We start from the raw sequence: 57,671 nt of genomic DNA, 5'->3' as shown, positions 1-57,671 counted from the left end.
GTGCAGCTATGACTCGCCGCTGTCATCGCCCGATGCGGATGCGTGGCGTGCGGGACCGTCACCCGGCTGTTCAATGCTCGACGCCCCCGTTGGCGAGCAGGCCTATTTGACGGATGCATTCCGCCGCGGTGGAACAGACTTCACCTTGCTGTCGTTCAGCAATGGCGCAGCGATCGACGCGCCCGATGGTGTGAAGGATATCCGCATCGGTGGCGAGGGTGGGCTTGCCGATCCCTCGGGCCTCGTCGCAAATCGCTATGACGCCGAGCCCGGTGCGGCCTATCTGCTCAGGCCCGACGGCTACGTCGCGGCGCGCTTCCGCCACCCGACGCGCGAGGCCATTGCCGCCGCGCTGTCGCGGGCCGAAGGTTTGAATTGAGGATTCGCATGCCGCTTTCAACCAGCTCCAACTTCGCGCGGCCCGACGATGCGTTTCGCGCCATCGTCGAGGCGCACCGCGGCTTCACCGAGGAGCAGAGCGCCGATTTCGACGCGGCGCTGGTCCTGATCCTCGCCAACCATATCGGCGACATCGACGTATTGCGGGAAGCGCTCGCGCTCGCGAAGCGACGCATGATCGACGGCCAGCAGCAACAACAGCAACAACAATAACCCAAAGACCTGAGGATGAATTGATGGCGAAGAACTTCGCATCCACCGGCGATCTCTCTGAGAAGAAGATCACCTTCTCCGAGATCGGAACCGATCTCTATGCCTTCACCGCGGAGGGTGATCCGAACACCGCGATCATCGTCGGTGACGACGGCTGTCTGGTGTTCGACGCGCAGTCCACGCCGGCGATGGCCAACAAGGTCATCGAGCGCGTCCGCACCGTCACCGACAAGCCGATCAAATATGTCATGCTGTCGCACTATCACGCCGTGCGCGTGCTGGGTGCCTCCGCCTACAAGGCACAGGGCATCGTGGCCTCGCAGGAGACCTATCGTCTGATCGAGGAGCGCGGCCAGCAGGATTGGGATTCCGAATACGGCCGCTTCCCGCGCCTGTTCCAGGATGCCGCGAGCATTCCGGGACTCACTTGGCCCACCCTGACCTTCGAAGGCGAGATGTCGATCTATCTCGGCAAGCGCGAGGTGCGGCTGATGCAGCTCGGGGCCGGCCACACCTCCGGCGACATCGTCGCCTGGGTGCCGGACGCCGAAGTGATGTTCTCCGGCGACCTCATCGAATATCACTCGGCCTGCTATTGCGGCGATGCGCATTTGCGCGAATGGCCGCTGACGCTGAACGAGATCCGCAACTTCAATCCCAAGGCGATTGCGCCGGGCCGCGGCGACGCGCTGAAGGGCACAGCCACCGTACGCGAAGCCATCGCGATGACGCGCGACTTCGTCACCTCGCTCTATGGCGCGGCCGAAATCTCGGTGGCCAGGGGGCGCACCTTGAAGGAATCGATGGCGGCGACGCGCGAAGTGATGGATCCGAAATTCCACAGTTTTGCCATCTACGAGCACTGCCTGCCGTTCAACGTGTCGCGCGCCTATGACGAGGCGTCGGGAATCGACGATCCCGTCATCTGGACCGACAAGCGCGACCAGGAAATGTGGGCTGCCCTGCAAGGAGGAGGATAGTCATGAACATCAATACCTCGCCTGATCAGATCGTCCGCAGCTCGGCCCAGGTCACGCCGGGCTATATGTCCGGCTTCGGCAACAGTTTCGAGACCGAGGCGCTGCCGGGCGCGCTGCCGATCGGGCGCAACTCGCCGCAGCGCTGCGCCTACGGCCTCTATGCCGAGCAGCTCTCCGGTTCACCCTTCACCGCGCCGCGCGGCACCAATGAGCGCTCCTGGCTGTATCGCATTCGCCCGTCGGTGAAACATTCCGGCCGCTTCGAGAAGGCCGATGCCGGCCTGTGGCGCTCGGCGCCCTGCCATGAATACGATCTGCCGATCGCGCAGCTGCGCTGGGACCCGGCGCCGATTCCGAAGGAGGACATGACCTTCCTCCAGGGCGTGCAGACCATGACGACCGCCGGCGACGTCAACACGCAGGCCGGCATGGCCGCGCATGTCTACCTCATCACCAAGTCGATGGTGGACCAGCACTTCTACAATGCCGACGGCGAGCTGATGTTCGTGCTTCAGCAGGGCAATCTGCGTCTCGTCACCGAGTTCGGCCGCATCGACGCCGAGCCCGGCGAGATCGTTGTGATCCCGCGCGGCGTCAAATTCCGCGTCGAGATTCTGAACGGTCCGGCGCGCGGCTATCTCTGCGAGAATTACGGTGGCGCCTTTACGCTGCCGGAGCGCGGGCCGATCGGCGCCAACTGCCTCGCCAACGCGCGCGACTTCCTGACGCCGGTCGCGAACTACGAGGACAAGGACACGCCGACCGAGCTTTATGTGAAATGGGGCGGCTCGCTGTTCAAGACCACGTTGCCGCATTCGCCGATCGACGTCGTCGCCTGGCACGGCAATTATGCGCCCTACAAATACGATCTGCGCACCTTCTCTCCCGTAGGTGCGATCGGCTTCGATCATCCCGATCCCTCGATCTTCACGGTGCTGACCTCGCCGTCGGAGACGGCGGGCACCGCGAATATCGACTTCGTCATCTTCCCCGAGCGCTGGATGGTCGCGGACAACACCTTCCGTCCGCCCTGGTACCACATGAACATCATGAGCGAGTTCATGGGACTGATCTACGGCGTCTACGACGCCAAGCCGCAGGGCTTTGTTCCTGGCGGCATCTCGCTCCACAATTGCATGCTGCCGCACGGCCCCGACCGCGACGCCTTCGAGCATGCCAGCAACGGCGAGCTGAAGCCGGTCAAGCTGACCGGCACCATGGCCTTCATGTTCGAGACCCGCTACCCGCAGCGCGTCACCGCCCATGCCGCGAAGTCGTCTACGCTGCAGGACAATTACGCGGATTGCTGGACGGGTTTGGAGAAGCGGTTCGATCCAAGCAGGCCGTGACGGTCTTCCCCTCTCCCCTTGTGGGAGAGGGTGGCTCGCCGCGTAGCGGCGAGACGGGTGAGGGGTCTGTCTCCGCGAGTGAACCTCTCTCATTTGGACTCGCGGATAGAACCCCTCATCCGGCGCTTCGCGCCACCTTCTCCCACAAGGGGAGAAGGAAAAAGGACCGAGCGAAAAGTGACAAAGCACCCCAACGATCCCGGCCTCCGCTCCTTCATCGAAATCGATCCCGCCTCCGACTTCCCGATCCAGAACCTGCCCTATGGCGTGTTCTCGACCGCGGCGAATCCGACGCCGCGGGTCGGTGTTGCCATTGGCAATTACGTGCTTGATCTCTGGGAGCTTGAGCAGGACTGCCGCCTCGACGTCGGTCCTCTCGGCGTGTTCTCCGGGGCGTCGCTCAATCCGTTCATGGCGCTGGGGCCCAAAGTCTGGAGCAAGACCCGCGCGCGGATCAGCGAGCTGCTGCGTCACGATCATCCGGAGCTGCGCGACAACGAGGAGCTGCGCAAGCAGGTCCTGGTGCCGATGCGCGATGCAAAGCTGCATCTGCCGTTTGCGGTCTCCGGCTACACCGACTTCTATTCCTCGAAGGAGCACGCCACCAATGTCGGCGTGATGTTTCGTGGCAAGGACAATGCGCTGCAGCCGAACTGGCTGCACATGCCGATCGCCTATAACGGCCGCGCCTCCACCGTCGTGGTTTCCGGCACCAGCGTGAAGCGGCCGCGCGGGCAGTTGAAGCCGCCGAATGTCGAACTGCCGAGCTTCGGGCCGTGCGAGCGGCTGGATTTCGAACTGGAGATGGGTGTCGTCGTTGGCCAGTCCTCGCCGATGGGCGGCATGCTGACCGAGCAACAGGCCGAGGAGATGATCTTCGGCTTCGTTCTGCTCAATGACTGGAGCGCGCGCGACATCCAGCAATGGGAGTATGTGCCGCTCGGCCCGTTCCTCGCCAAGGCGTTTGCGACCTCGATCAGCCCGTGGGTGGTGACGCGCGAGGCGCTGGAGCCGTTCCGCCTGAAGGGGCCGGAGCAAGAGCCCGCGCCGCTCGACTATCTCAAGCAGGCGAAGCCGCAGAACTACGATCTGGAGCTCGACGTCTCCTTGCGCACCGCCGGCGCCAACGCACCCGCCGGGATCAGCCGCACCAATTTCAAATACATGTACTGGTCGTCGGTCCAGCAATTGATGCACCACGCCTCCAGCGGTTGCGCCATGAATGTCGGTGATCTCCTGGGGTCCGGCACCATTTCCGGTCCTGAGAAGAATCAGCGCGGCAGCCTGCTGGAGATCAGCTGGAACGGCACCGAGCCGGTGGAATTGCCCGGCGGCGTCAAGCGCTCGTTCCTTGAGGACGGCGACAGCCTCGTCATGCGCGGCTGGTGCCAGGGCAACGGTTATCGCGTCGGGTTTGGTGAGGTCGAGGGGACGATTTTGGCGGTGGAGTGACTGCCGTACACTCGGTCTCGTAGGGTGGGCAAAGGCGCATTAGCGCCATGCCCACCGTTCCCCTCTTCGATCGCAATACATGGTGGGCACGCTTCGCTTTGCCCACCCTACGAACTGCCTCGAAACTACCGCTTCTCCGGCGCCACGTCCTTGATCCGCGCGCAATGCGCCGCGACATCCTCCACGCTGTACTTCAGATGCACCCGCTTGTCTGACGGTGCCTGCTTGGTCGTGCACACGCCGGGCCGCCATTCCTGCGTCGGCCGGACAGGGCGCGGCGCGAAACCGCCGCCGCAGTTCGGGCAGACGTTGGAGAGTTTCGTCTCCACGCAGTCCGCGCAGAACGTGCATTCATAGGAGCAGATTCGTGCATCCGTCGCATCAGGCGGCAGGTCGCGGTCGCAATACTCGCAGTTCGGTCGAAGCTGGAGGGCCATGGTTGTATCTCCGCAGATTGAGCCGATCATCGCAGACGGCGCGTGATGCGCGAATGGCGTAGTTCCCTCGATTTCAGCCAGCCTTCAAATCCTTTAGCGGCAGCTTTGAGCTTTCCTTCAGCCTGTCGAGCACGATCGAGGAGCGCACATGCGCCACGCTCTGGTGCGGCATCAGCACGTCGTTGACGAGGTCGGAGAGGCCCTTGAGGTCGCGCAGCACGGCCTTCAGCACATAGTCGGCATCGCCCGTCAGCGAATAGGCTTCCTGAATTTCGTCGATGCGGTTCACCAGCGTGCGAAAGCGTTTTGAATTGTCCGGCGAGTGGGTCGCAAGCCCCACCTGGATGAAGGCGATGACGCCGAATCCGAGCGCCTCGCTGGAGAGGTCGGCGTGATAGCCCGAGATCACCTTCTCCTCCTCGAGCCGCATCCGTCGCCGTGAGCATTGCGAGGCCGAAAGTCCCGCAAGGTCGGCGAGCTCCTGATTGGTGAGGCGGCCGTCGTCCTGAAGCGCGCCAAGGATCTTGAGGTCGAAAGCGTCAACAGAAATCATGCGCCTTTTGTCCATTTTATGCACGGATCATGCATATGATAGCCAAAGCGCGTCCCATTTGCACGCTCATTGCACGCCCGATGAAGGATAGTTCCTTCCAGCAGCAATTTGGGAGAGCACCATGGGTCCGTTTCCGCACGATGCACCGCCGGCCACTGTCAGCGCCGACAATCCGATGGGCACCGACGGGTTCGAGTTCGTCGAATATGCGCATCCCAACCCGGAAGAGCTGCATGCGCTGTTCAAGCTGATGGGCTACGCACCCGTCGCGCGCCACAAGGCCAAGAAGATCACGGTCTATCGCCAGGGCGACATCAACTATCTCGTCAACGAGCAGCCCGGCACCCACGGCTACGACTTCGTCGCCGCGCATGGCCCCTGCGCGCCGTCGATGGCGTTCCGCGTGGTCGATGCGAAGGCGGCCTATGACCGTGCGATTTCGCTCGGCGCGGAGCCAGCGGAAGTCTCATCGGCGCAGAAGACGCTCGATGTGCCCGCGATCAAGGGCATCGGCGGCAGCCTGCTCTATTTCGTCGATCGTTATGGGGCCAAGGGCTCGGCCTATGATGCCGAGTTCGAATGGCTCGGTGCGCGCGACCCGCGTCCGGTTGGTGCCGGCCTGTTCTATCTCGACCACCTCACCCACAACGTCCATCGCGGCCGCATGGATGTCTGGACCGGCTTCTACGAAAAACTCTTCAACTTCCGCCAGATCCGCTTCTTCGACATCGAGGGTCGCGCCTCCGGCCTGTTCTCGCGTGCGCTGACCAGCCCCGACGGCAAGATCCGGATTCCGATCAACGAGGACGCCGGCGATTCCGGCCAGATCGAGGAATATCTGAAGATCTATCACGGCGAGGGCATCCAGCACATCGCCTGCGGCTGCCGCGAGATCCACGGCACGATCGAAGGCCTGCGTGAGGCCGGTCTGCCTTTCATGCCGTCACCGCCCGACACCTATTTCGAGAAGGTCGATGCGCGGCTGCCCAAGCACGGCGAGGATGTCGCGCGATTGCAGAAGAACGGTATCCTGATCGACGGTGAAGGCGTGGTCGACGGCGGCCAGACCAAGGTGCTGCTGCAGATATTCTCGGCCAACGCGATCGGTCCGATCTTCTTCGAGTTCATCCAGCGCAAGGGTGACGATGGTTTTGGCGAGGGCAATTTCAAGGCCCTGTTCGAGTCGATCGAGGAAGATCAGATCCGGCGCGGGGTGTTGAAGGTGGATACGGCGGCGTAGGTCGCTGAGTTCGGGCACACTGCCGTAGGGTGGGCAAAGCGCAAGCGTGCCCACCACTTCTATCAGGATTGTGGAGAGATGGTGGGCACGGCGCTTCGCGCCTTTGCCCACCCTACGCGATCTTTGCCGGGGCTAGATCTACCTCTTCCACGCAGCCATCACCGCTCCGATCTCCGCGCCCTCCGGCTCCCGCACCGCAGACGGCGTGCGCGAGAACCTTGGTGCCGGCGCAGGTTGTTTCACGCCGTGGCGCTCGAGGAAGACATTGCGGGCGACCATGTGCGGATGCTCGGTCGCTTCCGACATGGTCAGGACTGGCGCAAAGCAGATGTCGGTGCCCTCCATGATCTTGCACCAGTCCTCGCGGGTCTTGCTCTTGAACACGGCCTGCAGCTTCTGCTTCAGCGCGGGCCAGGCCTTGGGGTCCATCTGCGCGTCGAAGTCGACGTCGGTGAGGCCCGCGTGCTCGCGCAGCAGCGCGTAGAACTGCGGCTCGATCGAGCCGATCGAGACGAAGTGACCGCAGGCGCATTCATAGACGCCGTAGAAATGTGCGCCGCCATCCAGGAAGTTCTGGTTGCGCCCCTCGCTCCAGCGGCCAATCGTTTTCATGTCGAAGAAGAACGACATCAATGATGCCGCGCCATCGCACATTGCGGTATCGACGACCTGGCCCTTGCCGGATTTCTGCGCTTCCAAGAGTGCGGCGAGCACACCGACGACCATATAGAGCGCGCCGCCGCCGAAATCGCCGACCAGATTGAGCGGCGGCACCGGCGCTTCCTTGGTGCCGATTGCGGCGAGCGCACCGGTGATGGAGATGTAGTTGATGTCGTGGCCGGCGGCGTTGGCGAGCGGGCCTTCCTGGCCCCAGCCGGTCATGCGGCCGTAGACGAGTTTTGGATTGCGCGCGAGCACCACGTCGGGGCCGAGACCGAGCCGCTCCATCACGCCCGGGCGAAAACCTTCGACCAGCGCATCGGCGCTCGCGAGCAGATCGAGCACCTGCGCGATCGCGGCCTTGTCCTTGAGGTCGAGCTCGATCACCTTGCGGCCGCGGCCAGCCACCGACTTCATGCTCTTCTTCGCGCCGACGCGATCGAGCGTGACGACATCGGCGCCCATGTCGGCCAGCATCATGCAGGCGAACGGGCCGGGGCCGATGCCGGCGAATTCGACGACGCGAAAGCCCGAGAGCGGGCCGGAAGTGCGGACGGAAGCGTTCTGGGCTGGTTTATCGAGCACGTTGTTGTTTCCTCGGGTCGCGGGCGGATGCCGGTGAGCCGGCAAGCGCCTCGGACATTCCTCTCTGGGGCGAGTTAATTGGCTGATTAACTTTTCCTGCCTTCACGCCAGCGAGGCAAGCGCTTTTCATGCATGGGCGCATAATAAAAGCGGCGCGCATTGCTGCGCGCCGCGGAAGATTTGTGTTGAGTCGCTAAGGCGCGACGCGCTGTCGCGCTTTATCTTGCGCGATCAGCCTGCAGCGGCCACCGCGCGCTGCGCCATCACCTTGATGAGGTTGGCGCGGTATTCCGCCGTGCCGTGGATATCGGCCAACAGTCCGCTCGCCGGAATGCTGACATTATCGAGTGCCGACGGCGACCAGTTCGCCTTCAGCGCGGCTTCGATCGCGCCCACCCGCATCACGCCGCTCTGCGAGGCGCCGGTGGCGGCAACACGGATCTCGCCCGACTTCGTCTGCGCGACGAACACGGCGGTCAGTGCGAAGCGCGAGGCCGGGTGCCGCATTTTTTCGTAGCCCGCCTTCGCCGGCACCGGGAACGACACCGCGGTGATGATCTCGCCGTCTTCGAGCGCCGTCGTGAACAGGCCCTGGAAGAAATCCTCGGCCGAGATCGACCGCTTGTTGGTCTTTACGGTGGCACCGAGCGCCAGCAGTGCGGCCGGATAATCCGCGGCGGGATCGTTGTTGGCGATCGAGCCGCCGATCGTGCCGCGATAGCGCACCGCGGGATCGCCGAGCACCGAGGTGAGATAGGCAATCGCGGGGATCGCCTTATTCACATCGGCATTCTGCATGATGTCGAAATAGGTCGTGCCGGCCTTGATGGTCAGCACATCGCCCGAGAGCTCGACGCCCTGCAGCTCCTTGATCTTGCCGAGGTCGATCACGTCGGACGGGCCGGCGAGGCGCTGCTTCATGACCGGCAGCAAGGTCTGGCCGCCGGCGAGGAATTTCGCCTCGCTGCTCTTGCCGAACAGGCTGACGGCCTCGTCGATCGAGGAGGGGCGATGATAAGTGGTCTGGTACATCTTGTTGCTCCTCTCAGGCCGCGTGGATCGTGCGCCACACCCGGTCCGGGGTTGCGGGCATTTCCAGATTGTTCTTGCCGATCGCGTCCGTGATCGCGTTGATCACGGCCGCAGAGGCGCCGATCGCGCCGGCCTCACCGCAACCCTTGATGCCCAAGGGATTGCCCGGGCACAGCGTCGTGGTGTGGGAGAGGTTGAACGAGGGCAGGTCGTCGGCGCGCGGCATGGAGTAATCCATGAACGAGGCCGTGACCGGCTGGCCGTTGGCATCGTAGATCGCGTGCTCGAGCAGCGCCTGCCCGATGCCTTGGGCCAGGCCGCCATGGACCTGTCCCTCGACGATCATCGGGTTGATCAGCCGGCCGAAATCGTCGGCCGCGACGAAGTTGACGAAGGAGGTTTTGCCGGTGCCGGGATCGACCTCGAGCTCGCAAATGTAGGCGCCGGCCGGGAAGGTGAAGTTGGAGGGGTCGTAGAAGGCGCTTTCCTTCAGGCCCGGCTCCATCCCGTCAGGCAGATTGTGCGCGGTGTAGGCCGCGAGCGCGACCATCGGGAAGGCGATCGCCTTGTCGGTCCCGGCCACCTTGAACTCGCCGTTCTCGATGACGATGTCGCCTTCCGATGCTTCAAGGGCATGCGCGGCGATCTTCTTGGCCTTGGATTCCATCTTCTCCATGGCCTTCAGGATCGCGGTGAGGCCGACGGCCGCCGAGCGCGAGCCGTAGGTGCCCATGCCGAACTGCACCTTGTCGGTGTCGCCATGGACGATCGAGACCTGGCTGATGGGAACCCCCAAGCGATCCGCAACGAGCTGGCAGAACGTGGTCTCGTGACCCTGACCGTGGCTGTGCGAGCCTGTCAGGATCTCGATCGTGCCGACCGGATTGACGCGCACCTCGGCAGATTCCCACAGGCCTACGCCGGCGCCCAGGCTGCCGACGGCCTTCGACGGTGCGATGCCGCAGGCCTCGATGTAGCAGGACACGCCGATGCCACGCAGCTTGCCGTCGGCCTTCGCCTTGGCCTTGCGTGCTGCGAAGCCGGCATAGTCGATCGCCTTCATCGCGGCATCGAGTGAAGCGTTAAAGTCGCCGGTGTCATAGGCCATGATCACGGGCGTCTGGTGCGGGAACTGGGTGATGAAGTTGGTCCGGCGCAGCTGGGCCGGATCGACTTTGAGCTGCCGCGCGGCCGTCTCCATGAGACGTTCGATCAGGTAGCTCGCCTCGGGCCGGCCTGCGCCGCGATAGGCGTCGACCGGCGTGGTGTTGGTGTAGACGCCGACCACCTCGGCATGGATCGCCGGGATGTTGTACTGGCCCGACAGCAGCGTCGCGTAGAGATAGGTCGGCACCGACGACGAGAACAGCGACATGTAGGCGCCGAAATTGGCGTAGGTCTTCACCTTCAGCCCGGTGATCTTGTTGTTGGCGTCGAACGCCATCTCGGCGTGGGTGACATGGTCGCGGCCATGCGCGTCGGTGAGGAAGGCCTCGGTACGGTCGCCGGTCCATTTTACCGGGCGGCCGACCTTCTTCGAGGCCCACAGCGCTACCATCTCCTCTGGATAGATGAAGATCTTCGAGCCGAAACCGCCGCCGACGTCGGGGGCGATCACGCGTAGCTTGTGCTCGGGGGCGATGTTGTAGAACGCCGAGAGCACGAGGCGGGCGACGTGCGGGTTCTGCGAGGTCGTATATAGAGTGAAGTGCTCTTCCGCCGCGTCATAGTCGGCGATCGCCGCGCGCGGCTCCATCGCGTTGGGCGCGAGCCGGTTGTTGGTGACGTCGAGTTTGACCACATTGGCGGCCTTGGCGAAGGCGGCATCCGTCGCGCCCTCGTCGCCGATCACCCAGTCATAGACCTGGTTGCCGGGCGCTTCGGGGTGAAGCTGCGGCGCGCCTGCCTTGATCGCGGCATGGATATCGGCGACCGCGGGAAGTTCCTCGTAATCGACGACGACAGCTTCGGCCGCATCGCGCGCGAGATTCTTGCTGTCGGCGATCACGACCGCGACGGCCTGACCGACGAAGCGCACCGTCTCCGGCGCCATCGCGGGCCATGCGCCCATCTTCATCGGGCTGCCGTCCTTGGAGGTGATGGCCCAGCCGCAGATCAGGTTGCCGACCTTGTCGTCGACGATCTCTTGTCCGGTGAGCACTGCGACCACGCCCGGCATCTTCAGCGCAGCGGAAGAGTCGATCTTCTTCACCTTGGCATGCGCATGCGGGCTTCTGATGAAATGGGCATGGGTCATGCCCTGCAATTTGATGTCGTCGACGTACCGGCCCTTGCCGGTGATGAAACGCTTGTCTTCCTTGCGCACGACGCGCGCGCCGATGCCTTCAACACCCATGTCTGGTCCTCCCGACCGGAAATTTCTTTGACTGCGCTTTCCCTCGAAAGCAGCAGCGGTGGTTCTTTATTCGAGGCGCGCCGCTTTACTCGGCCGCCTGCGAGACCTTCATGCGTCCAGCTGCGTCCAGCACGGCCTTGACGATGTTGTGGTAGCCGGTGCAGCGGCAGATATTGCCTTCGAGCTCGTGGCGCACGGTGGTCTCGTCGAGCTGGCCGCCATGGCGGTGCACGATGTCGATCGCCGACATGATCATCCCCGGGGTGCAATAGCCGCACTGCAGGCCGTGGTTGTCGCGGAAGGCGGCCTGCATCGGGTGCAGCTCGTCGCCCTTGGCGATGCCTTCGATGGTGGTGACGCTGGCGCCGTCGGCCTGGCCCGCCAGCATGGTGCAGGATTTCACCGCCCGGCCGTCCACGTGTACGACGCAAGCGCCGCACTGGCTGGTGTCGCAGCCGACATGGGTCCCGGTGAGGTTGAGGTGATCGCGCAGGAGCTGGACCAGCAGCGTGCGGTCCTCGACGTCGACGGCAACTGCCTTGCCGTTCACCGTCAGTTTGACTGTAGACACGGAACATACCTCCCCGGATTGATTTTGATTGTTTCTAATTAGAGACCGCCGCCCCTGGACTTTGCAACTAGGATTTTGGTCACGCCGGTCATGGAAAAGTCATCGGTCCTGACGAGCGGGCAATGACTTGGGCGGGCGAGGCGGGTCGACCGCCGCAAAATGGTCCGCCCATGTGGGATGCCAGCCGTCATCCCATCCGGTCGGCCTTTGGCCGATAAAGCCCCGGATTGCACGAGCCTGCCGAATTTACCGCCCTTTATCCATTGTGCCCTAGTTTTGCGCATCCGGGTCCGGGGGCGGGGCGCCTCCGGATCACGGCTGAATAGAAAATGGGGGTTGGAATGTCCGGGCGTATCGCGTCAGCGTCGAAGCGTACAATATTTCCGACCCTCAGGTTCCGCGCCAAGATCATCCTCGGCTTCGCCGCGGTGCTGGTGATCTCCGCCGGCAGCATGGCTTTCTCCTATTTCGGCTTCGAGCGGGTCTCGTCCGAGGTCGGGTCCTACCGCAGCAGCGTCACCGAGGCCGATCTCGCCCGCAACATCGACCGCGAGCTGCTCGCCTACCGTTCGGCCGTCCGCTATTTCGTCGTTACCGGCAAGGAAGACGACGCCAAGGCGGCGCTCGACGCCGAGACCGGCCTGAAGAGCGCCATCGACCACGCGGTCAAGAGTGCCAAGAAACCGGCGCGGCAGGAGAGCCTCAACAAGCTCGCCAAGGAATTTTCCAACTTCTCCGCGACCTTCGCCAAGGTCCTCCAGGCCAAGCGCGACAGCGCGCTGCTGGTGCAGAACCAGCTGACGCGCCAAGCCAATCTCCTGAAATACAAGCTTGACGATATCGGCAACAACGCCTCCGATTCCGAGGCGCAGTCGATCGAGTTCGGCACCAAGCAGGTCAACGCCCAGTTCCAGACCGCGAGCGCCGCAGCCACCAATTTCGTGCTGACCTCCGACCAAGCGATCGCGACCAGCGCACTGGCGCGGCTGAAATTCGTCGAGAATTCGCTCGGCGCGGTCTATTCCATGGACGACAAGATCGTCGCCGGCCTGAAGGATGCCAAGACCATCCTCGTGGCTTATCGCGAAGCGCTGGAGAAGCTGATCGCCAACGCCAAGATGGTGGATGAGCTCGTCACCGAGATGAGCGGTTCGGCCGGCGCGATCTTGCAAGGCGCCACCGCGATGAAGGCGGACCTCGTTGCCGAACAGCACCGGCTGGATTCGGAGTCGGAAGCGACCATCGGACGGACCGAGCAACTGGTGCTGATGCTGGCCGTCGGCGGTACGCTGCTCGGCGCGATCCTCGCCTTCCTGCTCGGCACCGGCATCTCGCGTCCGATGATCGCGATGTGCAAGGCGATGCGCGAGCTCGCGTCCGGCAATTTCGACGTCGTGTTGCCGGGCCTCGGCCGCAAGGACGAGATCGGCGAGATGGCCGGCGCGGTCGAGGAATTCAAGGTTCAGGCCGTGGCCAAGGCCGAGCGCGACGCCGCCGCAAGCGAAGCCCAGAACAAGGAATTGGCCACCGCACGCCGTTCCGAGCTGATTCGCTTCGCCGATGACTTTGAAAGCGCGGTCGGTGCCATCGTGTCGAACGTGTCGGCTTCCGCCGTGCAGCTCGAATCGGCGGCCTCCACGCTGACCCGAACCGCCGAAACCACGCAGACCTTGTCGAGCCAGGTTGCCGGCGTGTCCGAGCAGGCTTCGAGCAACATGCAGTCGGTCGCAACCGCGACCGAAGAGCTTTCGGCCTCGGTCGAGGAGATCGGCCGCCAGGTCCGCGATTCCAGCCGCATTGCGGAAGCCGCCGTGGTGCAGGCCAAGGAGACCGACGGCCGGATTGGCAAGCTGTCGCACGCCGCCCAGCAGATCGGCGAGGTCGTCAAACTGATCACCGCGATCGCCGAGCAGACCAACCTTCTGGCGCTCAACGCCACCATCGAGGCGGCGCGCGCGGGCGAGGCCGGCCGCGGCTTTGCCGTGGTCGCCAGCGAAGTGAAGTCGCTGGCCAGCCAGACCGCGAAGGCCACCGACGAGATTTCCTCGCACATCACCGGCATGCAGGGCGCGACGGCCGAGTCTGTCGCCGCGATCAAGGAGATCGGCGCCACCATCGGCAAGATCTCGTCGATCTCGACCTCGATCGCGAGCGCCGTCGAAGAGCAGGGCGCCGCGACGCAGGAGATTGCCCGCAGCGTCCAGACGGTCGCGCAGGGTACCCAGACCGCCGCCACCGACATCGGCCAGGTCAACCGCGGCGCCGCCGAAACCGGCTCGGCCTCGGAGGAGGTCCTGAATTCGGCCAAAACCCTGTCCAGCGAAAGCAACCGCCTGCGCGCCGAGCTCGACCGCTTCATGGGGAATATCCGGGCGGCGTAAGGCGCCGCGCCGGAAGCCCTCGCTGTCGCTCCACTCTCGGCTGTCGTCCCCGCGAACGCGAGGACGACAGAGGAGTGCGCAGCTCCCGCGTCACCTAACCGCAAGTTGCGACACCATAAATTTACCGCGGCTTATCCTTTGCCCCTTACCGTGCTCACGAGTCGGGAAGCGGGCTGCTTCCGGGCTGCGCCTGGTTTTCCGCGAATGGAATGGGGTGGGGAATGCCCGTCAAGTCGAAGCCGAACACGTCGAAGCTGCTCACCTTGCGTTTTCGCGCAAAAATCATCCTCGGCTTCGTGGCGGTGCTCGCCATCCTCGCCGTCAGCATGGCCTTCGCCTATTTCGGCTACGAGCGGATCCGGGCTGCCGTGGCCTCCTACCGGTCCAGCGTGTCGGAAGCGGACCTCGCGCGGACCGTCGATCGCGAACTGATCTCCTACCAGGGGCTGGCGCGGGCCTACACTCTGACCGGCGCGACCGATGACGAGATTGCGGCCAAGGCGGCGGAAGGGAATCTGAGGGCGGCAATCGCCAAGTCGATGGCGGCCACGACCGGTGCCGCCCGCCGCGAGCAGGTCGGCAAGCTAGAGGCCGAGTTCCAGCGCTTCACGAAGGTGTTCGGCGAAATCATCACGCTGACACGCGAGAACAACAAGATCGCCGCCGACGAGCTCAACAGCGTCGGCAACAAGATCCGCTTCAAGTTCGACGACCTCGCTGATACCGCGGCGCTGGCCGGCCTGAGTTCGGTCCAGACCACGGCCAAGGACGTGACGTCGCAATATCTGGCGGTCTCCACCTCGGTGAGCGCCTTCGTCGCCAAGCCGGAGCCGAAGACCGCCGACGGCGTGATCGCCCGCATCAAGTTTTTGGAGACCCTTCTGGTCTCGATCTACGCCAACGACCAGAAGATCACCGACCGCGTCACCGAGATCGGCAACCTGCTGAAGCAGTACCGCACCTCTTTCTCGAAGCTGACCGAGAACGTGAAGATCATCGTCAAGTCGAACGGCGAGATGACCAAGACGGCGGCGGGCATCCTCAAGCTCTCGGGCGAGCTGCGGTCGGACCTGAGTGCCGATCAGGAGCGCATCGAGGCAAGCGCCAACTCCACGATCGTGGATACCGAGCGGCTGATGATCATGTTGGCGCTCGGCGGCCTCGCCATCGGCGCCGTGCTCGCCCTGATGCTCGGCAACGGCATCTCGCGTCCGATGATCGCGATGTGCAAGGCGATGCGCGAGCTTGCGTCGGGCAATTTCGACGTGGTGTTGCCGGGCCTGGGTCGCAAGGATGAGATCGGCGAGATGGCCGGTGCAGTCGAGGAATTCAAGGTTCAGGCCGTCGCCAAGGCCGAGCGCGATGCCGCCGCCAGCGAAGTCCAGAACAGGGAGCAGGCCGCAAGCCGCCGCTCCGAGCTGATCCGCTTTGCCGACGACTTCGAGAGCGCGGTCGGCGCCATCGTCTCCAACGTCTCGGCTTCCGCCGTGCAACTCGAATCGGCAGCATCGACGCTCACGCGTACCGCCGAGACCACGCAGAGTCTGTCGAGCCAGGTCGCCGGCGTGTCCGAGCAGGCCTCTTCGAACATGCAGTCGGTCGCAACAGCGACGGAAGAGCTCTCGGCCTCGGTCGAGGAGATCGGCCGCCAGGTGCGCGACTCCAGCCGTATTGCCGAAGCCGCCGTAGTGCAGGCGAAGGAGACAGACGGCCGCATCGGCAAGCTCTCGCACGCTGCCCAGCAGATCGGCGAGGTCGTCAAGTTGATCACGGCGATCGCCGAGCAGACCAATCTTCTTGCGCTCAACGCCACCATCGAGGCGGCGCGCGCGGGCGAGGCCGGCCGCGGCTTCGCAGTGGTCGCCAGCGAAGTGAAGTCGCTGGCGAGTCAGACCGCCAGGGCCACCGACGAGATTTCCTCGCACATCACCGGCATGCAGGGCGCGACCGCCGAGTCGGTCGCAGCGATCAAGGAGATCGGCGCGACCATCGGCCAGATCTCGTCGATCTCGACGTCGATTGCGAGCGCCGTCGAGCAGCAGGGCGCCGCGACGCAGGAAATCGCGCGCAGCGTCCAGACCGTTGCGCAGGGTACCCAGACCGCAGCCACCGACATCGGCCAGGTCAACCGCGGCGCCGCCGAAACCGGCTCGGCCTCGGAAGAGGTGTTGAACTCGGCAAAATCCCTCTCCAGCGAAAGCACGCGTTTGCGCGCCGAGCTCGATCGTTTCATGGGCAATATCCGGGCGGCGTAAGGCTGCTTGGGCTCGCTGCGAGTTAGGCGCTCCACTGTCGCCTTACTCTCCACTGTCGTCCCCGCGAATGCGGGGACCCCATAACCACAGGCAGCGGTTATGGAGCGAGCAGGCAACTCCGAGTCCATCGCCAAACTTCTCCCTGTGGCTATGGGTTCCGGATCTGCGCTGCGCTTGTCCGGGACGACAGCGGAGCAAGGTCATTACGCCTTCCCGAACGCCCGCTTCAATTCCACCTTCGCGCGCTCCAGCCGCGTGCGCTGTGCCTCCGGCAGCGTCTTGCCGGCGCGATTGATGTAGAAGGTCAGCATCGACAGCGCCGAGCGGTAGGCGCCGGTCTTGCGGCGCGAGCTGCGCTCGGCCGAGCGCTTCAGCGAGGCCGCGATCTTCTTCGCGCTGGTCAGCTTGAACACGCCTTGCTTGAGGTCGAGCGCGTCGCTCTCCTTCGTCACCCGCTGCGACCAGCGCTTTGGGGTGGCGCGCTCGGTGCTCTTGCGCGCCGAGGTGCTGCGCTTCGTGCTGGTCTTCTTCCGGTGCGCCGTCTTTCGCGCGACGGTTTTCCGCGAATGTGTCGTCTTTCTGACGTGAGCCATGCGTCAACTCCGGCGCCTCCATCGGAAACGGGCGGCCTTGGGCGCTGTTCCCATGGGAACCCTCGCTTGCCGCGGACGTTGTCGCAGGTGGCAGGCGGAATGCCGCACCCATCGGATCGATCCCCGTCCACGTCATGTGAACCGGGGATGCTCGCATTGGTCAGACGCAACAACACGATGGAATTGCAGCAAAGCCCAGCGCTGAACTATGGACCTGCGATCTCGGCGGCGGCCGCGACCGACCGCATCGTCGAGACCAGCATTCCGTCGCGGCTCGATGCGCTGCCGTGGAGCGGCTTCCACACCCGTGTCGTGCTGGCGCTCGGCATCACCTGGATCCTCGACGGGCTCGAGGTGACGCTGGCCGGCGCGCTCTCCGGCGCGCTGAAGCAGAGCCCGTCGCTGCAGTTCTCCAATCTCGATCTCGGTATCGCCAATTCCGCGTATCTTGCGGGTGCAGTGCTCGGCGCGCTCGGATTCGGCTGGCTCACCGACCGCATCGGCCGCAAGAAACTGTTCTTCATCACGCTGGCGCTCTATCTCTCCGCGACCGCCGCGACTGCGCTGTCGTGGAATGTCGCGAGCTATGCGCTGTTTCGCTTTCTCACCGGCGCCGGTATCGGCGGCGAATATACTGCGATCAATTCGACGATCCAGGAACTGGTGCCGGCGCGCTACCGCGGCTGGACCGATCTCGTCATCAACGGCAGCTTCTGGCTCGGCGCGGCGATGGGCGCGGTGGCGGCCATCGTGCTGCTCGATCCCGCATTTATCGGTCCCGATCTCGGCTGGCGCCTCGCCTATCTCATCGGCGCGACCCTCGGGCTTGTCGTGCTGTTGATGCGGATGTGGATTCCGGAGAGCCCGCGCTGGCTGATGATCCACGGCCGGCCCGACCAGGCCCACGCCATCGTGGGCGAGATCGAGCGCTCGGTCATCGGGCATGACCAGGATGCGAGCGATGGCCGCTTCACGAAAATCCGCCTGAAGATGCGCGACCACACGCCGATCAGGGAGGTGGTGCACACGCTGTTCTCCGTCTATCGCCAGCGCGCGCTGGTCGGCCTGGTGCTGATGGTCGCGCAGGCGTTCTTCTACAACGCGATCTTCTTCACTTTCGCGCTGGTGCTGACCGACTTCTACGGCATCAGCGCCGATCACGTCGGCTGGTATCTCCTGCCGTTCGCCGCCGGCAACTTCCTCGGTCCGCTGCTGCTCGGCCGCCTGTTCGATACGCTCGGCCGCCGCGTCATGATCATGTTCACCTACGGCGTGTCGGGCGTGCTGCTGGCGCTCTCGGGCTACCTGTTCTCGATCGGCGCGCTGAGCGCGCAGGGGCAGACGATTGCCTGGATGGTGATCTTCTTCTTCGCCTCGCCCGCCGCGAGCGCGGCTTACCTGACAGTCAGCGAGACGTTCCCATTGGAAGTGCGCGCGCTGGCGATTGCGGTGTTCTACGCGGTCGGCACCGGCATCGGCGGCGTGATCGGACCCGCGCTGTTCGGCGCGCTGATCGACACGGGATCACGCACCAGCGTGTTCGCGGGCTATTTGCTGGGGGCCTTCCTGATGATTGCGGCTGCGATCGTGGCGTGGCGCTACGCCGTCGCCGCGGAACGAAAATCGCTCGAACAAATCGCGCGGCCGCTTGCCTTTATGGAGTAGACTATGAAATCGGAACTCGCTGAATTGGACCAGAAGCCCACCATGCTCGACGATGAAGCGCCCGACGCGGTGCCGGTGCCGCATGCGCTCGTGCCGCACCTCGGCGAGACTGCGATCCTGCTCGACATCGACGGCACGCTGCTCGACCTGATGCCGACGCCGCGCGAGGTCTGGGTGCCGCCGGGCCTGTCGGAAACGCTGAACCGGCTGACGGAGCGCACGTCGGGCGCGCTGGCGATGGTCAGTGGCCGTTCGCTCAACGACATCGACCTGATCTTCGCGCCCGATGTGTTTCGTGCCGTTGCCGGACACGGCGCGGAGATGCGCCTGTCGGTGGGCAATGAGGCCGACGACGTGCACGCGCCGCAGATGGACAAGGAGCTGAAGCGGCGCCTGGCTGCGATCGCAAAGCTCAGCCCCGGCATTCTGCTCGAAGACAAGGGCTATTCGCTGGCACTGCATTATCGCCTCGCGCCGCATGCGGAGAAAGCGATCTACGAATCCGTCTCGCTGATCCGCGCCGATCTGCCCAATGCGCCGATCGAAGTGCTGCCCGGCAAGTTCGTGTGCGAGATCAAGCATTCCGGCTTCACCAAGGCGACCGGCGTGCGCGAATTGATGAAGCATGAGCCCTTCAAGGGGCGCCGTCCGATCTTCATCGGCGACGACGTCACCGATGAGACCGTGTTCGCGATCATGCCCGACATGAACGGGCTTGCCTTCTCGGTCGGCCGCCGTGCCATCGGCGTCAATGGCCATTTCGATGAGCCGAAGGATGTACGCGCGTTCCTCGCGCATCTGCTCGACGACACAAGGTTGGAATAAGGCGCCGACACCTCGATGCCATATTGTCGCTCGCTTCGTTCGCTCGCGCGCGCAATTCACGCTGGGCAACACAGTCATGAAAACTGACTTTGTTGAGTGAAACCGACGGGTTCCCAGAAGAAAAACTGGTTCCAACGCACGTGCCCGATTTTGGTTTCATTTCGTACAAATGATGGTCAGGAACCTTATTGATGAACGGCAGTTAAACGGGGTGGAATGAACAGGAGGGGACGACCTGTGAACTTAGTCGTCGTTTCAAATCGAGTAGCGCGCGGTAAACCCAACGAGCCGATGACGGGCGGCTTGGCTGCGGCATTGCTTCCCGTCGTGGAACATTCGGGTGCTATCTGGGTGGGTTCGTCGGGCCGCGTGCGCGACGGCCAACAGAAGGAACCGTTCGCCGAGATCGAAGCGCTTGGGTCGGGTGCGATTGCGACGCTGGATCTGCCGGCGGCGCATTACGGCGGCTATTACGAAGGTTTCGCCAATTCGGCGCTGTGGCCGGCCCTGCATTCGCGCAGCGATCTGATCCGCGTCTCACGCGACGACTATGTCAGCTATCGCGAGGTCAACGCCTTCATGGCGCGCGCCTTGATGCGCTTCCGGAAGGCGAAAACGGCGTTCTGGGTGCAGGATTATCATTTCCTTGCGCTCGGCGCCGAGCTGCGTGATCTCGGCGTCGATGATCCGATCGGCTTCTTCCTGCACACGCCATGGCCGGTCGCCGCGGTGATGCAGGGCGTGCCAAATCATCGCGAACTGATCACGGCGATGCTGGCCTACGATCTGCTCGGCTTCCAGACCAATGAGGATTGCCAGAATTTTCTCGGCTATGTCGCGGGCGAACTTGACCTCACCGTCGAGGACGGCGTCGCGATCTCGCAGCATGGCCGTACGCGTTGCGAGGTGTTTCCGATCGGCATCGACGCGGAGAAGTTCGCAGCTTACGCCGCGAAGTCTGCCTCGCATCCCGACGTGTCGCGGCTGCGCCGCAGTCTCAATGGCGAGCGGCTCGCGATCGGCGTCGACCGGCTCGACTATTCCAAGGGTCTCGTCAATCGCATCAGCGCGTTCGACCGGCTCTGGACCGATCAGCCGCAGTTTGCGCGCAGCATCTCGCTGCTTCAGATCGCCAACCCGTCGCGCGGTGCGATCGAGGCCTATGGCAATCTCCAGAACGAGGTCGCGCGTCTCGTTACCGACGTCAACGGCCGCCACGGCGAGGTCGACTGGACGCCGATCCGCTATCTCAACAAGGGGTTCAGCCAGACCGTGCTCGCGGGTCTCTACCGGACCGCGCAGATCGGCGTGGTGACGCCGCTGCATGACGGCATGAACCTCGTCGCCAAGGAATATGTTGCCGCGCAAAACCCGGCCGATCCCGGCGTGCTGGTGCTGTCGAAGTTCGCCGGCGCCGCCAACGAGCTCGAAACGGCGCTGCTGGTCAATCCGCACGACATCGACGGCATGGCGCGTGCGATCGCGGTCGCGGCCGCGATGCCGCTCACCGAGCGCAAGATGCGCTGGGACGCGATGATGAAGAAGCTGCGCGGCCACACCATCCAGCAATGGTCCGCCGACTTCGTCGCGGAGTTGGAGAAGTGCCGGACCGAGAAGCCCGCCGTCGTCCCGCTCGCGGCGCAGCCGCCGCAAGCGCTGCGCTGGCTGAAATCGGCGATCTCAGGTGTAAGACTGATCTAGGATCTTGCGTCATGGCCGGGCTTGTCCCGGCCATGACGAACTGGGAGGGTGCGACCCGCGCCCTCAATAACAATACGACACCCCATCCAATATCGCGCATTGCCGCTTGTTCGGCGCGTTGGGATCATCGAGCGGCACCATGCCCTTGCCCTGGCCGACGAACACGCCGGGCCCGACATGGACCGAGCTCTTGTTGCCGATGATCACGCTCTGATGCGGCGTCGAGCTTGAGCGCGTCCCGTCCGGCCAGAGGATGGCATCGCCCGACAGCACCCCGCGTCGCCCGTCGTCGCAGCTCACGTCGACGCCCTGCCGGGTGCAGACCTGCGCTAAGGCCGGCGCGGCGAAGGCGGAGCCCAGGCCCGAAATCAGGCTAAGAGCGGCGATGGTCTTGCGGATGGTCATGGCGTCCCCGGTCGTGTTTGGCGGGCTTGAGTGAATCGTCGCGCCAAACCCGCTTCCGGTTCAGCCATCGGGTGGTTCCGAAGCGCCAATTGGCGCCAGATATTGTCGTTCAAATACAATATCTTACGGAAAATTCACCCGATTTCCCCGCGATCCCTTGCAAAATCACCGGCGCCCCTTCAAGAGAGGGCGCTCCGGAGAGATGGCCGAGTGGCTTAAGGCGCACGCTTGGAAAGCGTGTGTGCGGGAAACCGTACCGTGGGTTCGAATCCCACTCTCTCCGCCACCCCGCAAAAGTCACCCCGTACTTCGATGAGGAGATAGGTCGAAAATCCGGCCACCTTCCGGCCTTTCGCTCGCCAGAGAAATACTATCGTCGATCAAACGGAGCGTTCGCTAGGCGCGGAGAACCGAATTTTCTCCGAATCTTAGTTCCCTCCAAATCGGTCTAGTAACGGCATTTCCGGGCAAACCAAGCGCTTATTGGGGACTGGTTTGGATCCCTCTCGCTCAAGCGGGGTGCCCGTAATTGAGCGGCCACTGTCGGTCGGCGCGAAAGTGCCGGGATTGCTCGCCTAAGTCCTCCGCAACAAACCCTTCACCATCAAGCATTCGAAGAAATCGTGAGCAGACAGAAAAGCTCTGGCGGGGGGCCACGGGTTCTTCCGACAATTGGTTTCGAGCGCGGGTAACTCGCACGTCGCCACTGCGGAAGCTAAAGGAATTGAAAAGTTAGGCTGGGTTGACAGGGGAGGGTGGGCGAAAGTTTACAAGAGGCGTCCGCAGGACCGGTCTCCCTGGTTCACGCGCAAAATCCGGGAACTAAATATTAAAAGCCACTGGTCGAGCCGCTGATATTGGGAGGGGTGGGGGTAGTCAATTTCGTCAGCGCCTCTCGTCCCGCGGACCGGCCCCACTTTCACTCGGGGATTTTTCGGGTCAACAGAATTTTTAGCATTGTCCGGCCGATCTTGCCGTGGCCGCCAATCTTCCGCCAAGAAAAACGATTGTCGTATCGAATATTGGAGAGCTGTGAACGGCGATGAGTGGGGAGGTGCGTGGGCAACCACGTGCACTGGCCCAATTATTTTCAGAACCTCGGAGACGCTGGCGCGCGGAAAAAACGTCGCGAAATTCGATAGGTGTGATCCAATCTTTGCGCGGACCGCACGCAGTTCTGGAGCTAGATGCATGAAACCGTCCGGCGGAGCGAAGCGACCATCAAGCCACCGCTCATACAGTCAACGTCGCAAGTAAATGCGCAACAATCCGACCATCGTGCAGAAATACGGCGGCGTCTGTTTAGAAACGCCGGAAAAAATCCGCGCGGTTGCGAGGAGTCTTGCCGATCTGCACAACCGTGGTCATCGCGTCGTGGCGATCGTTTCAGCGATGGGTAAGACGACCGACGAACTAATTAGGGCGGCTTATCAAGTAAGCCCGCATCCCAACCGCCGCGAACTGGATATGTTGCTAACAACCGGTGAGCGCATCAGCATGTCGTTGATGAGCATGGCTCTGTCTGATCTCGGTGCGCCAGCCATTAGTTTTACCGGGAGTCAGGCCGGTGTAATGACAGACGAATCTCATTCTTCCGCGCGCATTTTAGATGTGCGGCCTGCGCGCGTGCTCGAAGAACTCAGTCGCGGACGCATCGTGGTTCTAGCGGGCTTTCAAGGCGTGAATCCGCGAACCAAAGAAATCACCACCCTAGGCAGGGGCGGCAGCGACACCACTGCAGTCGCCATGGCTGCGGCGCTAAGGGCCGAGCGCTGTGAAATTATCAAAGAGGTCGACGGAATTTGCTCGGCCGATCCGCGCATCGTGCCGAACGCAAAACCATTGCGCCGGCTCGATTTTGCATCGTTGTCCGAAATGTGTTTTTGGGGCGCGAAGGTTTTGCATTTTCGCAGCGTCGAGTTGGCACAAAGCCAGAATATCCCTTTGTTTTTACGAAAATGGGGCAATTCCGACCACAGCACGCGAGTGATGAGAGAGGTTATCGGAATGGAAAACGGAAAAGTTTTGGCCGTCAACTCGATGGCTCGTATTGAGCATGTGGAGATCGCTTCGACGAATCTCAGTCACGGTTTTGAGAAATTTGCGCAGCATCTCAAGCAGAGCGGCCTATCTTGGCCGCAAGTCCTCGCCTCGGCTTTCACCGCCGGAAAAACGCGCATCATGATGACTTCCGAGTCGGAATCGCTCGACACTCTGCTGTGCACACTGGAAAGGAGCAATGACTTGCGCAAAGAGCGTGAGACTTTAAGCTCGGTGAGCCTCACTTGCTTCGGCGGCGTTTCTTCAGACTTGCCATTTCAGGCGATACAAATTCTGCAATCCCACGGGATTGTCGTTGACAAATACGTTCTATCACCACATTCGATAAACTTGTTCGTTCCTGTGGAGAACCGCGAGGCTGCGGTCACGGCGTTGCATTCGCTGATCTAACAACCTCTTTGAGGGGATGCCACGAAATGCCGGGCGCAATGGGTTGGCCGCTTCGCGAGGGCGAACGAATCATTGCCTGCAACACAGGCCTATTAGGTCACAAGCACCGTCTGGTCGGCATCACCCGCGTTCGTAACGAAGCGCTTATTCTCAGAGACACACTGGACTACGTCGGCAAGCAGGTCGATGCGATAGTCGCTTATGATGACGCGAGCACGGATCGTACGCTGGAGATTCTATGCGAACACCCAAAAGTCGCTCTGATCGTGACAAATCGGTCGTGGGAAGCTGACATCGAGGCACGCCGGATTGCCGAGGGACGGCATCGCGGCCTCTTGTTGCAGACGGCGCGCGAACATTTGCAGTTCGACTGGGTCTTTTGCTTCGATGCGGATGAGCGCGTTACCGGAGATTTACGCGGATTCATAGAAGGAACGCATTCTAGCGAGTGCGACGGCGTGCGGGTTCAACTGTTCGACGCCTATATGACTCCTGGGGATCATGCACCCTATCAGGCCGATCGCGAACTGTTGGACTTTCGTCGTTTCTTCGGTCCGGAACGGCGAGACATTCTGATGTTGTGGCGAAACCGGTTGGAGGTCACCTTCGCAGAGCACCATGCGCGCGAGCCGGGTGGCGTTGAACGAGTGGCGACTGGCCTTTATTGCCAACACTACGGCAAATCGTTGTCGGTCGACCATTGGGAAGAGACCTGCGACTACTACATGCGGCACTTTCCGTTTGATACTTACGGACGAAAATGGCGCGAGCGCAAAGGTCGAGCAATCCACACCCAATCGGACTTCATGCGGCCGTTGTACGAGTGGGGTGACAGGCTCTTCGCGAATGCGATCAAGATGTGATTGTCCAAAAACTGAGCCGCCCCTGCGCCAATGCGGCCGCTTCGAAGTCGGCCACGGGCCCGCTTCTTCCATAACACCTCATTGGCGAATCCAAACCTGGATCGCGATATTTGCGTCTTGAACCATCCGCTCTCGCCGGTGTGTCTGTTTCAGGAGAGTAAGCGACCGAGGGCACAACGACCCCGGGGCTCAAATTACTTCCTGCCTTCCAACCTCTTTATGCGAACATTGCTGGCGTTATCTCATCCACCTGGATGATCACGTCGGCCGGAATATCATTGCGCCGCGCCGCATTTCTAATTGCCTCGGCGCTCTCAGCTTCATAAAGACAATAAGTCTTGCGCTTGTCGGCGCTGAGAAAGGTCAACAGCCACTTCACGCCTTCCTCATCGTTGATGCGGTTAACTCTATCTGTTCCTTCCTTTGTCATCTCGAGTCTTTCGGCAAAATTTCGCTCGATCATGAAACGTGGCATAAGCCTCTCCTATGTCTGCTGTGGCCTCAGTGCCGTTGCGCCCGGATCCTATCCATCAAGGCTGTCATCTTCAGGCGACATGCTGTCGTCCAGGACTCATTAAGCAGGACTTCGGCGCGTTCGAGGTCGCCACGCCGGCTACGACGGCGCAGCATGCGCGCGAAACGGTGCTGCGTGTGTGCGAGCCAAGGGGATGCCTGCATGTGCCGATCCATTCGGAGAGCTTCGTCGAAATGCTGTTCGGCGCTATCCCAGTCCATCAGGACCTCGGCCAACGCTCCGAGAAAGCGGCCGGCTGATCCGTAGCATACGGTCACGACCCCCGCCGTGACTGTCATGTGGCGATAAGGCTCAAGCAGGTCATAGAGGGTGCGTGCACTGACCGCATCATCCAGTGCTGCACATACGTCCGCCAGATAAGACAGCGTAGTGCTGCGCATCGCATCCATTGGAAGCGCGAAGCCGGCTTCTCTCAACTCGTCAAGCAGCTTTTGCGCCTGCGGCTTGAACCCGAGCTCAGTCGCGACGATCGCGAATCCGGGCTTCCAGGTGTTGAGGTTGCCTTTGTCTATGAAATGTCTGACGATCGGGGCGACCTCCGAAAGACGACCCTGCTCGCGGCGAATCGTGAACATTTGCATGCCATAGACGCCCTCGACGCTCTCGCCATATCTCCGGCGACCGAGCTGATAGGCGTTTTCAGCAAACCCCTCCGCGGCTGCAAAGTCGCCGTTCAATAACGCCAGCATCGCACGCCCGTGTTGTCCGACCCACTGCTGATGCGTCATTTGCTGGCCCTCAGTCAACGAGCAGAAGGTTTCCAGAGCTCCTATCATTCCTTCGCGGTCGCCGAATTCGGCAGAATAATAGATGCGCGTCGCAAGGGCTCGGGTCCGGAAGTCTGCGTCGTTGAGCCGCTCTGCGATGCCCAGCAACTCGTCTAAGCGCTTGAGCAAGCTTTGGGACTGCTCGCCGGAAAGGGCAGCCGGGACCAGAAGCGGATTGAACAGAGCCTCGCAGAGAGTGCGATCGTCATCGATGCGACGTGCAATCTCGATGGCCTTGGAGTTCGACGCATCTGCACGCTCAAGATCACCGTTCATGTAGAACGCTCTGCCGAGTGCGCTCAATATCTGGCAACGCTGCCGAGTGTCTCTTGCTTCGATCACTGGCAGCGCTTCGAGCAGGAGGTTAATGGAGGAATCGAGGGAATCATGAGAATAGAAATGAGCTTGCGCAAATCCAATTGCGGAGTTGGCGAGCGCATCGGGCTTGTCAACAGCTCTCGCTTCGCGCGCGGAGTCAGCGAACGTGGCAGACGCCTGTTGCAGGTCGCCGGCGGCTATCTGCGCCCAGCCTAACGCAATCTTCGTCTCTAGGACGGTAACTTCGCGACCTTGCGCGTCGGGTAGCTTCTGGGCAATAGCCACCACCTTCTCGTAATGATCTATGGCTTCGTAATTTGCCGAGCGCGCGATCGCCCGGTCGCCTGCGCGTCGCCAGAAAGGAAGAGCCAACTCCGGCAAAGCGGCTTCGGAAAAGTGCCGCGCAATCAGCTCGGGTTGCGTCTCTGCTATTTCGCGGTACTCGGCCAGAGCGCGGGCGATCGCAGCGTGATATCGGTGTCTCTGGCTCATAAGCAGTGATTGGTACGTCGCATCCTGAATTAGGGCATGCCTGAAGACGAAGGTATCTTCGGACGAGCCCGCCCTCAGAAGGAGGTGCGCAGCCATGAGCTCGGCGACTGCGGCGTCAAGGTCCGCAGATGGAAACTGGCAAACGTGAGTAAGCAGATCCCGGCTGAATTCGCGGCCGATAACGGAGGCAATTTGCGCAGTCTCCCTTGCGGTCGGCCCGCATCGATCAAGCCGCGCTAGGAGAGAGCCCTGCAGTGTTGCTGGCAACACCATCTTGATGTCGCACTCGCTGGCCTCTCGTTCGGCAAGAAAGCGAGCCATCTCCTCGATGAACAGTGGGATTCCGTCGCTTCGATCGATGATTTCATTGACCAGTCGAGCGTTGGCACTAAGGCCTACGATGTTTCGTACCATGTCGGCGACGAGGGGCTGGGCGAGGGCGCCGATAGAAAGCGGCAACACATGATCGTACGCGCGGGGCCATTCAAATTTCCAACTCGGCCGATGCGTCACGAGCAACATGACAGGCGATCGATTGATCGGCGCCAAGAGGGCGTCGAGTAATTCAGTCGTGGTCGGATCGATCCAGTGGGCATCCTCAACAATTAGCAACAGGGTGGCGCGTCCGGACCGGCGCACGAAGTGCTCGACCAGGGTCTGCAAGATGAGACTCTTCCTTTGCTGCGGCCCGAGTTCGAGCTCGCCATAGCGATCATGGTAGTCAAGTGAAAGGAGTTCGGCATAGACAGGCCCCACGGTGCGGGTGTCGATGCCCAGATCGGCAAGCATGCGCTCGAGCTTGTCGAGGCGCTGTTCGTTTTGATCTTCAGACCGAAAAGCGGCCTTTCGCGACAGGTTCTGAACGATTGGGAACAGAGCACTGTTGCTATGGTAAGGTGAGCACTGAAGACGGATGACCTCGTGAGGTGTTGAACCGAGTGTTTCAGTAAGGACTTGGAGGAGCCGCGACTTGCCGATGCCGGCGTCGCCCGACAGCAGGATCGCCTGTCCCTTCGCCCCGCACGCGAGATTCCATCTTTCAACGAGGAGCGCGAGTTCATGTACGCGACCAACGAATGGTGACAACTCTCCTGCATGAGCTGCGTGGAAGCGACTCTCGACCTCGCGCTCCGACTTGACGAGATGCACACTCGTGCCGGTCCCGAATCCCTTGAGGGCGATCTCGCCGAGATCCTCAATAACGAAAGCGTCGCCGATCAATCGCCTGGTCGACTCCGCGATAACGAGTTGATTGGGTTGGGCAATCGCTTGGAGCCTGGCTGCGAGATTTGGCGTCTCGCCCGCGACCGCGCCCTGCTCTCGAACAGAGCCGGCGATGAGGTCCCCTACAACGACTTGCCCCGTGGCAATGCCAACACGCGCCATGAGTTCGGTGTCTCGGGCTTTTAGCACTTGCACGGCGGCCAGGGCCTCGAGCCCGGCTCGAACTGCACGCTCGCCATGATCCTCATAGGCACACGGCCACCCGAAATACGCCATGATACCGTCGCCCATGTAGCGGGCGACGTAGCCTCCATAGCGGATCACAGTCTCGGCGACCCGATCTTGGTAACTACGGAGTACCTCCCGGAGGTCCTCGGGGTCGAGCCGCCGAGATAATTCGGTGGACCCAACCAAATCGCAGAATAGAACGCTCAGGAGGCGTCGCTCTGGTGGTCGCTCCGAGTAAGCGATATGCTGGAGAGGCTGATGCTCGGCACCGGTAGCAATAATGCGTGTTGGCCGCGAGGCTGTCCCGAAGGACTCCGCCACCGCAGCCATCAGGATCTTGCGGTGTCCGAGGGACAGCCCCAGCTCGCGCAGTTCCGCTTCGGTGAGATGCGGGAGCACCCTCAGGTCGATGTCGCTGGCGGCGAAGGCATCGGAATATTGCTCAAGGCCGAGCGCTCGCAACCACGTATGTACGTCGTTGCTCATTGGCTTCCCGTCGCTTCTTCACTCCCCGTTGTGTACTTGCGATGTGGTCAAGCCGCCGCCGTGATCGAGAATGCCGGCGCAATGTTGAGGTTCATCCGAGCAGGCCCATAGTTCCTACGGCGCGTGATCTACGCCGGACCGGCAAGCCAATTATAGCATGTCTTGCTGGCGCTGAGTGTGATGCAGTTCATGGAGACGCCCGTCTCGATCAGCCAGCACGCCGCCGATGGGCTGGGCGGGGTTTGGCCGGCCAAACCCCGGTTGCGCCTTGTCGCCACATCCAGGTCACCGGCACGGCTTCGGCTCTTTGCAAGCGGCATAATGTCTGGTCCGTGAGGTGAAGCACGATGATACCGGATACTGACCTTCTTTCCCGTCGCGGCTGTAAACTGGACCGAGCGTCATGCTTGGATTGAGGCAGCCATTGAAGACAGAGACACGGATGTTCGCATTGGCTCGTGTTTTCGGCTTAGCTGACGGGCGAAGACGAACTGGCTCGCCTCCGCCTTATCCCCGACGACGGACGTGAACTAATCGAGGCGCGTTTCCGTTTGGGGACTTGGAGCAGCGCCGAGCCTTCTTTTCTTCCGGCTTGAAACGAAAATCCCTCCTTCACTGCCGACATGCGGCTCCCTCGACTTTGGCTCGAAAGGTCACCCCTCGCCGATGCGAATATTCAAGGTCTTATTCGGCTGCTTCGGGCAGCTGCGAAGGCATATCGACGAAACGCTTGATTTGCCGCGGACGGCCCATCAGCACCGGTTGAAAGAGGACAGCTGCAGCCATGGTGCACGCCAGCGCCAGCGCCATCATCTTGCCCATGCTTGACATGCCCGGATAACTCGACACCCACATGCTGCCGAAGGCGACTGCATTGGTCATGGCGCTGAATACCACTGCACGGGTGAGCGTAGACTGCAGCAGGTTCGTTTTGCCAGCGCGCCAGGCCATGATGTAGTAGATCTTGAACGCAACTCCGACTCCGAGAAGCAGCGGAAGCGCGACGATATTCGCGAAGTTGAGCGAAAGGCCCGAGATCTCGGAAAGTTCGAGCGTCACCACGCCGGCGAGAAGGAGTGGAATCAATGTCAACAGAACGTCAGTTATCCTGCGCAACGCGATGATCAGCAGGATCGAGATGGCGACGAGTGCCAAGACGCCTGCCTTGATGAAGGCGCTGGTGACGGTTTTCTCGGACTCATAGTAGCTGATCACCTCGCCTGTCGCAGACGGCTCGGCACCAAGTACCGCAGCGGCGAACTTCCGCAGAACGTTGACATCATTGGCGTCGCCCTTCGGCAAAACCTGAGCGCGAGCACGGCCGTCCGGCAGCACCCAATCGCGGACCAGATCCGGAGGCAGCGTCTGCATCGTTATGGTTTCGGGAGCAAGGCTCTTGCGAACGAGATCGAGGTCGTAGGTCAATGGTGCGACAATTGCCGCCTCGGCGTTGCTCCTAAAATTTGATGGGGCATCCGCAAGGCGATCGAGGAGAACGGCCACCTCGCGTGCGTCGTCCGCCGCGCTGCCATGGGCACCGGCTGCCGCTCTGGTGAGAGCGTCCGCTGCGCCACGGATCGCCACGACGAGGTCCTGATCGTTCGGCGCGGGCCGCCGCCCGGGCGGATTGAGCACCGGACTGAGAGACTGCGATGCAGCGTGCAAGGCCGCGGTTTTCCGCCGCTGATCACTGGGAATGAAGTTCGTCAGCGTGAGTACGCGCGAAACCTCGGGAACCGCCGCAAGGCGCGTGGCGATGGCATCAGCCTGTTCGAGCGATGGTGCCATGATCTCCGCATCGTGGCCGGTGGTCTGCGGGTCGGACTGCAATTGTCGATACGCCACGACCGCCGGCGAATCGGCCCTCTGCAAATCGACCGGGTCGAAATCGAACTGTAGATGGAGCAGCAGCGGCGAGCCGGCGAGCACCACCCCGAATGTGCCGACGATCACGGCGATACGGTGTCGCTGCAGAAAGCGATCCAGCGGCCCGAGGCTCCCGAAGCCGATCGGCGCCGGTTCGCCGGGCGGATTGAGCACGGTGAGCATCGCCGGCACCAGCGTGATGCTGCATGCGAAAGCGATCAACATGCCGCATCCGGCGATCAGCCCCAGCTCGGAGAGACCGCGATAGCTTGTAGGCAGGAAGGCGAAAAAGCCGACAGAGGTGGCTGCGGCAGCCAGCGCGAGTGGTTTTCCGGACTTTTTCGCTGCACTGCGCAGCGCTCGTCGCAGATCACCAAGTTCGTGCCGCTCGGTGCGATAGCGGACACTGAACTGAATTCCGAAGTCGACACCCAGGCCCACGAACAGCACAAAAAACGCAATAGAGATCAGGTTGAAGGAGCCGACCATTAGAAGGCCCAGCGCAGCGGTCGCTGCGAGGCCCACGACCAAGCTGCAGAAAACAGATATGATCAGTTTCCAGGAGCGAAGCGCGAGCCATAGAACAATCAGCACGCCCAACGTCGCCGTTAGTGTGTCGCGCAACGCGCTGGTTCGAATCACCGAGAACTGCTCGTCGTTCATCGGTACCTGGCCGGTGAGGCTCAAGATGGCGCCGAGTCTGCTGTTCAGATTTAGATCGGCGGCCGCTTTATGGATTCCCTGTTCAGCGGCATGCCCCGGTTGAAGCGTCGAAAAATTGAGCTTTGGCGCGATTTCCACAAAATGTCGCAACTGACTGGCTGGCAGGGTGTGACCCTGCAGAAGCTCCTGCCAGGAAAAGAAGGCAGGCTTGCCGGAGAGAACGTCGATCAACGTCTGTTTGGCAAACGAAAGCGGCCACGCCATTTGCTCCAGCTTGATCTCGCCTGCCTGGACGCCATCGGTTGCAGATACGAGCACCTTCATGACGCCTCGCAGGCTCGGATCCGCCGCAAGTTCGGCAATGAAGGGGCGCGCACGGGTTAGTCCCTCGGCGGTCCTTTGAACTTCCGATGTGGAGCCAAGCAGCAATCCATTTCGCTCGATGAACTTCCCGCTGTCCGGTTGCGCGACCCTGGGAAACAGGCTCGGGTTCTTTGCGAGCGCTTCCGACAGTTCATTCGTGGCCATCTCCGCGTTTTCAGGCGTTGGCGCGCTAACGACTGCTAAGATCGCTCTCTGCGGAAAGGCATGCGTCAACTGCAGCTGACGTTCGTGCCAGGGAAGCTTTTTCGAGATCAGTCCTTCGATGTCAGTATCGATCGAAAAACGCGCAATGGTATAGCTGGCGGTTCCCATTAGCAGCAATAATCCGGCGACGATGACCATCCACCGGCGGCGACTGCAGAAATCGACAACTGTGATTATCGCGGTATTCATCGTCATGGACCAAAAAGAACGCATCACATTTGTCCCTACACCATAATCGAAGGGAAAACGGTGCCAGCGTCGCGGGTGGGGCGAGCTGAGACCGTCTCTGTGCGTGGCTGGGGCAGGAATGAATCTGCCCGCTGTCGGTCACATGTGTTCAGACGATCGTGGCCCCAAGCTGCAGCAGCCTCGCCGCTGGTCAAATTGGCGCGATCAGCGTCCGAATTCTGGAAGTGAGCGTGCACCCCAACGTGCGAATGTGAAACGGCGTCGTGCTTTTTCGAATGATCGAGACGCCCGAGGTAACACGCGAGACGACAGCTCGTGAACGGACCAACTAGGAGTGAAGCTCCGGTGCGCGCTTCTAAACGGGAGCCCGATGTATCGGACAGTGCTTTCAGTCTTGGTTGCCCCAGCTGGGCAGCCGATCGAATCTCGACGTTGGCGAAAGCCTCACGGCGAAATCTCGTCCCATCCGCGCATCAGGGATTCAGCTGAAACGCCGGATGATATCGACCAGGCGGTCGCAGGATCTCGCGAGATCCTTTGTCGGCGATGTCGCAACGCCCAACAGGAGTCCAGACCGGTTGGTCTCCGCAGACGCATACCAGGCCGAGAGCGGAGCCGGAAACATGCCGAAAGCCAGTACCTCGCGTGCAATGGCGAGATCCGACGTGCCATCGGGCAACCGCAGCAGGACGGCCAAGCCCGTCGCGACGACGTTGTCGGCATCGAAATGGGGCCGAAGCTGCGCCAGCAAGTCTTTCCGCTTGGCCGCATAGGCGCGCTTCGCATGGCGGAGGTGGCGCAAATAATGCCCTTCGCGCATGAATTCCGCAGTCGCGAGCTGCACCGAAGGCCCCGGCGGGGGGGCGAGACACGCTGCAACCTCGGCAAAGCGAGCCATGAGACCGATCGGGGCAACGACAAATCCGAGGCGGAGCTTGGGACTGATCGTCTTGCTGAAGGAGCCGATGTGGATGACCCGCCCGGCGCGATCGAGCGATGCCAGAGCCGGCGCTGCCCGGCCCATCAACTGCAGTTCGCTCAGATAATCGTCCTCTATGACCCAGGCCGCTCTTGCGGCCGCCCACTCTAGCAATTGGAGGCGCCGTTCAAGCGATAGTGTCGGTCCGAGCGGTGCCTGCTGCCCGGGCGTCACGACTACCAATTTTGCGTCGGGCGCGTGATGCAGACCATGGTCAATGTCCATCCCGTCTGCATCGACGGGGATTGGCGAGAGAAACAATCGCGCGAATTCAAGGCCCTTCCGGGTGAACGGAAAGCCCGGATCTTCGATCCAGGCTTTTTCCCCTTCGAGACCCAGCACTCGGAGCGCCAGCCCCAGCCCAGCGCAATATCCGCCCGTGACGATGATCTGCGCCGGTGAGCAGTCGATGCCGCGGGCAACGGCGAGGTAGCCAGCGATCTCTCGCCTGAACTCGAGCTCGCCACGCCGATCCGGATAGATGGGGGCCGCACTCGCTTCTACACGGACGGCATTTGCGCGGATGCGCGCGATGAGCTTTGCCGGAAAGGTCTCCGTCGCAGGGACTCCCATCTGGAAGAAGCCGGGCCCCTGGACCATCTCCTGAAAGATGTCCAGGAGCGACCCGGGATCCGGTCGCTGCTGCTCGCTCTTCAGCACCGCGCGTGGACGCGGGGCGACACGGGTTCCGCTCGCACGGGACGCGACGATCAGCCGGGCTGCGTTGAGCTTCTCGTAGGCCGTCTGCACGGTGCCGCGAGCGACACCGAGTTGGGCGGCCAGGTCCTGCCAAGAGGGCAAGCGGGCTCCAGGTTCGAGCACGCCACTTTCGATCGCGGTCACAATTCCGTGTCGGATCTGCTCGGCGAGCGTCGTCTTGGCGGAGCGGTCGATCTTCAGGTTCAGGGGCTTCGTCACGGGGCCGTAGTATACTTTTCTTTCGCGTTCTTGGTGCTTTTTTCTAGCCCAGCACGAGGGCATCTTCCCTGCGGAAGAAGGAGAAGGCGGATGAAAATCAGAGCCATTATCGCCGCTACCTGCGCCGCAGTCGCCTTCTCGATGGCCGGCCGCGTCTCCGCCCATGATGGCGAAGCGGAAACCGTCACGAAGAAGTTCGAGGCGGCCGTTCCCAATATTCCCGGCAAATCGATCATCGCCGTGGAAGTCGATTACCCGCCCGGCGCGGCGTCCCCGCCCCACACACACGCGAAGTCGGCGTTCATCTACGCCTATGTGATTTCGGGCGCGATCGAGTCGAAGGTGAATGACGGCGAGGCACGCATCTATCGGGCTGGCGAGAGCTGGTCCGAACCACCGAACGCGATCCATTCGATCAGCCGCAATGCGAGCAAGACCGAACCAGCGAAGCTGCTCGCTGTCTCCGTCCTCGACACCAACCACGAAGCGCTGACCACGCCCATCAAATACCCCACAAGAGAAGAGCAGCATGACTAGACGTCTGGACTATAATCAGATCGCGCCGAACGGCGCCAAGGCTCTCGGTGGTGTGCGTGGCTATGTCATGCAGAGTGGACTGCCGGCCGAATTAGTGGAGCTTGTCTATCTGCGTGTATCGCAGATCAACAACTGCGCCTATTGCCTCGACGTGCACACTCGCGATCTCGTCAAGAAGGGCGTGCCGATCGAGAAGCTCGCCCTGGTTCAGGCCTGGGAGGAAGGCGGCAACCTCTTCAGCGAGACCGAGCGCACCGCCTTGGTCTGGGCCGAGACGGTGACGCGTGTGGCCGATACCGGTGTGCCGGACGACGCATACCAGGCGGCTCGCGCGGTCTTCAACGAGAAGGAGTTGGTCGACCTCACGATCGCGATCAGCCTGATGAATGCCTCCAACCGCATGGCAATCAGCTTCCGCAACACGCCCCAGGCGGCAATCGAAAACAACTAGGCGGAAGCCGTTAACTCACAGTTCGGCTCCAAGCTCCGCCATCGCAGCAGTGTCCGTCCCAGGCGGCGGCGCAACTGCGGTCATGTTGCACCACTATGAACGAGGGCTCGCCCCGATAGCGCGGAGGAAAGTTCGCCGCAGGTTCAACGCAGAGATGGCGGAAGCGTTCATACAATCAGGCTGCTCTATGGAAGCACAAGCGATGACGACAATCGATAAGGGACTTCCATCGACCCGCGCGGACGGAGGAATCCGGAGCACGCTATCACCCGAAACAAGAGAGCTGATCCATGAGGATCCGGTAACGCGGATATTGAAGTGGCTGCTGCTGGCGACCGCGGCGGCCTGCTTCGGCCTCATGGCCTGGACGACGGGGCGAACCTATCAGGACGCACCTCCGGTGCCCGACCGCATTGTCGCGCAGAATGGAGCGATGCTGATGTCGGGCACCGACGTGGTCGCTGGAAAGGGCGGCTTTCAGAAGGCCGACCTGATGGACTACGGCAGCCTCTACGGCATGGGATCCTATTTCGGGCCGGACTACACCGCTCGCAATCTTGTCGATCTTGAAGCTGCCACCGAGCAGAATCTTGCCGAGCTTCTTCACAACAGCGCCTTTGGAGCCCTGTCGGCGGAGGAGCAAGCCGCGGTCCGGGTTCGTGGGCAGACGATGCTACGTGGCGTAGATCTGACGCAACGCACCGTCACCGTCGCGCCCGCCCTAGCGCAAGCCATCACCTCTGTCCGCGACCAGATCGCTGTGAGCCTGCTTCAAGATGATTTGGCTTCGGGCTACAGCAAGGCACGTAGTCTCGATCCGCAGACTGCCCGCCAGACGGCGGACTTCCTAGTCTATGCCTCGTTGACAACTGTTGCCCAACGTCCTGGTACAACGGTCTCATGGACGCAGAACTGGCCCTATGAGCCGAGTGTAGGCAACGTTCCGACGGGCGCTACCTTCATTTGGACATGGGCAAGTTTCTGCTTTGTCTTCCTCGGTTTCGGGGCCGTGCTCGCAATCTACAAGGTTTACCTGTCCGATCCCGACACATCGCCGATGGATCCGGTTCTGACCGGGTTCGCTCGTCTAACGCCTAGCCAACGCCGGACGGGTAAGTACTTCCTCTTCGTGGCGCTGGTGCTACTGTTGCAGATCGGTGCCGGGTCGGTCATGGCCCACTACTACTCCGACCGCGCGAGCTTCTATGGCATTCCGGTCGGCAGTTTTCTCCCATTCAACTTCCTCCGTAGCGTTCATCTACAGGCTCCGCTCGTCTGGATTGCCTTCTCCTGGATTGGCTCCGGCCTGTTTCTTGCGCCGATGATCAGCGGACGGGAAGCCAGGAACCAAGCTCTTTTTGTCGACATCTTATTCTGGACTTCGGTCATCGTCGTGGTCGGCGCGCTGACCGGCAACTATCTGGGCATCATGGGTCTGATTGATCGCGGCTGGTTCTGGTTCGGCAATCGGGGCCTTTCGTATCTCCAGCTTGGCCGGTTCTGGCAGATCGCGTTTTTCGCCGCTCTCATCATGTGGAGCTGGCTGATTGCTCGCGCGCTCTGGCCCAGCCGTGCGCTGTGGAACGACGCGGCGTGGCACTTCTGGACCGGACGCATCCGGCTCGAACATCTCATCTGGGCAGCGACTGTTAACATCGCCGTCCTGTACGTCTGCGGCATGATTCCACTGACGGGGCTCGAGAAATCCTTCACCATCACCGATTACTGGCGGTGGTGGGTCGTGCATCTTTGGGTCGAACAGTCGTTCGAATTCTACGCCGCCTCAATGAGCATCTATCTGTTGATGGGATTGGGTCTGGTATCGCGCCATTTGGCCGAACGCGGCGTGCTGTTCCAACTCATCCTGATTTTCCTCGGCGGGGTTCTCGGCACGGGCCATCACCTGTACTGGAACGGCGCGCCTGGCCTGTGGGTACCATTCGGCACGATGTTCTCGTTCATCGAGGTGCTGCCATTGATCCTTCTCATTCTGGAATCGATCGAGAATTGGCGATCGATTCAGCGGCACGAGGAGTTTCATTACAAGCTAGCGTATCTGTATGTCGTCGGCGCAGCATTCTGGAACTTCGTAGGGGCTGGCGTCTTCGGTGGCGGCACGTTGAACGCGCCGCTCGTCAACTACTATGAGCATGCGACCTTCCTCACGCTCAACCACGCCCATACGGCGCTGTTTGGCGGATTTGGCCTGCTTGGCATTGGTCTGATCTATTTCTGCCTGCGTTACATCGCGGGCGAGACGCGCGAGTTCAATGAGAGGATGGGTGTTGTCGCCTTCTGGCTTTACAACGCAGGCCTCATCCTATGGATCTTGCTCAACTTCTTCCCCATTGGTTGGCGGCAACTGCTCGCAGTCTATGAGCATGGCTTGGCCTACGCGCGGAGCTTGGCATTTTACGACACCACCCTGCTCTGGCAGTGGATGCGGATCGTCGGCGATGTGGTCTTTGCAGTCGGCGCATTGCTGATGGCGTACGACTTCTTGATAAAGCTGGAACCCGTGTTGCCCAACCGCATCCGCAGCTTGCTTCCTAACATCGGCGACCGGCCTCAAAAGACCGACAAAGTCGCGTCAGCCGAAGCGCCATAGTTGAGTGCGCTCATCAAGCAATCGATTGCAAATCATGGTTCCGGACCAGGCGCATTAGGCGCGGCTATGAACGAGCTGAAGGCTCGCCACTCAACGGAGTTCACATGAAAGTCGTCGTGATCGGCGGTGGGATCGGCGGGTTTTCGGCGGCGCTGCAGCTCCGGAAAGCTGGACTGGACGTCCATGTCTACGAGCAAGCGCCGCAGATTGCCGAAATCGGCGCAGGCATTCAGATCAGCCCGAACGCCTCGCGGCTCCTGCTGCGGCTGGGCCTCAAGGCGGCGATGGACGCCGTCGGCGTGCGGCCGCGCGCAATGTACGAGCGGCGCTGGGACGACGGACGCACCTTGCAGCGCGCTCCGCTCGCCCCCGAAGTCGAGGCGACCTTCGGCGCGCCGTATTACCACTTCCACCGTGCGGATCTTGTAAATCTTCTGGCCGGCGCGCTTCCGCAGGAGCGTTTGCATGTCGGCCGCAAGCTCGTGGGATTGACGCACAGAGGCGAACGCGTGGTCGCTCATTTCGAGGACGGCCCGACAGCGGAAGCAGATCTCCTGCTCGGCGCCGATGGCATACATTCACGCGTACGTGAGCTCGTCTTCGGTCCCAAGAAGCCACGTTTCACGGGCTGTGTCGCCTGGCGTGGGTTGGTGCCAGCTGAGCGCATCAGGCATCTCAATATCGAGGTCGCCTCGAACAACTGGATGGGGCCGAACGGACATGTCGTGCACTATTGGGTTTCGAGTGGGCGAATGATGAACGTCGTCTGCATCACCGAGCACGGCGACTGGAAGCAGGAGTCCTGGACCGACAGAGGTGACGTGGCCGATGTGCTCGCTCGCTACGAGGGCTGGCATCCCACGGTACGCAGCCTCATCGGCGCCTTTCCCGAAACCTTCATCTGGGCTCTGCACGACCGCGCCGAGCTGCCCTGCTGGAGCGACGGTCGCGTCGCGCTGATCGGCGATGCATGTCATCCCATGTTGCCCATGATGGCGCAGGGCGCCGCGCAGTCGATCGAGGACGGTGCTACTCTCGCCGCGCTTCTCAAAGCAATGACCGACGTCAAGTGTGCGCTGGCGCGATACGAAGTGTTGCGCAAGCCGCGCGCCACGAAATTGCAGCAGGCGAGTGCGACCAACCGCGTAAGATTTCATCTGCCCGACGGCCCGGCGCAGCGCGTCCGCGATGAGGCGTTAGCCAGGTCCGGCGATCGCTCGATCGCCAACATAGGCTGGCTCTACGCCTTTGACGCGGCGCAGGTGCTGTAGCGACAGCGCGAAAAAGCATGATGGACGCGAATCGAATGGCGCGCGTTGTGCGGGAAGAAGCCGGAGCTTAAACAGGTCCGATTATGTCAGGTTTTGCAAAAGCGGAATGCACCCTGGGTCGCCTGCCTCCTCGCGAAGACGGGCTGCGTTTGGTTCTTGAAACCTCTCTTGACGCCGTCATTGTCATGAAGCTCAACAGCGTTGTGGCGGAGTGGAACAATCGCGCCACAGAGATCTTCGGGTGGTCCCGCGAGGAGGCGGTCGGGCGGAGAGTTGTGGATTTCATCATCCCCGAGCGATTTCGCGAAGCACACATAAACGTAATTCAACGCTATCTCGAAAGCGACAAGAATGAGGCTCAGGGCAGATCGATCGTGCTATCGGGCCTCAGAAGTAATGGTGAGGAAGTTCCCCTCGAGCTTTCGATTACCCCCGTTCAAGATGTCGATGACCTTCTGCTCGTCGCCTGCTTGCGCGACCTAAGCGAAAGCAAGCGTGCAGAAGAGCGAGCCCGTCTGGCTGAGGAGGAACTACGGGCAATCGTTGACACGATCCCCGCGATGGCGGTCCGCTATCGGGCCGATGGCACGATTGATTTCGTGAATGAGACGTGGCGCAGTTACACCGGCCTGTCGCTGGAGAGTTGGTATGGGCGTGGCAACATTGCCATTCACCCAGATGATCTTTCGCGAGTTGAAGAGGCATGGCTGGCGGCACTGAATAAAAACGATCCGTTCGAGACCGAGCAACGCCTGCGAAGAGCTGACGGAGAATACCGGTGGCACTCCATCCGCCGAATGCCGCTGCGTGATGACAACGGAGTGGTGGTCGCGTGGTACGGGGCAGGTTACGACATCCATGACAGGAAACTCGCTGAGACCGCGTTGCGCAAGAGTGAGGCGCAGTTGGCGGATACCAAGCGAGAGCAGCTCGCCAAGGCCGAGCGGGAACTTCGGCTGACTCTCGACTCCATCCCGACGCTGGCTTGGAGAAGTCGAACGGATGGTTTTGTGGAATATCTGAACAAGCGTTGGCTCGACTACACAGGCTTTTCCCTGGAGCAGGCGCTGGGCTGGGACTGGCAGGCCGCCATTCACCCTTCTGATCGCCCGGCGCTGCGTGATGCCTGGCTGAAAATGCTGGCGACTGAGACACCCTCCGAGGTTGAGGCCCGCATGAGGCGCTTCGACGGAGCATATCGCTGGTTCCTGTTTCGCACCGAAGCGTTACGGGATGAGAGCGGCGCCATCGTTGCATGGTACGGAACGAATACCGACGTCCAGGCCCGGAAGCGGGCTGAAAGCGCCCTGCAACGTAGCAGCGCGTACTTGGCCGAGACACAGAGCCTTAGCTTGACGGGCAGCTTTGCCTGGGAGGTCGTCGGTGGCCGTCCCTTCTGGTCGGATGAGACCTATAAAATTCTGGGCTTTGACCGGGGGACCAAGCCCTCGTTCGACGCACTCATTGCTCGCGTCCATCCTGATGATCGGGCACTTGCGCGACGTCAAATCGAGAGCATCGCCCAAGGCGCGAACAATCTCGACTCTGAACTCCAGTTACTGATGCCGGACGGGAAAACCAAATATTTGCGCATTATCGCGCATCGCGTGAAATTTGAATCGGGTAACGATGAAATCGTTGGCGCACTCATCGATAAAACGGAGGTCAGGACATCGCAAGAGGCGTTGGATTCCGCACAGGCTGCTTTGGCTCATGCCAGCCGAGTGGCTATTCTGGGAGAAATCAGTGCTACGATTGCGCACGAAATAAAGCAGCCGCTTGCCGCCATCATTACGAATGGTGAGACTGGCTTACGGTCGTTGGCTCGACCCGAACCTGTAGTCGAGAAGGCCGAGAAACTTACCAGGCGCATGGTTGCCGACGCGCGGCGGGCTGTCGATATCGTTGACGGCATTCGAGCTATGGGAACCCGGCAAGCATCCAAGCAGGCCTTGCTGTCGCTCAACGATATTGTCGAGGATTCTATGGTTTTTCTCCGCCATGAGTTACAGGCCAAGAGTACCTCTGTTTCTCTTGATCTGGCACTCGTGCCTCCTCGCGTATTGGGCGACCGTACCCAGCTCCAGCAGGTGGTCTTGAACCTGGCCATCAACGCGGTGCAGGCGATGGCGCAGTCCGGGGTAGAGCGCCGCTGCATTCTTATTCGAACCATGCAGCTCGATCATGAAACGGTGTGCTGCATTGTCGAGGACAGCGGTCCAGGAATCGACCCGACTCGCATACCCCGTCTTTTTGATACGTTCTTCACGACCAAAGACACTGGCATGGGATTGGGTTTGTCGATCTCCCGGTCCATTATAGAGGCACATGGCGGCTGCATTCGAGCGGAAAACGGCTCCGGTTTGGGCGGAGCCCGGTTCACTTTTGGCCTGCCTGTCGCTAATGCGTTCGATGCGACCTCTTGTGTGACGTCTCATCCTGGCTGACGGTATTGAATAACTGCCAAACATTTTCACTGTGGCGCCTTGTTCGGACAGACGGTCCTCCGGCCTCTTTGCCACAGTCAGCACCCACGACAGATGCTGTTGATTTTTCGATCGAGTTCCTTGTTCTCCGTCGTAATCTCCTTATCGATGGCATCAATTTCCCTATCGATTCTCGAATCCCGCGTGTCTGCCCCCGCCGTGCCCTCACGCGCCGGCGCGGCGAGATTACCCTTGATTGGTTGGCGATGCTTGGTCAGCGCACAGGTGACAGGAGCAGTCGGATTCGCCGTCAGCCCGTCAATGACTTGAGTCGGGTAACCGGACAGAGCCGCACTGTTGGCCACCACGGAGAAGAGCGCAACTGTCAGGTATGCCATATGGGTTATCCATCTCGGGTTAGAGTTGCTAGCGGTTGATATTTCCGGCCATTGAGCGGCACGAGATGTGTAGAAACCTGAGGAATGTCGGCTTGCAGCCCGCCAGTGTCTCGACCTGGAGGGTCGCCGTCATTCCCGCCACCAGTCGAATGTCGGCTGGTACCTGGTCCAGCGCTACGCGAACAGGAACGCGCTGCGCAAGGCGAACCCAGGTAAAGATTGGGTCGACCTGCGCGAGGCCAACGGAATCTGGTTGCGCATTGTTGATATTAATGCCGTGCGCGACACTCTCAACATGGCCGCCAATGACCTCGTCATAGCCCATCAACTTGGCTTTGACCGGATCACCTACCTTGATTTGACCAACCTGTGTCTCCTCAAAATAGCCGTCTATCCAAAACGAGCCTGCGTCCACGATCGAGAGGCTTCTTTGCCCCTTGTCGGCATAGTCGCCCACGCGAGTTTGCAGATTCGTGACCCAACCGTTTACAGGGGATCGTATTTCGGTTCGCTGCAAATTGGTAATGGCACGATCGAGGTCCGCTCGATCTTGCTGGAGCGCTGCTTCGGCCATCTTCGCGCTCGTGACGAAGGTACCTTGCTCTTCGCGAGAGACCGCAAGGGTACTTAACTGAAGGCGTCGCGCGGCCAAGATCTTCTTGTTCTCAAGATCAGCGCTCGCCTGATCAACCTTTGCCTGCGCCAGATCGACGGCGATCTTGTAGTCGCGCGGATCAATTTTCATCAGCAAATCGCCAGCACGAACGAACTGATTGTCCTTCACTGGCAGCGAGACAACGCGACCGGAGACTTCGCTCGCCATCGAGACCACGTAGACGCGTACCGTCGCATCGCGGGTCCACGGGGTACCCATAAAGGTCTGCCAGGCGATGTAAGTCGCGCAGCAGGCAACTATCGCGATTCCGATCGTTGTCAGCACGGCGAGCCACCAGATACGCGGCCGCGATGGCAAGACTGCGCTCAGCTCCTGGGAGGTTGCCGGACCATCGGCCACCTCGGTAGCGACTGAAGATGGCTCCGCCTTCTTTGCGCGCGCATCGGGCGGGCCTTCGAACGTCTCGTCGAACACGTCAGTAGACATAGTTTCTCACTTCAGCTGCCATGCCATCTCGTTGCCATCACCAGGAACGACAAGATGATCAGATAGAGCGACACATCGAAGAGCGCGGGATGCCAGATGTGACGCGACAAACCCGTCGCAGCGATGAACCGTCTCAGCAAGATGAGAACCAGAAAAGCGACGGTCATGATCGCCGCCAGAGGCGATATCAAGACGCCATAGACATTAAGTTCTACGAAATTCACGGGAATCCCCTGCCGATCGGCGCCGCCGCATCGATGCGTTGCCGCAGGCCGCGGATGGCTCCCTGTGTGCGCAGTGCGGCTTGGTCCGTTGGGTTGAATACTCGAGTATCGTCGAGGCCTCGCAACATCTGACGAGCCAAGGTGATCTCGCCACGGATTAGGGCAGCGATCGCGTTAGCTATTGACGTGATCTGCCGTGGTGTACCCCAACGTCCGATCTGGCGGATGTAGAAGCCAACCTCGTAGATCATGTGAATGTGCTCGAAGCTTGCCGCGGTCGCCGATGCTGGCAAGGCAAGCAACCGAGCGAAGGTCACTTCTCGCCAGCGGTTCAGAGAATGGGTGTCCGGCGCGTGTGCAGCGAGGATGCGCAGATCGCGCCACATGAGTTCACGCAATCGCTGCGACTGAGTTGCGGCATCGATATTCGGGAGAAGGCGGAAGGCTAGCGCGCCGAATGCGCATCCCGCTAGAATGCCGACCGCGTTATTGATGAAAGTGATCGTGTCGACGCTGAGCTCGTTGCTCAGTGACAGAAGAGGTAGATACATAACAGCTGCGGGTCTAAAGATCCCCCAGGAATCGCTGATCTGCGACATCGCCGCAAAGATTGCCAGGACGGCCCCCGCAAGGATGGTAAGCGCGAGGAACGACTCGTGGTTCGGGAGCACTGCGAATTGTACGATCGCCGCGGCGACGGCAGCCAGGATCGAGCCGAAAAAGAAGCCCGAGGCCACCTGTGGCGGGCGCCCGGACATCCGCAGCGGAATTAGAGCTGCAAATGTGATGGCGGATAGTCCGTTCGGCCACGCTGTCGCGATCCACAGCAGGACGGCGGCGCTGGTTGAGGCTGCTACCCGCAGCGCGTTGATAAAAGCGGGTCTGACCTGTGCAATAGGCTGGCAGACCTGTTGTTGGGGAGCGATCGCCCGCGCGGGATCGGTCAGCAAGACCAGGCCATTTGCTGCATCGCTTAAGCGCAAGGCGACCTCGCCGGCAGCGTCCGCGACAACTCTCACGGAAATGTCGCGTGACGGTAACTGCCGGAGTTCCATAGCGCGCTTAGCCCAATCGTCCCGGAAATCGGCCCAGGTGCGTCCGGCTGGCGTGGGTGCTACGACAATTTGGGCGGCGTTCAACGTTGCGCGCATCTCCCCGGCCGATCCACGCGCCAAGTACGCCTCAAGGGTGCACCATGAGGATACCGCGCCGAACATTGCCGACGTCGCCTGATGCAGGATGGCGGAACGCTGGCGTAGCTCGGAAGATTCACCAATCGCATCGTCCAGAACAGTGTCAAGCGCAGCAATACGCTTGATGACACTTTGCAATGCTTTCGTTGCTGTGCCAGTGGTGGGATTTGCGACCCAGCCGACGAAAGTCTTTTGGATGTCGGCGACGATCTCTGCAAATCCGTCCGTCAACTTGCGGCGCGCGCTGCCGAAGTCGCTCAGTCCTTGAACGAGCGTGGCGCAGAGAACTCCGATGATGATCGCGGCCGAACGAGCGATCGCAACCTCAAATACCTTATCGGGTGAGCCAACGGTATCCGCGGCGATGATCGCCATCGTATATCCGGCCAGCATCGCCGCGTAGGCCCTGAAGTTCTTGAAGAATACTGCAATAAAGCCGCATGCTGAGACCCACACCACCACGCCCGTCAGAAAGCCCAAGCGGCTTTGAGGAAACATGGCAGTTAACACGACCGTTGCAGCGGCTCCGATCACCGTGCCTATGACCCGATAGAGTGCCTTATTCAGCGAAGACCCAAGAGCGGGAAGGATGGTATGACCTGCGGATACGCCAGCCCAGGACGGATCGTCGATCTGCAGCTCGAAAGCGATGTACAGCGCCAGGAACACCGAGGCCGTCATGGTCAGCCCATGAACGAGCCCGGGCTTGATGCGCTTCCAAGCACGCGATGCGAACGCGGGGAAGTCGTAGCGGTTGGACATCGTCATTTTCGATCTTGGAAATATGACGCATCATCCAAATCCGGTTGCCAACCTGCTATTCCACCTTCGGAGGAAATCTATCATCTCAACGTATAAGATGCTGCTGTCAGGTACCTGAAGGCAGCAGCCGCCAGCTTGGACCAATTAGTTTTGGAGTGAAGGTTCGGCGGACTCTCATCCAGCTCGAGGCGGCTGCGGCGTGGGTATCGATTGGCCCTGCAGGTATCGCTTACGGGTCAGAAATTTGGCGTATTTTCGAGACAGCAGATCAGAACATCCGTTGCGAATGGCTTTCTGAGAAAGCCGACAGCGCCGCTGGCTATGGCTTTAGCTTCCAGGTCCGGGTCCGCGCGCGCGGTGATCATGATAAGTGGCATCGCCGAGCCACGAGCCGCAAGCAACCGTTTTAGGTCGAGCCCGCTCATGCCGGGCATCTGAATATCAGTGATGACGCAGTCGCACGATCCTAGCCCCTCGGCAAGAAACTCTTCCGCAGACGGGAAGCCATGGGCGCGGTATCCCAGCGAATCAAGCGACTCAAGGAGCGCCGTTCGGAACGAGTCGTCATCATCGATGACTGCGATTGAGAGCTCTCTTGACACTCACCTCATCCTTCTTCCGGATTGTTATGATTGCCCCTTGGATTTGAGCACTTCGGCCATCCGAACGAGGTCAGCCAGGCTGTGCGCGGCCATCTTGCGCATTGCAACGCCCCTATGAATTTTTACGGTAATCTCCCGGATCCCGAGATCTCCAGCTATCTGCTTGTTCATCTTACCCTCCGCCACCAGCAGCATCACCTCCTGCTCGCGAGGGGTAAGCGTTCCGAACCTTTGCTGTATCTGCGAGGCCTTATCCTGGACGGGACGTCGCTGTCGATCACGCTCGATGGCGCCGAGGACGGCATCTATCATGTCCTGGTCCTGGAAGGGTTTTGGTAGAAAATCCACTGCGCCGTGCTTCATTGCACGAACCGTCATGGGAATGGTGCCGTGTCCCGTCATTATTATGACCGGCAGCAACACACCCAGATCGATTAGCCGAGCATGAAAATCCAGCCCATTCATGTCGGGCAAGCGAATATCCAGGACAATGCATCCTGGCCTGTCTGTGAGTGTCGAGGCAAGGAAGTCGCGTGCCGTCGCGTACGTTCGGGTCTCTAGCTTTAATGACTCAAGCAAACTCTCGAGCGCGTCGCGCATTGACGCGTCATCGTCAACCACATGCACTAACGGCCTCTCGTTGGGTGCCATCACCGTACCATACCAGTTCCAGGCTCTACACGATATCGTTGACCGTAAGCCCCTCTTCGGGTGCCGCGATCCATTGTCCGAGCGTGAACACCGGATGCTTCGGATGTGCGGTCAGCGTTTCTCATGGCGGCATGACCTGTCTTGTTGCATCTTCATCTTGGTGCCGCCTCCTCGGAATTGCTACCCCGCTTTGGGTGCCCAATAACTAAACGAAGGAATAATACCCGGTTCTAGGAATGGGTCGCGTTGGATGATCTCCACGGTAGCGGCCGCGCTGACCCGGCGTTGGAACCCAGGCACAGATTGTGGAGGTCACCAAAGTCAGGGAGACGAAATGCCGAACGCTATCGAAGGTTGGGGCATTTGCTCTTGGATGCTGAGGTGGCCGATCTCTAAGCATTCGTCCTCACAGCCGAAACGCAAGCGCGAGTCTTCTCATACCAATGTATGTTGCCGACAAAACATACATTGAATGGTGAGGCTGGTCACCTAGTTGCATTATCCTCACGACAGGCCGATGCGGTCAAGCTTTAGACGGTATGAGGCAAGTCATTATTGAATCTTGTCTCTTCGAGCGGGGGGCGACGTCTCGTCTTTTCGCGACAGTGGAACGGCATGGTGATCGCCATCTCAAAAGCCAGGACGACTAAGGCATCGAACAAATTCATGGATGACCTTAGTTCGTTGAACGAGGGTAGGCGCTGATTCCACAAACCGGCCCATGGTGAGAAGATGGATGCCTCCAGTCGATTCCAGAAAGGATTTGATGGTCCTTTGCGGATTGAAGACTACGGACTTATCGGTGACTGCACGACGGCGGCTCTGATTGGCAGAAATGGCTCCATTGATTGGCTGTGCTGGCCTCGTTTCGATAGCGCAGCGTGCTTCGCCGCGTTGTTGGGAAACCGAACTCACGGTCGATGGTCGATCGCGCCTTCTGACCCTTCGTACAAGACCTCGCGGTCCTATCGTGGCGACACCATGATACTGGAGACGATTCTTACGGTTCGGAACGGGTCCTTTGCTGTCATCGATTTCATGCCGATGAATCAGTCCGCTTCTTCGATCATCCGCATTGTCGAGGGACGATCGGGGCATTCGCGGGTTCGCATGGAGCTCACGTTTCGCTTCGACTACGGCTCGGCTGTCCCTTGGGTCTCCCAGCTACCCGACAAGGGAGGAATCGTCGCCATTGCTGGCCCAAACCTTGTTGCGCTGCGAACACCTGTCAATTTGAAAGGAGAAGACCTTTCGACCACCGCCGACTTCACGATTTCCAGCGGCGATAGGATACCATTCGTCCTTACCTACAGTCCATCGCATCGGCCTCCGCCCGCCGCCATGGATGCTGATCTTGCGTTCAACGAGACCGAAGTTTTCTGGCAGAAGTGGTCCGCACGTTGCACTTATTACGGACATCGCCGCGAAGCGGTAATGCGCTCTCTGCTGACGCTGAAGGCGCTAACTTTTGTTGAGACGGGCGGAATTGTCGCCGCGCCAACGACCTCATTGCCCGAGCAAGTCGGCGCCTCGCGCAACTGGGACTATCGCTATTGTTGGGTACGCGATGCAACGCTCTCACTGATCGCCCTGATGGGCGCAGGTTACTACGAGGAAGCCGTAGCTTGGCGCCACTGGTTTCAGCGTGCAGTGGCGGGCAGTCCTCATGATTTTCAAATCATGTACGGTTTAAGCGGCGAACGTCGGCTGAATGAGTGGGAGGTCGCTTGGCTTCCGGGCTATCGAGGATCGTCTCCCGTCCGGGTCGGCAACGCGGCATCGGACCAGCTGCAACTTGATGTCTGGGGGGAAATAGCGGATGCGCTGCATGTAGCTCGGAAAAGCGGCCTAGCTCCATTCGTCGCGGGGCGATCGTTGCAAAGCGTCGCACTAGACCACCTGGAAAGAATTTGGAAAGAGCCTGACGACGGTATTTGGGAAGTGCGGGGTGGAAGGCGACATTTTACTCACTCGAAGGTCATGGCCTGGGTCGCGTTTGATCGTGGCATTAAGGACGCGGAGAAATACGGTTATGAGGCGCCGATTGATCGGTGGCGCGCAATCCGCGATGAGATTCATCGCACCGTATGTGCGAGGGGGTATAATACTGGGCGACGGACCTTCACGCAAAGCTTCGATAATTATGAATTGGATGCCAGCCTGCTTCTGATGCCGGCGGTAGGATTTTTGCCAATTAATGATCCTCGCGTTGCTCGAACAGTGGCCGCGATTGAACGTGAGCTGGTTTCGGATGGGTTGGTGTTGCGCTACAGAACCGAGAATGGCGTGGATGGGCTCCCGGCTGGAGAGGGAGCTTTTCTAGCATGCAGTTTCTGGCTTGCCGACGTGTACCAAATGCAAGGTCGGATCGCAAAAGCAAACGCGCTGCTTGACCGTTTACTCGCTCTGCGTAACGACCTCGGCCTTTTCAGCGAAGAATATGACACCAGAGCCGGGTTGCAGGTTGGCAACTTCCCCCAGGCATTTTCTCATCTCGCGATGGTTCGTACGGCTCTGAGCCTGCATCGCGACGAGCCTTTGCGGAATGCGTTTGAAAGAGATCGAGTATGATCGGACCTCACGAGAACGAATACTAGGATGGCGAACTCAACTCAAATGGAGGCTCCCGTCGTCATCGTCGGCGGAGGGCCGGTCGGCATCGGGCTTGCAATCGATCTTGGCTTGCGGGGCGTCCGCTCCATCGTGGTGGAGCGCCACACCGAATTGCTGCCGATCCCGAAGGGACAGAACCTGACGCAGCGCACCCTGGAGCACTTCTATTTCTGGGGGGCGGATGACGAATTGCGCGCCGCACGCACCATCCCGCGGGATTACGGCATCGGCGGCATGACGAGCTACGGCACATTGCTCAGCGGTTACGCCTACGATTGGCTGCAGCGCGAGTTGGTTCGTCCCTTCTATTTCACCGACAACGAGCGGCTGCCGCAATACGCGACCGAAGCCGTGCTACGTCGGAGAGCGGCACAAATCTCTGCGATCGAAACTCTCTACGGTTGGACCTGCGAGGAGATACGCCAAGACGAGGACGGCGTAAGCGTCGATGCCGTTCACCGCAACGGAGAACGGCGAATCCTGCGCGCCGCCTATGTCGTGGGATGCGATGGTAGCCGTTCGACCGTGCGCGAACACGCAGGCATCAGCCAGACCCGATCGGATCATGACCGCTTGATGGTGCTTCTCGTGTTCCGTTCCACCGGCCTCCATCGTCTGCTGGAGGGCTATCCCGGCAAATCATTCTACAGCGTGCTGCATCCGGAGCTGGACGGCTACTGGATGTTCTTCGGACGTGTCGATCTTGGCACGACGTGGTTCTTCCATGCCCCTGTGCCCGCGACCACGACGCGTGACAACTTTGATTTTCGCCGGCTTCTGTGCGAAGCGGCGGGCGCCGAGTTCGACGTCGCGTTCGACCATATCGGCTTCTGGGATCTTCGCTTCGCGCTCGCCGACGACTATCGCGCGAAGCGCGTCTTCATTGCTGGCGACGCCGCGCATAGTCATCCGCCCTATGGTGGCTACGGCGTCAATAGCGGCCTGGAAGATGCGGTCAATCTATCCTGGAAGCTTGCGGCAACGCTGCAAGGCTGGGGTGGTCCCGGTCTGCTCGACAGTTATGGCGCGGAACGGCGGCCAGTGTTCGCCTCCACGGCGCACGATTTCATCGAGAAGTCGATCCTCAGAGACCGCGACTTCCTCCGGAAGCACGATCCGGGGCGCGACCGCGCCGACTTCGAGGCGACATGGCGCGAGCGGCAGACCGGTGCGCGAGCTGAGGTGAACGCTTTTGAGCCGCACTATGCGGGCTCACCCATCGTGTCGGGCCCCGCCGGGGCCACGAGCAGCGCGATCGGATCGCACATCTATGCGGCGCGCGCCGGGCATCATCTGACTCCACAGCCTTTATCTTCGGGCATGAACGTCTTCGAAGAACTGGGCGACGGCTTCACGCTGATCGATCTCGGGACGGACGACGTAGCATCGGATTTCGAAGCGGCCGCTTCCGACCTCCGAATTCCTCTCAAGCTGATCAGGGATTCCGCGAGCGATGGGCGGTGGAAATATCTATCGCGCCTGATCCTGGTGCGGCCGGACCAGTTTGTCGCCTGGGCCGGCAACGAAGCCAAATCTGCTGCAGAATTGCTGCGACGTGCTGTCGGTCAATACCACATTTCATAGTGAAAAGATCTATCCTGCAAAGGCGTGACTGCCCGGCATGAGACCGGGCATGACAGCGTACACGGACAGGGCAAACCCAGAATGACGTCGCGAGCCATGTTACATCTGGTGGCCACCGTGCGGGATGCAGCGGTTCGGCGATCAGCCATAAGGCTTCAGGGCTGCCAGCGTGCGCTGGTATTCGCACAGTCACCAGCTGGATTCGACCCCGAGGTGGAGAAGGTTCGATCCCAGCTCCTCTGCCTCCGCCAGCGTCTATCGAAATGTAAGGTAGATCTCTATTCTCGACGGTCGACTCCTGCTTCTGGGCGCGACAGGGTTGGAAAGCGAGATCCTTTCTGAATTCAGTCGAGAGCCGAGCTCAACTGCGCTTGCCTTTGTTTCTGCACCCTTCACACCAACGAGATACCGCGCAAAAACCCATTGGGACAGGTCGACTACGTGTGCGTCGTGGATCTGGATATTGGGGCGAGTAAATCGGACATCTGCACGATAGCAGTGGTGACCATTTCGGAGAGCGCCATCAGAACTCGAGCCTGCAACCGCGGGTCGGTGTTGAGCAGCTATATGCTGAGTTTACGGGTCGTCCGGGGACTGAGGCTGGCCCCGAAGCGAATGCGGCGTGCATCCAGCGCGGACCCGTGCGCTGTCATCACCGGTGGCGCCTGCTCCGACGGCGCCCGGCGCGGTGCCGAAACGCCGGCGGAAGCCGCGCGCAAAATGCGTGTAGTCGCGAAAGCCGCAGGCGTAGGCAATATCGCTGAGAGGCTGACCTGTCATCATCAACGCGCGGCGTTCGATCAGACGCGCCGCATGATCCAGACGGGCCGAACATATGTGGTGACCGCATGTCGACCCACGGGCCGTGAACAGCTTCTGCAAATAGCGCAGCGAAATTCCCGCCTCGACAGCCACCTCGCGCGGCGAGATGTCCGGATCGGCAAAGCGGTCCTTTATGATGCTGCAGACGCGCATGAACAGCTTGTCGTTGTGGCGCGAGCCAAGCGGGGCGGGAGGTGCAAACAGTGCGCCGAGGAGATCGTAGACCACCAGATGCATGAATTTATCAGCTGACGCGAACGCCGGTTCTGCATCGCTGATCGGGTCAAGAGCGAGTTGACAGAGCAGACGTGACGCCTGCGCCTGCCGAGGACCGCACACGCCACCTTGCGGTTCGAAGCCGAGATGCGACGCCAGCTTCTGGCGCGGCACTTGCACACCAAGCCATTGCGCGTTGTCTTGGGCCCGCGAGATGAATGTCACGGGTTTTGTGGAATCGAGCAGGACGACATCGCCAGCAGTGAGATTTACGACTCGGTCGTTGTGAAGGATGATCGATTCGCCGAAATCCTGAACTGTGACAAAATAGTACTCCATGCTATCACGGCGAATGTCCTGTTCCGACCGCTCAAGGCGGGTAGCGTTGCAGGTGAGATCCACTGCAGCGAATCCGTGGACGCGCCGCGTGCGCACCTTGCTGGCGAAGATGTTGGTTTCGTGAGCAGGAGTAAACCATCCCCAATCCTCACGCATTGCAGCTCGGAAACCGTCATAGTCCAATTCTGGAGCGCTGAGAAAATCGTCGTTCGGGCGCATCATCACCTCCACGGGTCTTGGCAAGCCTAATCGCACGGTTTGTAATGGCCTGCGCCGAAACCACGGGCAGACGTTGATCAAGCTAGCGGGGCCCGGGACGGGTCCCACTCAACTCTGCGTCACGCCAAATCACGCCCCCGAGATCGTGTCAGCATGGCCGCGAGGCGCGCCAGGCAGTGCGCGTTAGTACGGACGATTGGGCGCGATCGCCTCACGACACCTGAGGTCCAGCCGCCTAGATTCCGATCCTCGTAGTCACGCTTTGACGAGAATCGGAGACGACAATGATTACAGAAGTTCAGAATACAACGACGCTAACGGGAAACCGGGCTCTTGTGACCGAGCAGACAACGCAAAACGAGTCCGATCCTGCCTTGGGAGTGGGGCGGCCTGGAATTCCGGTTCCGCTTCATTGTTTGCCTGTGACGGATGCCACAGTTCTTGAGTTGTACGAATATGTCTTCGCGCCTTGGGTGAAAATGCTCGGCCTTCGTGAGTTCAAGGTCTGCCCGGGCATCGTGTCCGCGATGCTTCCACAAAATGATGCGCTCAAATTGTCAAGCTGTGCCGTATGTGGCCAGGCAATTATGGCGGCCATTGACTCGGTTGCATCACTGTCTGTGGGCACGACGGGGCGCATCACCAAAGGCACCGTGTATCAGCACACTCACTTCCTGCGTCCAGCCGTCAACGATGACTATCATGTGAGAGCAGAAGTATTGCGCTTTGGCAACGCGTCGGCCTTCACGGAAACCCGCGTTTCGTTTGCGTCTACGGGAAAGTTGGTTGCACACGCCAGCCTGGAATTCGCCTTTTGATTCGCATCCAAGGCTCATCACCCCAACCCGCCGCTTCCGACGTCTGTTCAAGCTCGTTCTCGGACATCCCGGTCGCGATACCCCGCCAGTTCTTGACCAGCCATACCGGCTGATCATCTCGCATTGACCCGCAACCCTCATCACCGGAGGCAAGCCATGACCAGGACTATTCTCATCACCGGCACATCGAGCGGCTTCGGCCGCGAAACCGCGGAAAGGCTGGCGCGCGACGGCTATCGCGTGTTCGCCGCGATGCGCGACATCACCAGCCGCAATCGCAGCCACGCCGACGCGCTGCGAAGCCAGAAAATAGGCGTCGTGGAACTCGACGTTACCGATGACGCCTCGGTCGATCGCGCCATTGCTTCCATCCTCGCCGAGGCCGGCAAGATCAACGTGCTGGTCAACAACGCCGGCATTGCGTCGGTCGGCGTGACCGAAGCCTTCACGGCGGATCAGGCGAAGGCGATCTTCGACACCAACGTCATCGGGCTCCTCCGCGTTACGCGGGCAGTGCTGCCTTCGATGCGTCGGGAGCGCGAAGGCCTCATTATCAACATGGGCTCGGTCCTCGGCCGGGTGACGTTCCCCTTCGTCGGCATCTACGGCGCGAGCAAGATGGCGATCGAAGCTTTGACCGACAGCATTCGGCTGGAGGTCTCCCAACTCGGCGTCGACGTGGTGGAAGTTCAGCCTGGCGCTTACCCGACAAGCCTGTACTCGAGCATCCAGAGGCCTGCCGACGGCGACATCACGAAGTCCTACGGCGAGGTCGGCCAGATTCCCGACGCCATTTACAAGACCTTCACGTCAATGCTGCAGGGAAAGGACGCTCCGAAGTCTCACGACATTGCGGAGGCCGTCGCCAAGCTCGTCGGCCAGGCGAAGGGCAGTCGCGCCGCTCGGACGGTGGTGGGCACGTCGTTCGGCGCTGACAAGATCAATGCCGACATCGCGCCTATCCAGAAGGCCGTCGTCGACGGTCTGGGCCTCGGGCATCTCGAAGAACTCGCGTGATGGAGCGTCCCGGGTCGGCGCCTGCCGTCGACCCGTCCTCACGCGGCAGCACGCTGGCGGGCGCGCCGGCCAGGAATAGGCCTTCGAAAGAATGAAGAAGCTAGGACGAATATCGCCAAAGCTTAACAAGGAGAACTCAAATGCCTCTGTGGCACATTTACTGTCCGGAAAATGCGTACTCAGCCGCGGACAAGCGCGCGCTTGCGACGCGTATCACGGACCTCTACGCGGATGTCGGCGTGCCCCGGTTCTATGCAAGCGTTGTCTTTAACGAATTGCCAAGGACCACGTTCTTTATCGGCGGAAAGGCAACGAACGATTTTGTCAGGATTTGGATTGATCAGATTGCTCGCGCAACTGCTCCCGAGCGGCGAGCGTGGTGGCTGGAGCGCGTCAACTGGTCCGGCGCAGAGGCTGCCCGATACCACGATCGGCTCCCTTACCCCCGCGCTCTACGCTGAGGCCAGGAAGAAAAACTGGACCATCATCAGCATGAAGAACGACTGAAAGAACGTCTTTTCGTTCCAATAGCTGATGACCGAGTTCGCGGCGCGACGTGGCAGTGAGCGGTGCGCGCCAGTACGGGTGAAAGGGCGCCGACGGCTCACGACATCCAGCTTCCAGAGCCTTAGCTTCATTCACAGCATCGAATCTAAATCGTGTTGGGAAGACAAATGCCCCTGTCAGTCATATGGCTCGTCACGTCCTTTGCGATCAGGCTGCTATTCGTTCACTTCAAGCTTGTCATCCTTCTCAGGTCTCGCGCGAAGGCGCGTTCTCGGGGACCGGGCGCCCAAGGGCGAGAGGGCGGGCGAGACGTCGTCCTGGCTGATGAAGTCCTCCCGCCAAATGGATGCCCGTGCGGACCATCTCCTGCCCGCACGAACAGTCGCTTGCGGCTGAAGTGAAAGCGTTGAAACCGAGGGAATATTCGCCATGCTCGGCTTAATGATGCAAACTCCGTTGCTCCTGTCGTCCATTCTCATGCACGCGGCACGCTCCTTTCCCGATGTCGAGATCGTGTCCCGAACTCCCGACAAGCCCGATCACATCACGAGCTACAGCGGCCTTCTCAAGCGCAGCTCCCGGCTCGCAAATGCATTGGACTCGATCGGCATTAAGCCAGGCGATCGCGTGGCGACCTTAGCCTGGAATAGCTATCGGCATCTGGAGCTATACTTCGGCATTTCCGGAATGGGAGCCGTTTGCCACACGATCAATCCAAGGCTGTTCGTGGAGCAGATCATATACATCATCAACCATGCCGAAGATGTGGTTGTATTCTTCGATCTGGCTTTTATCGATCTCGTACACTCCTTAATGCCGCAATGTCCGACTGTTGAAGCGTGGATTTATCTGGGCGAGGCTGGCGACGCGAAGATCGTGGGAGCCAAAGGCTTCCCATCCTATGAAGGATTTCTCTCCGGGTGCTCGGAAGCTTATGCATGGCCGGAGTTCGACGAGAACACGGCATGCGGACTTTGCTATACGTCGGGAACGACAGGAAACCCAAAGGGTGTGCTGTATAGCCATCGCAGCGCCGTGCTGCATTCCTGCGCCGCAGCGCTCCCAGACGCTTGTCGCATTTCTCTGGAAGACACGGTCGCGCTTGTCTCGCCGATGTTCCACGCTATGTCTTGGGGAATGCCGTATTGTGCAACGGCGACGGGTTCGAAGCTGGTGATGGCCGGACAAAACGTCGACGGTGAGAGCCTGCACAGGTTGTTCGAGGACCACGGGGTGACTTTCGCCGGCGGCGTGCCGACGGTCTGGCTGGGCTATGTTCGATACCTGCAAAGCGCCGGCGTGAAGCCGACGACGCTCAATCGTGCGCTGATCGGTGGCACGGCATGTCCGGCCTCCCTGATTGAAACGCTGCAGGACGAATACGGAGTAGAAGTTCTGCATGGTTGGGGTATGACGGAAACCAGCCCGCTAGCGACGATCTCGAAGCCACTGCGCAAGCACATGACCTCGTCGAGAGCTGAACGGCGGTCTCGCCAGCTCAAACAAGGACGTGCGCCTTTCGGGGTCGAAATCGGCATTCGCGATGGCAACAACAGAAAGCTCCCCCACGATGGCAAGGCAGTTGGCGACCTCGTGGTTCGGGGGCCCTGGATTGCCCGCGCCTATTACAAGATGCCGGAAAGCGAGCGTGCCGATGGCTGGTTTTTCACGGGTGATGTCGTCACGATCGACAGCGACGGTTATATGCAGGTTACGGATCGCTCGAAGGACGTCATCAAGTCCGGAGGCGAATGGATATCGTCTATCGAGCTCGAAAACCTGGCGATGGCCCACCCCGAAATCGTCGAAGCGGCGGTGATTGGTGTTGCGCATTCAAAATGGGACGAACGCCCGCTCGTGCTTGCGGTCCGACGCCAGGGATCGAGGCTCAAGGCGCAAGATCTCCTGACCTTCTACGAGGGCAAGATCGCGAAGTGGTGGATGCCGGACGATGTTCTGTTCGTCGACGAGCTTCCGCACGGGGCGACCGGAAAAGTCCTGAAGACCAAATTGCGAGAGCTTTACGGAAACCGCGATTCCAGCGCGATCAGCCAGGCGGGCGACCCGCCCGCCGCCGAAGCCAACGGAGGTTCCTATGTCAGTCCGCAACTCGCTTCTCGCAGCCGCCGTCAGCTTCGCCTCACTCGGGGCCGCACACGCTAACGGCCTGCGGCCGATCGAGGGCCTGAGCATCAATCTCGGCGATGTATCCGGCGTCGCCTACTACACGGTCGAGCCCGATGGATTCCGCGTCGTCACGACTCTTGCACTGCGCGGAGCGGGAACGCCGATCCGCTTTGTGACAGTACTGGCGCCCGGTCAGCGCGTCGTGGTCTCAACACCATACCAGGCCCCCGCGCTCGAAATCAGCCGAAAGGGCGATGAACTGCTCGTCCGCAAGGCGAGCACGTTCTCCAATTGACGGTCAATTGGCACGCAAGCGCCGACGCGAAGGAGCTAAAGATGTCCACGTTTCATCTCCACCACCTATTTGGACGGCCACGCAGGATCGGCTCTCAAGCCGGGATCAAGCCGGATCCGCGATAGCTTTCAATCAGCGCATCGTACAATTTCAGGTCTGCGCGGCTCCGCGCCATCAGTTGGGCGCCGGCAACGGCCGCGTAGATCGCGCGCGCCCTTGCCTCACGCTTGCTGGCGGGAACTGAAGCCGCAGCGAGCATCCTGGTCAGCCACGCCACGTTGACATCGGCGAAGGCCTGCACCTCGGTTTTCACGGCGTCCGGCAGATCATCATATTCGGCCGCCATGAAGCTGCAGAGGCACATGCGATTGTCCTGCTCGAGCGATCGACGAAAAAGTCCCGGATAGGCCCGGAGCGCCTTTCTTGGATCTCCGTTCGCTTTTGAAAGAGCTTCGAGGTTCGCCGCCGTATCCTCCCAGTAGCGTCTCGCCACCGCCGCACCCAGCTCGGCCTTGCCGGGGAAGTGGTGATAGATGCTCGCTGCCTTGATGCCGACTTCGGCTCCGATGTCGCGGAAGTTCAGCCCGCCATACCCGTGGGCCTGAGCCGTCCTGCGCGCCGCGGCCAGGATCGCTTCCTTCGCATTTTCGCTCATCGTGATCACCTTAAC

The 57,671-nt window shown here is 60.9% G+C and carries 46 protein-coding genes, 1 tRNA gene and 1 pseudogene (1 of these 48 running past the window's edge); 27 read left to right on the top strand and 21 right to left on the bottom strand.

All coding sequences use genetic code 11. The features are described 5' to 3' along the window. The 5 genes from JQ627_RS31515 to fahA all read left to right on the top strand — a co-directional run. Positions 1–379, top strand: partial view of an FAD-dependent oxidoreductase gene (locus JQ627_RS31515; protein ID WP_212488252.1) — the 3' portion only. It extends 1,238 nt beyond the left edge of the window; 379 of the gene's 1,617 nt are visible here — the last part of the coding sequence; its start codon lies off the left edge, out of view; its stop codon occupies positions 377–379. 8 nt (positions 380–387) lie between these two features. After that, positions 388–612 (top strand): DUF2783 domain-containing protein, encoded by a 225-nt coding sequence (locus JQ627_RS31510; protein WP_212488251.1) that lies wholly within the window; start codon positions 388–390, stop codon positions 610–612. A gap of 23 nt (positions 613–635) precedes the next feature. Next, positions 636–1,592 carry an MBL fold metallo-hydrolase gene (locus JQ627_RS31505; protein ID WP_212488250.1) on the top strand — a complete coding sequence of 319 codons (957 nt, stop codon included), beginning with the start codon at positions 636–638 and terminating at the stop codon, positions 1,590–1,592. A gap of 2 nt (positions 1,593–1,594) precedes the next feature. Then, positions 1,595–2,941, top strand: a complete 1,347-nt coding sequence (gene hmgA / locus JQ627_RS31500; RefSeq protein ID WP_212488249.1) for a homogentisate 1,2-dioxygenase — start codon at positions 1,595–1,597, stop codon at positions 2,939–2,941. A 177-nt stretch (positions 2,942–3,118) separates the two neighbouring features. After that, a complete protein-coding gene (gene fahA, locus JQ627_RS31495; RefSeq protein ID WP_212488248.1) occupies positions 3,119–4,393 on the top strand; it encodes a fumarylacetoacetase in 1,275 nt (424 codons plus the stop codon). 125 nt (positions 4,394–4,518) lie between these two features. Here the strand turns inward: fahA and JQ627_RS31490 are convergent, their stop codons facing one another. Together JQ627_RS31490 and JQ627_RS31485 are read right to left on the bottom strand one after the other, a co-directional pair. After that, positions 4,519–4,830 (bottom strand): DUF1272 domain-containing protein, encoded by a 312-nt coding sequence (locus JQ627_RS31490; RefSeq protein ID WP_212488247.1) that lies wholly within the window; start codon positions 4,828–4,830, stop codon positions 4,519–4,521. Between the two features lie 73 nt (positions 4,831–4,903). Further along, the gene (locus JQ627_RS31485) at positions 4,904–5,383 is read right to left on the bottom strand and encodes an Lrp/AsnC family transcriptional regulator (RefSeq protein ID WP_212488246.1); all 480 of its coding nucleotides are present in this window, start codon (positions 5,381–5,383) and stop codon (positions 4,904–4,906) included. Between the two features lie 121 nt (positions 5,384–5,504). Here JQ627_RS31485 and hppD point away from each other — a divergent pair, with 121 nt between their 5' ends. Then, complete coding sequence (gene hppD, locus JQ627_RS31480; protein ID WP_212488245.1) at positions 5,505–6,623, top strand: 4-hydroxyphenylpyruvate dioxygenase; 1,119 nt, start codon at positions 5,505–5,507, stop codon at positions 6,621–6,623. Between the two features lie 138 nt (positions 6,624–6,761). Here hppD and JQ627_RS31475 read toward each other — a convergent pair whose 3' ends face one another. The 4 genes from JQ627_RS31475 to JQ627_RS31460 all read right to left on the bottom strand — a co-directional run bounded on the left by JQ627_RS31475 (position 6,762) and on the right by JQ627_RS31460 (position 11,827). Then, a complete protein-coding gene (locus JQ627_RS31475) occupies positions 6,762–7,868 on the bottom strand; it encodes a CaiB/BaiF CoA-transferase family protein (RefSeq protein WP_212488244.1) in 1,107 nt (368 codons plus the stop codon). Positions 7,869–8,099: 231 nt separating this feature from the next. Continuing rightward, positions 8,100–8,900 (bottom strand): xanthine dehydrogenase family protein subunit M, encoded by an 801-nt coding sequence (locus tag JQ627_RS31470; RefSeq protein WP_212488243.1) that lies wholly within the window; start codon positions 8,898–8,900, stop codon positions 8,100–8,102. A 13-nt stretch (positions 8,901–8,913) separates the two neighbouring features. Continuing rightward, positions 8,914–11,256 carry a xanthine dehydrogenase family protein molybdopterin-binding subunit gene (locus JQ627_RS31465; RefSeq protein ID WP_212488242.1) on the bottom strand — a complete coding sequence of 781 codons (2,343 nt, stop codon included), beginning with the start codon at positions 11,254–11,256 and terminating at the stop codon, positions 8,914–8,916. Positions 11,257–11,341: 85 nt separating this feature from the next. Continuing rightward, positions 11,342–11,827, bottom strand: coding sequence for a (2Fe-2S)-binding protein (locus tag JQ627_RS31460; protein WP_212488241.1), 486 nt, complete (start codon positions 11,825–11,827; stop codon positions 11,342–11,344). Between the two features lie 341 nt (positions 11,828–12,168). Here JQ627_RS31460 and JQ627_RS31455 point away from each other — a divergent pair, with 341 nt between their 5' ends. Both JQ627_RS31455 and JQ627_RS31450 read left to right on the top strand, forming a co-directional pair. Continuing rightward, positions 12,169–14,208, top strand: coding sequence for a methyl-accepting chemotaxis protein (locus JQ627_RS31455; protein ID WP_212488240.1), 2,040 nt, complete (start codon positions 12,169–12,171; stop codon positions 14,206–14,208). A gap of 221 nt (positions 14,209–14,429) precedes the next feature. Next, a complete protein-coding gene (locus JQ627_RS31450) occupies positions 14,430–16,463 on the top strand; it encodes a methyl-accepting chemotaxis protein (protein ID WP_212488239.1) in 2,034 nt (677 codons plus the stop codon). 203 nt (positions 16,464–16,666) lie between these two features. On the opposite strand, the gene JQ627_RS31445 is transcribed toward JQ627_RS31450, so the two are convergent. Continuing rightward, positions 16,667–17,056, bottom strand: coding sequence for a DUF3175 domain-containing protein (locus JQ627_RS31445; protein WP_212488238.1), 390 nt, complete (start codon positions 17,054–17,056; stop codon positions 16,667–16,669). Positions 17,057–17,233: 177 nt separating this feature from the next. On the opposite strand from JQ627_RS31445, the gene JQ627_RS31440 reads away from it, so the two are divergent. From JQ627_RS31440 to JQ627_RS31430, 3 genes are all read left to right on the top strand, one after another. Beyond that, positions 17,234–18,721, top strand: coding sequence for an MFS transporter (locus tag JQ627_RS31440; RefSeq protein WP_212488300.1), 1,488 nt, complete (start codon positions 17,234–17,236; stop codon positions 18,719–18,721). Positions 18,722–18,724: 3 nt separating this feature from the next. Then, positions 18,725–19,546, top strand: a complete 822-nt coding sequence (gene otsB, locus JQ627_RS31435) for a trehalose-phosphatase (protein WP_212488237.1) — start codon at positions 18,725–18,727, stop codon at positions 19,544–19,546. Positions 19,547–19,783: 237 nt separating this feature from the next. After that, positions 19,784–21,247, top strand: coding sequence for a trehalose-6-phosphate synthase (locus JQ627_RS31430; RefSeq protein ID WP_212488236.1), 1,464 nt, complete (start codon positions 19,784–19,786; stop codon positions 21,245–21,247). A 63-nt stretch (positions 21,248–21,310) separates the two neighbouring features. Here the strand turns inward: JQ627_RS31430 and JQ627_RS31425 are convergent, their stop codons facing one another. Next, entirely contained in the window at positions 21,311–21,652 is a 342-nt protein-coding gene (locus JQ627_RS31425) for a hypothetical protein (RefSeq protein ID WP_212488235.1), read from the bottom strand. A 196-nt stretch (positions 21,653–21,848) separates the two neighbouring features. Between JQ627_RS31425 and JQ627_RS31420 the strand changes: the two genes are divergently transcribed. The 3 genes from JQ627_RS31420 to JQ627_RS31410 all read left to right on the top strand — a co-directional run bounded on the left by JQ627_RS31420 (position 21,849) and on the right by JQ627_RS31410 (position 24,966). Beyond that, positions 21,849–21,938: transfer RNA gene (locus JQ627_RS31420), tRNA-Ser, on the top strand. Between the two features lie 971 nt (positions 21,939–22,909). Continuing rightward, on the top strand, positions 22,910–24,103 hold the full coding sequence (locus JQ627_RS31415) for an aspartate kinase (RefSeq protein ID WP_212488234.1): 1,194 nt from the start codon (positions 22,910–22,912) through the stop codon (positions 24,101–24,103). Positions 24,104–24,129: 26 nt separating this feature from the next. Next, entirely contained in the window at positions 24,130–24,966 is an 837-nt protein-coding gene (locus JQ627_RS31410; RefSeq protein WP_212488233.1) for a glycosyltransferase family 2 protein, read from the top strand. 217 nt (positions 24,967–25,183) lie between these two features. Here JQ627_RS31410 and JQ627_RS31405 read toward each other — a convergent pair whose 3' ends face one another. From JQ627_RS31405 to JQ627_RS31390, 4 genes are all read right to left on the bottom strand, one after another. Further along, positions 25,184–25,441 carry a DUF4242 domain-containing protein gene (locus JQ627_RS31405; RefSeq protein ID WP_212488232.1) on the bottom strand — a complete coding sequence of 86 codons (258 nt, stop codon included), beginning with the start codon at positions 25,439–25,441 and terminating at the stop codon, positions 25,184–25,186. 26 nt (positions 25,442–25,467) lie between these two features. After that, the gene (locus JQ627_RS31400; protein WP_212488231.1) at positions 25,468–29,016 is read right to left on the bottom strand and encodes an adenylate/guanylate cyclase domain-containing protein; all 3,549 of its coding nucleotides are present in this window, start codon (positions 29,014–29,016) and stop codon (positions 25,468–25,470) included. A 684-nt stretch (positions 29,017–29,700) separates the two neighbouring features. Next, entirely contained in the window at positions 29,701–32,346 is a 2,646-nt protein-coding gene (locus JQ627_RS31395) for an MMPL family transporter (RefSeq protein WP_249143544.1), read from the bottom strand. A 457-nt stretch (positions 32,347–32,803) separates the two neighbouring features. Further along, positions 32,804–34,219, bottom strand: a complete 1,416-nt coding sequence (locus JQ627_RS31390; protein WP_212488298.1) for a PLP-dependent aminotransferase family protein — start codon at positions 34,217–34,219, stop codon at positions 32,804–32,806. Positions 34,220–34,309: 90 nt separating this feature from the next. Here JQ627_RS31390 and JQ627_RS31385 point away from each other — a divergent pair, with 90 nt between their 5' ends. From JQ627_RS31385 to JQ627_RS31365, 5 genes are all read left to right on the top strand, one after another. After that, complete coding sequence (locus JQ627_RS31385; RefSeq protein WP_212488230.1) at positions 34,310–34,756, top strand: cupin domain-containing protein; 447 nt, start codon at positions 34,310–34,312, stop codon at positions 34,754–34,756. After that, positions 34,749–35,207: a carboxymuconolactone decarboxylase family protein gene (locus tag JQ627_RS31380; protein ID WP_212488229.1), complete on the top strand. Its 459-nt coding sequence runs from the start codon at positions 34,749–34,751 to the stop codon at positions 35,205–35,207. The genes JQ627_RS31385 and JQ627_RS31380 overlap by 8 nt, the downstream gene beginning before the upstream one ends. A gap of 202 nt (positions 35,208–35,409) precedes the next feature. Next, positions 35,410–37,815 carry a nitric-oxide reductase large subunit gene (locus tag JQ627_RS31375; RefSeq protein ID WP_249143542.1) on the top strand — a complete coding sequence of 802 codons (2,406 nt, stop codon included), beginning with the start codon at positions 35,410–35,412 and terminating at the stop codon, positions 37,813–37,815. A 104-nt stretch (positions 37,816–37,919) separates the two neighbouring features. Further along, on the top strand, positions 37,920–39,086 hold the full coding sequence (locus JQ627_RS31370) for an FAD-dependent oxidoreductase (RefSeq protein WP_212488228.1): 1,167 nt from the start codon (positions 37,920–37,922) through the stop codon (positions 39,084–39,086). A gap of 83 nt (positions 39,087–39,169) precedes the next feature. After that, the gene (locus JQ627_RS31365; protein WP_212488227.1) at positions 39,170–41,533 is read left to right on the top strand and encodes a PAS domain S-box protein; all 2,364 of its coding nucleotides are present in this window, start codon (positions 39,170–39,172) and stop codon (positions 41,531–41,533) included. A 77-nt stretch (positions 41,534–41,610) separates the two neighbouring features. On the opposite strand, the gene JQ627_RS31360 is transcribed toward JQ627_RS31365, so the two are convergent. The 6 genes from JQ627_RS31360 to JQ627_RS31335 form a co-directional block, all read right to left on the bottom strand. Next, on the bottom strand, positions 41,611–41,910 hold the full coding sequence (locus JQ627_RS31360; RefSeq protein WP_212488226.1) for a hypothetical protein: 300 nt from the start codon (positions 41,908–41,910) through the stop codon (positions 41,611–41,613). A gap of 28 nt (positions 41,911–41,938) precedes the next feature. After that, positions 41,939–43,012: an HlyD family secretion protein gene (locus JQ627_RS31355; protein WP_212488225.1), complete on the bottom strand. Its 1,074-nt coding sequence runs from the start codon at positions 43,010–43,012 to the stop codon at positions 41,939–41,941. An 11-nt stretch (positions 43,013–43,023) separates the two neighbouring features. Next, positions 43,024–43,236: a DUF1656 domain-containing protein gene (locus tag JQ627_RS31350; protein ID WP_212488224.1), complete on the bottom strand. Its 213-nt coding sequence runs from the start codon at positions 43,234–43,236 to the stop codon at positions 43,024–43,026. Continuing rightward, positions 43,233–45,191 carry an FUSC family protein gene (locus tag JQ627_RS31345; RefSeq protein ID WP_212488223.1) on the bottom strand — a complete coding sequence of 653 codons (1,959 nt, stop codon included), beginning with the start codon at positions 45,189–45,191 and terminating at the stop codon, positions 43,233–43,235. Before JQ627_RS31345 ends, JQ627_RS31350 begins: the two co-directional genes overlap by 4 nt. Before the next feature lie 236 nt (positions 45,192–45,427). Then, positions 45,428–45,793: a response regulator transcription factor gene (locus tag JQ627_RS31340; RefSeq protein WP_212488222.1), complete on the bottom strand. Its 366-nt coding sequence runs from the start codon at positions 45,791–45,793 to the stop codon at positions 45,428–45,430. Positions 45,794–45,817: 24 nt separating this feature from the next. Continuing rightward, positions 45,818–46,444, bottom strand: a complete 627-nt coding sequence (locus JQ627_RS31335; RefSeq protein ID WP_212488221.1) for a response regulator transcription factor — start codon at positions 46,442–46,444, stop codon at positions 45,818–45,820. A gap of 732 nt (positions 46,445–47,176) precedes the next feature. On the opposite strand from JQ627_RS31335, the gene JQ627_RS31330 reads away from it, so the two are divergent. Continuing rightward, positions 47,177–49,015, top strand: coding sequence for a glycoside hydrolase family 15 protein (locus tag JQ627_RS31330; protein WP_249143540.1), 1,839 nt, complete (start codon positions 47,177–47,179; stop codon positions 49,013–49,015). A 27-nt stretch (positions 49,016–49,042) separates the two neighbouring features. Further along, positions 49,043–50,641 (top strand): FAD-dependent monooxygenase, encoded by a 1,599-nt coding sequence (locus JQ627_RS31325; protein ID WP_212488220.1) that lies wholly within the window; start codon positions 49,043–49,045, stop codon positions 50,639–50,641. 576 nt (positions 50,642–51,217) lie between these two features. Here the strand turns inward: JQ627_RS31325 and JQ627_RS31320 are convergent. After that, positions 51,218–52,237, bottom strand: a complete 1,020-nt coding sequence (locus JQ627_RS31320) for a helix-turn-helix domain-containing protein (protein WP_212488219.1) — start codon at positions 52,235–52,237, stop codon at positions 51,218–51,220. A gap of 284 nt (positions 52,238–52,521) precedes the next feature. On the opposite strand from JQ627_RS31320, the gene JQ627_RS31315 reads away from it, so the two are divergent. The 4 genes and pseudogenes from JQ627_RS31315 (at position 52,522) to JQ627_RS39245 (ending at position 54,579) form a co-directional block, all read left to right on the top strand. Further along, positions 52,522–53,055 (top strand): PaaI family thioesterase, encoded by a 534-nt coding sequence (locus JQ627_RS31315; protein WP_212488218.1) that lies wholly within the window; start codon positions 52,522–52,524, stop codon positions 53,053–53,055. Positions 53,056–53,211: 156 nt separating this feature from the next. Further along, positions 53,212–54,072, top strand: a complete 861-nt coding sequence (locus tag JQ627_RS31310; protein WP_212488217.1) for an SDR family oxidoreductase — start codon at positions 53,212–53,214, stop codon at positions 54,070–54,072. 140 nt (positions 54,073–54,212) lie between these two features. After that, a pseudogene (locus JQ627_RS39835) lies at positions 54,213–54,383 on the top strand (tautomerase family protein); the annotation flags it as partial. Positions 54,384–54,408: 25 nt separating this feature from the next. After that, entirely contained in the window at positions 54,409–54,579 is a 171-nt protein-coding gene (locus JQ627_RS39245; RefSeq protein ID WP_249143539.1) for a hypothetical protein, read from the top strand. Here JQ627_RS39245 and JQ627_RS39830 read toward each other — a convergent pair. Beyond that, positions 54,525–54,710 carry a hypothetical protein gene (locus JQ627_RS39830; RefSeq protein ID WP_212488215.1) on the bottom strand — a complete coding sequence of 62 codons (186 nt, stop codon included), beginning with the start codon at positions 54,708–54,710 and terminating at the stop codon, positions 54,525–54,527. The genes JQ627_RS39245 and JQ627_RS39830 overlap by 55 nt on opposite strands. Positions 54,711–55,008: 298 nt before the next feature. Here JQ627_RS39830 and JQ627_RS31295 point away from each other — a divergent pair, with 298 nt between their 5' ends. Together JQ627_RS31295 and JQ627_RS31290 are read left to right on the top strand one after the other, a co-directional pair. Continuing rightward, positions 55,009–56,742, top strand: coding sequence for a long-chain-fatty-acid--CoA ligase (locus tag JQ627_RS31295; RefSeq protein ID WP_212488214.1), 1,734 nt, complete (start codon positions 55,009–55,011; stop codon positions 56,740–56,742). Beyond that, positions 56,675–57,001, top strand: coding sequence for a hypothetical protein (locus tag JQ627_RS31290; protein ID WP_212488213.1), 327 nt, complete (start codon positions 56,675–56,677; stop codon positions 56,999–57,001). The genes JQ627_RS31295 and JQ627_RS31290 overlap by 68 nt, the downstream gene beginning before the upstream one ends. Positions 57,002–57,095: 94 nt before the next feature. Here the strand turns inward: JQ627_RS31290 and JQ627_RS31285 are convergent, their stop codons facing one another. Beyond that, entirely contained in the window at positions 57,096–57,656 is a 561-nt protein-coding gene (locus JQ627_RS31285) for a TetR/AcrR family transcriptional regulator (RefSeq protein WP_212488295.1), read from the bottom strand. Positions 57,657–57,671: the final 15 nt, after the last annotated feature.

The sequence above is a fragment of the Bradyrhizobium liaoningense genome, from assembly GCF_018130785.1.
GTDB lineage: Bacteria > Pseudomonadota > Alphaproteobacteria > Rhizobiales > Xanthobacteraceae > Bradyrhizobium > Bradyrhizobium liaoningense_A.
The sequence above is the reverse complement of the archived record's forward strand: the minus strand, read 5'-3'. Positions and strand labels throughout refer to the sequence as shown.

Bases quoted from the DNA above. Each gene is read 5' to 3' on its own strand.
- JQ627_RS31425 (WP_212488235.1), bottom strand. From the start codon at position 21,652: ATGACCATCCGCAAGACCATCGCCGCTCTTAGCCTGATTTCGGGCCTG.
- JQ627_RS31470 (WP_212488243.1), bottom strand. From the start codon at position 8,900: ATGTACCAGACCACTTATCATCGCCCCTCCTCGATCGACGAGGCCGTC.
- JQ627_RS39830 (WP_212488215.1), bottom strand. From the start codon at position 54,710: ATGAAGCTAAGGCTCTGGAAGCTGGATGTCGTGAGCCGTCGGCGCCCT.
- JQ627_RS31445 (WP_212488238.1), bottom strand. From the start codon at position 17,056: ATGGCTCACGTCAGAAAGACGACACATTCGCGGAAAACCGTCGCGCGA.
- JQ627_RS31440 (WP_212488300.1), top strand. From the start codon at position 17,234: ATGGAATTGCAGCAAAGCCCAGCGCTGAACTATGGACCTGCGATCTCG.
- JQ627_RS31345 (WP_212488223.1), bottom strand. From the start codon at position 45,191: ATGTCCAACCGCTACGACTTCCCCGCGTTCGCATCGCGTGCTTGGAAG.
- hmgA (WP_212488249.1), top strand. From the start codon at position 1,595: ATGAACATCAATACCTCGCCTGATCAGATCGTCCGCAGCTCGGCCCAG.
- JQ627_RS31310 (WP_212488217.1), top strand. From the start codon at position 53,212: ATGACCAGGACTATTCTCATCACCGGCACATCGAGCGGCTTCGGCCGC.
- JQ627_RS31360 (WP_212488226.1), bottom strand. From the start codon at position 41,910: ATGGCATACCTGACAGTTGCGCTCTTCTCCGTGGTGGCCAACAGTGCG.
- JQ627_RS31400 (WP_212488231.1), bottom strand. From the start codon at position 29,016: ATGAGCAACGACGTACATACGTGGTTGCGAGCGCTCGGCCTTGAGCAA.
- JQ627_RS31505 (WP_212488250.1), top strand. From the start codon at position 636: ATGGCGAAGAACTTCGCATCCACCGGCGATCTCTCTGAGAAGAAGATC.
- JQ627_RS31380 (WP_212488229.1), top strand. From the start codon at position 34,749: ATGACTAGACGTCTGGACTATAATCAGATCGCGCCGAACGGCGCCAAG.
- JQ627_RS31455 (WP_212488240.1), top strand. From the start codon at position 12,169: ATGTCCGGGCGTATCGCGTCAGCGTCGAAGCGTACAATATTTCCGACC.
- JQ627_RS31330 (WP_249143540.1), top strand. From the start codon at position 47,177: ATGGATGCCTCCAGTCGATTCCAGAAAGGATTTGATGGTCCTTTGCGG.
- JQ627_RS31325 (WP_212488220.1), top strand. From the start codon at position 49,043: ATGGCGAACTCAACTCAAATGGAGGCTCCCGTCGTCATCGTCGGCGGA.
- JQ627_RS31370 (WP_212488228.1), top strand. From the start codon at position 37,920: ATGAAAGTCGTCGTGATCGGCGGTGGGATCGGCGGGTTTTCGGCGGCG.
- JQ627_RS31395 (WP_249143544.1), bottom strand. From the start codon at position 32,346: ATGCGTTCTTTTTGGTCCATGACGATGAATACCGCGATAATCACAGTT.
- JQ627_RS31295 (WP_212488214.1), top strand. From the start codon at position 55,009: ATGCTCGGCTTAATGATGCAAACTCCGTTGCTCCTGTCGTCCATTCTC.
- JQ627_RS31465 (WP_212488242.1), bottom strand. From the start codon at position 11,256: ATGGGTGTTGAAGGCATCGGCGCGCGCGTCGTGCGCAAGGAAGACAAG.
- JQ627_RS31405 (WP_212488232.1), bottom strand. From the start codon at position 25,441: ATGCCACGTTTCATGATCGAGCGAAATTTTGCCGAAAGACTCGAGATG.
- otsB (WP_212488237.1), top strand. From the start codon at position 18,725: ATGAAATCGGAACTCGCTGAATTGGACCAGAAGCCCACCATGCTCGAC.
- JQ627_RS31320 (WP_212488219.1), bottom strand. From the start codon at position 52,237: ATGCGCCCGAACGACGATTTTCTCAGCGCTCCAGAATTGGACTATGAC.
- JQ627_RS31365 (WP_212488227.1), top strand. From the start codon at position 39,170: ATGTCAGGTTTTGCAAAAGCGGAATGCACCCTGGGTCGCCTGCCTCCT.
- JQ627_RS31385 (WP_212488230.1), top strand. From the start codon at position 34,310: ATGAAAATCAGAGCCATTATCGCCGCTACCTGCGCCGCAGTCGCCTTC.
- JQ627_RS31415 (WP_212488234.1), top strand. From the start codon at position 22,910: ATGCGCAACAATCCGACCATCGTGCAGAAATACGGCGGCGTCTGTTTA.
- hppD (WP_212488245.1), top strand. From the start codon at position 5,505: ATGGGTCCGTTTCCGCACGATGCACCGCCGGCCACTGTCAGCGCCGAC.
- JQ627_RS31335 (WP_212488221.1), bottom strand. From the start codon at position 46,444: ATGGCACCCAACGAGAGGCCGTTAGTGCATGTGGTTGACGATGACGCG.
- JQ627_RS31355 (WP_212488225.1), bottom strand. From the start codon at position 43,012: ATGTCTACTGACGTGTTCGACGAGACGTTCGAAGGCCCGCCCGATGCG.
- JQ627_RS31510 (WP_212488251.1), top strand. From the start codon at position 388: ATGCCGCTTTCAACCAGCTCCAACTTCGCGCGGCCCGACGATGCGTTT.
- JQ627_RS31410 (WP_212488233.1), top strand. From the start codon at position 24,130: ATGCCGGGCGCAATGGGTTGGCCGCTTCGCGAGGGCGAACGAATCATT.
- JQ627_RS31490 (WP_212488247.1), bottom strand. From the start codon at position 4,830: ATGGCCCTCCAGCTTCGACCGAACTGCGAGTATTGCGACCGCGACCTG.
- JQ627_RS31375 (WP_249143542.1), top strand. From the start codon at position 35,410: ATGACGACAATCGATAAGGGACTTCCATCGACCCGCGCGGACGGAGGA.
- JQ627_RS31285 (WP_212488295.1), bottom strand. From the start codon at position 57,656: ATGAGCGAAAATGCGAAGGAAGCGATCCTGGCCGCGGCGCGCAGGACG.
- JQ627_RS31450 (WP_212488239.1), top strand. From the start codon at position 14,430: ATGCCCGTCAAGTCGAAGCCGAACACGTCGAAGCTGCTCACCTTGCGT.
- JQ627_RS31290 (WP_212488213.1), top strand. From the start codon at position 56,675: ATGTCAGTCCGCAACTCGCTTCTCGCAGCCGCCGTCAGCTTCGCCTCA.
- JQ627_RS31315 (WP_212488218.1), top strand. From the start codon at position 52,522: ATGATTACAGAAGTTCAGAATACAACGACGCTAACGGGAAACCGGGCT.
- JQ627_RS31485 (WP_212488246.1), bottom strand. From the start codon at position 5,383: ATGATTTCTGTTGACGCTTTCGACCTCAAGATCCTTGGCGCGCTTCAG.